This window comes from Pedobacter nanyangensis, from assembly GCF_003313505.1.
Lineage (GTDB): Bacteria > Bacteroidota > Bacteroidia > Sphingobacteriales > Sphingobacteriaceae > Pedobacter > Pedobacter nanyangensis.
The window spans coordinates 1-57671 of record NZ_QMHO01000014.1; the positions used below are offsets into that span (position 1 = coordinate 1).

At 42.3% G+C, this 57671-nt stretch carries 48 protein-coding genes, 3 tRNA genes and 1 pseudogene (1 of these 52 running past the window's edge); 14 read left to right on the plus strand and 38 right to left on the minus strand.

The genetic code is table 11. From position 1 onward, the window contains the following. Positions 1–225 precede the first annotated feature (225 nt). Entirely contained in the window at positions 226–627 is a 402-nt protein-coding gene (locus DUT71_RS17580) for a hypothetical protein (RefSeq protein WP_113663862.1), read from the plus strand. Positions 628–1382: 755 nt separating this feature from the next. Here DUT71_RS17580 and DUT71_RS17585 read toward each other — a convergent pair. From DUT71_RS17585 to DUT71_RS20615, 9 genes are all read right to left on the minus strand, one after another. After that, positions 1383–2039, minus strand: coding sequence for a DUF1345 domain-containing protein (locus DUT71_RS17585; RefSeq protein ID WP_113663863.1), 657 nt, complete (start codon positions 2037–2039; stop codon positions 1383–1385). Between the two features lie 30 nt (positions 2040–2069). After that, on the minus strand, positions 2070–2444 hold the full coding sequence (locus DUT71_RS17590; protein WP_113663864.1) for a response regulator: 375 nt from the start codon (positions 2442–2444) through the stop codon (positions 2070–2072). A 6-nt stretch (positions 2445–2450) separates the two neighbouring features. After that, complete coding sequence (locus DUT71_RS17595) at positions 2451–2843, minus strand: Crp/Fnr family transcriptional regulator (RefSeq protein ID WP_113663865.1); 393 nt, start codon at positions 2841–2843, stop codon at positions 2451–2453. Positions 2844–3152: 309 nt separating this feature from the next. Next, positions 3153–5198 carry a heavy metal translocating P-type ATPase gene (locus DUT71_RS17605; protein WP_113663867.1) on the minus strand — a complete coding sequence of 682 codons (2046 nt, stop codon included), beginning with the start codon at positions 5196–5198 and terminating at the stop codon, positions 3153–3155. Positions 5199–5217: 19 nt separating this feature from the next. Next, positions 5218–5685, minus strand: coding sequence for an MgtC/SapB family protein (locus tag DUT71_RS17610; RefSeq protein WP_113663868.1), 468 nt, complete (start codon positions 5683–5685; stop codon positions 5218–5220). Positions 5686–5699: 14 nt separating this feature from the next. Next, positions 5700–6581 (minus strand): bestrophin family protein, encoded by an 882-nt coding sequence (locus DUT71_RS17615; RefSeq protein WP_113663869.1) that lies wholly within the window; start codon positions 6579–6581, stop codon positions 5700–5702. A gap of 155 nt (positions 6582–6736) precedes the next feature. Continuing rightward, a complete protein-coding gene (locus tag DUT71_RS17620) occupies positions 6737–8005 on the minus strand; it encodes an efflux RND transporter periplasmic adaptor subunit (protein ID WP_240186977.1) in 1269 nt (422 codons plus the stop codon). Between the two features lie 34 nt (positions 8006–8039). Next, the gene (locus DUT71_RS17625; protein WP_113663871.1) at positions 8040–12356 is read right to left on the minus strand and encodes a CusA/CzcA family heavy metal efflux RND transporter; all 4317 of its coding nucleotides are present in this window, start codon (positions 12354–12356) and stop codon (positions 8040–8042) included. Positions 12357–12494: 138 nt separating this feature from the next. Beyond that, positions 12495–12827, minus strand: a complete 333-nt coding sequence (locus DUT71_RS20615; RefSeq protein WP_113663872.1) for a DUF6660 family protein — start codon at positions 12825–12827, stop codon at positions 12495–12497. A gap of 641 nt (positions 12828–13468) precedes the next feature. Here DUT71_RS20615 and DUT71_RS20405 point away from each other — a divergent pair. After that, positions 13469–13645, plus strand: coding sequence for a DUF2188 domain-containing protein (locus DUT71_RS20405; RefSeq protein WP_205313985.1), 177 nt, complete (start codon positions 13469–13471; stop codon positions 13643–13645). A gap of 61 nt (positions 13646–13706) precedes the next feature. On the opposite strand, the gene DUT71_RS20500 is transcribed toward DUT71_RS20405, so the two are convergent. Next, complete coding sequence (locus tag DUT71_RS20500) at positions 13707–13877, minus strand: hypothetical protein (RefSeq protein ID WP_240186978.1); 171 nt, start codon at positions 13875–13877, stop codon at positions 13707–13709. Between the two features lie 61 nt (positions 13878–13938). Here DUT71_RS20500 and DUT71_RS17640 point away from each other — a divergent pair, with 61 nt between their 5' ends. After that, the gene (locus DUT71_RS17640) at positions 13939–15645 is read left to right on the plus strand and encodes an LTA synthase family protein (protein ID WP_240186979.1); all 1707 of its coding nucleotides are present in this window, start codon (positions 13939–13941) and stop codon (positions 15643–15645) included. After that, complete coding sequence (locus DUT71_RS17645) at positions 15642–16394, plus strand: phosphatase PAP2 family protein (protein WP_113663875.1); 753 nt, start codon at positions 15642–15644, stop codon at positions 16392–16394. The genes DUT71_RS17640 and DUT71_RS17645 overlap by 4 nt, the downstream gene beginning before the upstream one ends. 1187 nt (positions 16395–17581) lie before the next feature. On the opposite strand, the gene DUT71_RS17650 is transcribed toward DUT71_RS17645, so the two are convergent. The 14 genes from DUT71_RS17650 to DUT71_RS17725 all read right to left on the minus strand — a co-directional run bounded on the left by DUT71_RS17650 (position 17582) and on the right by DUT71_RS17725 (position 31785). After that, positions 17582–17935 carry a DUF1330 domain-containing protein gene (locus tag DUT71_RS17650; protein WP_113663876.1) on the minus strand — a complete coding sequence of 118 codons (354 nt, stop codon included), beginning with the start codon at positions 17933–17935 and terminating at the stop codon, positions 17582–17584. A gap of 370 nt (positions 17936–18305) precedes the next feature. Next, on the minus strand, positions 18306–18854 hold the full coding sequence (locus tag DUT71_RS17660) for a dihydrofolate reductase family protein (RefSeq protein ID WP_113663878.1): 549 nt from the start codon (positions 18852–18854) through the stop codon (positions 18306–18308). Between the two features lie 70 nt (positions 18855–18924). Continuing rightward, complete coding sequence (locus DUT71_RS17665) at positions 18925–19659, minus strand: helix-turn-helix transcriptional regulator (protein ID WP_113663879.1); 735 nt, start codon at positions 19657–19659, stop codon at positions 18925–18927. Positions 19660–21005: 1346 nt separating this feature from the next. Further along, positions 21006–22322 (minus strand): phage integrase SAM-like domain-containing protein, encoded by a 1317-nt coding sequence (locus tag DUT71_RS17670; RefSeq protein WP_113663880.1) that lies wholly within the window; start codon positions 22320–22322, stop codon positions 21006–21008. A gap of 182 nt (positions 22323–22504) precedes the next feature. After that, positions 22505–22577 (minus strand) — tRNA-Phe (locus DUT71_RS17675). 133 nt (positions 22578–22710) lie between these two features. Further along, positions 22711–24051: an OmpA family protein gene (locus tag DUT71_RS17680; RefSeq protein WP_113663881.1), complete on the minus strand. Its 1341-nt coding sequence runs from the start codon at positions 24049–24051 to the stop codon at positions 22711–22713. Positions 24052–24510: 459 nt separating this feature from the next. Beyond that, positions 24511–25761 (minus strand): sensor histidine kinase, encoded by a 1251-nt coding sequence (locus DUT71_RS17685; protein WP_113663882.1) that lies wholly within the window; start codon positions 25759–25761, stop codon positions 24511–24513. Beyond that, entirely contained in the window at positions 25758–26435 is a 678-nt protein-coding gene (locus tag DUT71_RS17690) for a response regulator transcription factor (RefSeq protein ID WP_113663883.1), read from the minus strand. The genes DUT71_RS17685 and DUT71_RS17690 overlap by 4 nt, the downstream gene beginning before the upstream one ends. A gap of 538 nt (positions 26436–26973) precedes the next feature. Continuing rightward, positions 26974–27468, minus strand: coding sequence for a hypothetical protein (locus tag DUT71_RS17700; protein WP_113663885.1), 495 nt, complete (start codon positions 27466–27468; stop codon positions 26974–26976). A gap of 101 nt (positions 27469–27569) precedes the next feature. Further along, positions 27570–28493: a transporter family protein gene (locus DUT71_RS17705; RefSeq protein WP_113663886.1), complete on the minus strand. Its 924-nt coding sequence runs from the start codon at positions 28491–28493 to the stop codon at positions 27570–27572. 5 nt (positions 28494–28498) lie between these two features. After that, entirely contained in the window at positions 28499–29545 is a 1047-nt protein-coding gene (locus DUT71_RS17710; protein ID WP_113663887.1) for a cytochrome-c peroxidase, read from the minus strand. Positions 29546–29551: 6 nt separating this feature from the next. Beyond that, a complete protein-coding gene (locus DUT71_RS17715) occupies positions 29552–30391 on the minus strand; it encodes an MbnP family protein (RefSeq protein ID WP_113663888.1) in 840 nt (279 codons plus the stop codon). Between the two features lie 694 nt (positions 30392–31085). Then, positions 31086–31295: a hypothetical protein gene (locus DUT71_RS20290; RefSeq protein WP_162796105.1), complete on the minus strand. Its 210-nt coding sequence runs from the start codon at positions 31293–31295 to the stop codon at positions 31086–31088. A gap of 417 nt (positions 31296–31712) precedes the next feature. Further along, a tRNA-Phe gene (locus tag DUT71_RS17725) sits at positions 31713–31785 on the minus strand. A 232-nt stretch (positions 31786–32017) separates the two neighbouring features. On the opposite strand from DUT71_RS17725, the gene DUT71_RS17730 reads away from it, so the two are divergent. Beyond that, the gene (locus DUT71_RS17730) at positions 32018–33313 is read left to right on the plus strand and encodes a (Fe-S)-binding protein (protein WP_113663890.1); all 1296 of its coding nucleotides are present in this window, start codon (positions 32018–32020) and stop codon (positions 33311–33313) included. A gap of 108 nt (positions 33314–33421) precedes the next feature. Next, the gene (locus DUT71_RS17735; RefSeq protein WP_113648870.1) at positions 33422–34210 is read left to right on the plus strand and encodes a (Fe-S)-binding protein; all 789 of its coding nucleotides are present in this window, start codon (positions 33422–33424) and stop codon (positions 34208–34210) included. A gap of 144 nt (positions 34211–34354) precedes the next feature. Here the strand turns inward: DUT71_RS17735 and DUT71_RS17740 are convergent, their stop codons facing one another. Next, the gene (locus tag DUT71_RS17740) at positions 34355–34837 is read right to left on the minus strand and encodes a hypothetical protein (protein ID WP_113663891.1); all 483 of its coding nucleotides are present in this window, start codon (positions 34835–34837) and stop codon (positions 34355–34357) included. A 51-nt stretch (positions 34838–34888) separates the two neighbouring features. On the opposite strand from DUT71_RS17740, the gene DUT71_RS17745 reads away from it, so the two are divergent. Then, entirely contained in the window at positions 34889–35374 is a 486-nt protein-coding gene (locus DUT71_RS17745) for an ABC transporter ATPase (protein ID WP_113663892.1), read from the plus strand. A 355-nt stretch (positions 35375–35729) separates the two neighbouring features. Further along, positions 35730–38168 carry an AsmA family protein gene (locus DUT71_RS17750; protein WP_113663893.1) on the plus strand — a complete coding sequence of 813 codons (2439 nt, stop codon included), beginning with the start codon at positions 35730–35732 and terminating at the stop codon, positions 38166–38168. A gap of 159 nt (positions 38169–38327) precedes the next feature. Here DUT71_RS17750 and mtgA read toward each other — a convergent pair whose 3' ends face one another. After that, positions 38328–39053 (minus strand): monofunctional biosynthetic peptidoglycan transglycosylase, encoded by a 726-nt coding sequence (gene mtgA / locus DUT71_RS17755; protein WP_113663894.1) that lies wholly within the window; start codon positions 39051–39053, stop codon positions 38328–38330. A gap of 212 nt (positions 39054–39265) precedes the next feature. Here mtgA and nth point away from each other — a divergent pair, with 212 nt between their 5' ends. Both nth and recA read left to right on the plus strand, forming a co-directional pair. Continuing rightward, positions 39266–39925, plus strand: coding sequence for an endonuclease III (gene nth / locus DUT71_RS17760; RefSeq protein ID WP_113663895.1), 660 nt, complete (start codon positions 39266–39268; stop codon positions 39923–39925). A 135-nt stretch (positions 39926–40060) separates the two neighbouring features. Then, positions 40061–41074 (plus strand): recombinase RecA, encoded by a 1014-nt coding sequence (recA, locus tag DUT71_RS17765; RefSeq protein WP_113663896.1) that lies wholly within the window; start codon positions 40061–40063, stop codon positions 41072–41074. A 351-nt stretch (positions 41075–41425) separates the two neighbouring features. Here the strand turns inward: recA and DUT71_RS17770 are convergent, their stop codons facing one another. Genes DUT71_RS17770 through tsaD form a run of 3 tightly spaced genes read right to left on the minus strand, consistent with a single transcriptional unit; the run spans position 41426 to position 43315 of the window. Then, positions 41426–42073: an START domain-containing protein gene (locus DUT71_RS17770; protein ID WP_113663897.1), complete on the minus strand. Its 648-nt coding sequence runs from the start codon at positions 42071–42073 to the stop codon at positions 41426–41428. A gap of 10 nt (positions 42074–42083) precedes the next feature. Next, positions 42084–42302, minus strand: coding sequence for a hypothetical protein (locus tag DUT71_RS17775; protein ID WP_113663898.1), 219 nt, complete (start codon positions 42300–42302; stop codon positions 42084–42086). A gap of 11 nt (positions 42303–42313) precedes the next feature. Continuing rightward, on the minus strand, positions 42314–43315 hold the full coding sequence (tsaD, locus tag DUT71_RS17780) for a tRNA (adenosine(37)-N6)-threonylcarbamoyltransferase complex transferase subunit TsaD (protein WP_113663899.1): 1002 nt from the start codon (positions 43313–43315) through the stop codon (positions 42314–42316). 77 nt (positions 43316–43392) lie between these two features. On the opposite strand from tsaD, the gene DUT71_RS17785 reads away from it, so the two are divergent. Then, positions 43393–47790, plus strand: coding sequence for a translocation/assembly module TamB domain-containing protein (locus DUT71_RS17785; RefSeq protein WP_240186980.1), 4398 nt, complete (start codon positions 43393–43395; stop codon positions 47788–47790). A gap of 181 nt (positions 47791–47971) precedes the next feature. Here the strand turns inward: DUT71_RS17785 and DUT71_RS17790 are convergent, their stop codons facing one another. From DUT71_RS17790 to DUT71_RS17800, 3 genes are all read right to left on the minus strand, one after another. Next, a complete protein-coding gene (locus DUT71_RS17790) occupies positions 47972–49183 on the minus strand; it encodes a bifunctional 3,4-dihydroxy-2-butanone-4-phosphate synthase/GTP cyclohydrolase II (protein ID WP_113663901.1) in 1212 nt (403 codons plus the stop codon). A 129-nt stretch (positions 49184–49312) separates the two neighbouring features. After that, positions 49313–50776: an LptF/LptG family permease gene (locus DUT71_RS17795; RefSeq protein WP_113663902.1), complete on the minus strand. Its 1464-nt coding sequence runs from the start codon at positions 50774–50776 to the stop codon at positions 49313–49315. A 93-nt stretch (positions 50777–50869) separates the two neighbouring features. Then, positions 50870–51250 carry an START-like domain-containing protein gene (locus DUT71_RS17800; RefSeq protein ID WP_113663903.1) on the minus strand — a complete coding sequence of 127 codons (381 nt, stop codon included), beginning with the start codon at positions 51248–51250 and terminating at the stop codon, positions 50870–50872. A 240-nt stretch (positions 51251–51490) separates the two neighbouring features. On the opposite strand from DUT71_RS17800, the gene DUT71_RS17805 reads away from it, so the two are divergent. Next, positions 51491–51564: transfer RNA gene (locus DUT71_RS17805), tRNA-Met, on the plus strand. 164 nt (positions 51565–51728) lie between these two features. On the opposite strand, the pseudogene DUT71_RS17810 reads toward DUT71_RS17805, so the two are convergent. Beyond that, positions 51729–51920, minus strand: a pseudogene (locus DUT71_RS17810) (ArsR/SmtB family transcription factor); the annotation flags it as partial. A gap of 130 nt (positions 51921–52050) precedes the next feature. On the opposite strand from DUT71_RS17810, the gene DUT71_RS17815 reads away from it, so the two are divergent. Further along, on the plus strand, positions 52051–52320 hold the full coding sequence (locus DUT71_RS17815) for a TFIIB-type zinc ribbon-containing protein (RefSeq protein ID WP_113663904.1): 270 nt from the start codon (positions 52051–52053) through the stop codon (positions 52318–52320). A 162-nt stretch (positions 52321–52482) separates the two neighbouring features. On the opposite strand, the gene DUT71_RS17820 is transcribed toward DUT71_RS17815, so the two are convergent. From DUT71_RS17820 to DUT71_RS17840, 5 genes are all read right to left on the minus strand, one after another. After that, positions 52483–53883, minus strand: coding sequence for a S41 family peptidase (locus DUT71_RS17820; protein ID WP_162796106.1), 1401 nt, complete (start codon positions 53881–53883; stop codon positions 52483–52485). Positions 53884–53957: 74 nt separating this feature from the next. Beyond that, positions 53958–54764, minus strand: a complete 807-nt coding sequence (locus DUT71_RS17825) for a helix-turn-helix domain-containing protein (RefSeq protein ID WP_113663906.1) — start codon at positions 54762–54764, stop codon at positions 53958–53960. A 23-nt stretch (positions 54765–54787) separates the two neighbouring features. Further along, a complete protein-coding gene (locus tag DUT71_RS17830; protein WP_113663907.1) occupies positions 54788–55141 on the minus strand; it encodes a DUF2200 domain-containing protein in 354 nt (117 codons plus the stop codon). A gap of 57 nt (positions 55142–55198) precedes the next feature. Then, entirely contained in the window at positions 55199–55798 is a 600-nt protein-coding gene (locus DUT71_RS17835) for a hypothetical protein (protein ID WP_162796107.1), read from the minus strand. A gap of 159 nt (positions 55799–55957) precedes the next feature. Continuing rightward, positions 55958–57076 carry a tetratricopeptide repeat protein gene (locus tag DUT71_RS17840; RefSeq protein WP_113663909.1) on the minus strand — a complete coding sequence of 373 codons (1119 nt, stop codon included), beginning with the start codon at positions 57074–57076 and terminating at the stop codon, positions 55958–55960. Positions 57077–57613: 537 nt separating this feature from the next. Between DUT71_RS17840 and DUT71_RS17845 the strand changes: the two genes are divergently transcribed. Beyond that, positions 57614–57671 carry the 5' end (the start) of an outer membrane beta-barrel protein gene (locus tag DUT71_RS17845; protein WP_113663910.1) on the plus strand. The gene runs 2378 nt beyond the window's last position, so 58 of the gene's 2436 nt are visible here — the first part of the coding sequence; its start codon is at positions 57614–57616; the stop codon falls past the right edge of the window.

The window sequence follows — 57671 nt, forward strand, 5'->3', positions numbered from 1 at the left end:
GGGTGACCAGCTTGGAACGAAAGGCAGTGGTTACTTTCAACGAAATCTACATCCAGAGTCTGAGCATCACGATGAAAATGAACATCACGACAAAAACAAAAAGTAGTCTAATGAAAGGACAGGGCATAAAACCCTGTCCTTTCATATTATCATTTTGTTAAATCTAATCTTGAAACCTCTCTGGATTTACGATCAATACTAACTTTCCCTATCTTTGGATAACAGATGAGGATTTACATAACCATATTGCTACTACTGGCCAAGGTACTGACACTTGGACCATCGTTGGCCGATCACCATCATCACTACAATCACAGTTCCGCGACTGCCCTTGCCCACAACCATCATCACGATAATCAGAAACAAAAATTCGAGGAAGATATCTTAGGTTTCCTTTTCTCCAATTTCGACCATGGACAGGGACTTGACAGCTATATAGGTACGGGAAACAACAGCAATCTCCTAATCAAGAAGGCTGACGCATTACCTACGGTAATGCCCTCACTATCATCGGTCATCAAACAATTCAGAAAATCCGCTGCCAGGTATTCTAACGGTGAGAAACGACCATTCGATCATCACTACCGATACCAAGATCAACTCCGGGGCCCTCCCGCAATTTCATAAAAGGCCGAGCCATTTCTGTGTTCCCATTGGAACCGTTCTTTTCCAATTTATCGGAGGAGGAGACCGTCTTCCTATACAACTTACCGTCGATATCCACGAAAAACTATCTATAAGTCCACTGGTATGAAGCGGAATGGCATAAAAGTTCCCCGGGCCAAAATTTCCCATAAATGACTATGATAAATCGGAATGGAAAGCCCTTTTCTGATCTATACATTTAATACTTTATTAAACCGACAAAATTCCATCCCTGTCATTGGCGGGATCATCAGAACATATGCAAAAAATAAAGAGCGGACTTAAGAAGGTAAATTCCGCAAAACAAAGACATCGAGTAGAAAAAGTCCGTTATTATATTAACGGTTTGTTTTTTCTCCTTGGTTTCATTGGCATTATCGTACTCATTCATTTTGCAACAAGATCCAAACACGTCCATGTCAGCAATATCACCATTGACAATGTCAGAAAACAAAGAACCGTATAATAGACCAGATAAAAAAACCTGGAAAGGATTTATCCTCTCACATAGAACTGAAGCCATCCTCTTAAGTCTTCTTTGGATTGCCTATCTAATTTTCGTAAGCGAATTTTTATCGAAATGAAATATCAACAACAGAAGTTAATACAGCCTGTTCCCATATGAAACTATTGAAAAATATATTAGCCGCAATAGGGGCAATCCTAGCACTTGTCGCCCTGTTCCTACTGTACTCCCGTCCCAATAAATGAATGACGGACAAAACAAAGACCTATAGCTAGTTGTCGATCAGGCCAGATACGATATTGACCGTAAGTGCTACGATCAATGTATTGAACGCAAATGAGAAAACACTGTGCAACATGGCGATCCTCCTGACGTGTCTGGAAGCTATCTGTACATCCGAGACCTGAAAGGTGCACCCAATCACAAAAGAGAAGTACATAAAATCCATATAGTCCGGTTTGGCAGTGCGGGGAAATTCCAGGGGTGTATCATGTCTACTATAATACAGATGTGCATACTTGAAGGCCAGCGTAGTGTGCACCAGCACCCAAGAGGCTGCAACCGAGAGTAGACTGAAAAGTATGTGTAGGATAAGGTCCAGTCCAGTTTTGGTTTTGGCCGAAGAATACAGGAGCACCACAGCTACCAGGCTTGCTGCCGCCGCAATAAGGATAAAGATGGTGACCGTAGCCCTGCCGGCATCCTGTTTGTCGGCAATCTTATTGATTTCATGGGGTTCGCAGGTTAGGGCGGTGATCCAACATAGGGACAAATAAAGTATAGCAAATATAACCCACGCAGCCATGCTGCTTGCCGCGACAGGTTGTGTAATACCGATGATAAGGCCACTACAGACTGCAGTCGCCCCACAAATCCCCAAACGGGTACCACTTTTCAGACCATTGACGATTTTTGCTGTAGAATTCATTTCTTCGAATTGATTTAAAATTTTCTTCCACTACTTTTCTAAACTACCATTGGTTTTAATTAGATATAGTACATCCCTGCGTACAGCGAAAATATCAAACGGCTTACATATCATCAGATCTGCACCGCTGAGATCATCTTTCCAATCGATGGACAGTGCCGACATGAGAACGACCTTTAAGGGAACAAAGCGTTGGTCAGCCTTGATCAGTCTGCATATATCGCGGCCATCAACACTCCCAAGCCTGACATCTAACATTAGTAGATCGGGATTCCATTCCATCAACAGTTCATCGAGCCCCGCAGGATCGGACAGGAACCCGAGTTCGACATTGTCATCCTGGAAAATAAATGAAAATATCGAATGGATATCCTCATAATCATCTACAACGAGTATTCTCTTCATACAGGATTAGGCTCGCAATATTTTCCCCAATTGACAAAAAGCGGGAGAAAGGCCAATCAGCTTTCTAATGGATTCGTTGGAAAGTTCCCATACTATCAGGTCAGAAAGCGCCTTTATCGTTGTAAGGGAGGGACTGGTCAAACTGAAGCTTGCACGACACAGGCACCATTCCCCTTCGAGATAAAAACCTTGGATAAATTCTCTGTCCTCCAACAATCCAAATTCGCAGATACTTCCGGAAACGACATAGTACATTGACCGACATACATCCCCAACTTCCAAAAGACAGTCCCCTTTTTTGAAATTCCTTGTTCTCACCTCTGTTCTGAATAGATCGACATCATTGGAAGAGAATTTTCCAATGCCGACTAACAATCGGTTCAGTTCTTCTTTAGTCATTGTCACCTGTACGGTTAACCCCAAACACTATAAAAGGCTCAGGCAGTAGCCTAACATATACTGCCTGAGCATAGTCTCGGCCTCAATGTGACTTGTGCTGCAAATCACCACTTACGTGCCTGTAATAATGTTTGGCTGTTGAAATTACCGCTAGAAGCAGAATCAGTCCAGCTATCATCATTAACAGGATTTTCCATAGCCGATATTTTTTGACAGGCATTTTCTCATTTCTGGTCCCTGGCGCCCTGAACAGTGGGTGGTCGAATTCTGAACCTCCCTTATATCGCTTGTTCCGTTTCTTCATCCCACCTATCCAAATTTCATCCTCTGTATCCTCACCGCATTTAGGATGGCAATCAGAGCTACGCCCACATCAGCAAAAACCGCTTCCCACATTGTCGCTAGTCCACCAGCACCGAGTACCAGAACTACAGCTTTCACGGAAAACGCAAGTATAATATTCTGCCAGACAATCTTTTTAGTCTGTTTGCCAATATTGATAGCCATTGGAATCTTGCTTGGCATATCATCCTGTATAACCACGTCAGCGGTTTCTATCGTCGCATCACTACCGAGACCACCCATCGCCATACCAACATCACTCAGGGCGACTACCGGTGCATCATTCACTCCGTCACCTACGAAAGCTACGCTCTCGTTTCTTGCTTTTAATTCTTTGACCTTGTTCACCTTATCTTCGGGCAAAAGGTCTCCGAAGGCATTATCTATGCCCAACTGCTTAGCGACGTAGGCTACTACGGAACTCTTATCCCCGCTCAGCATCGTAGCCTTGACACCCAGTTCATGCAGTCTTTCTATAGTCCGCTTAGAATCCGACTTAATGCTGTCGGCAATAGTAACGTAGCCCGCAAATTGCCCACCGTAGGCCACGGCGATGACGGTATACACGATTTTAGAAGGATCTAAACTGTACCTGATCTGGAATTTATCCATCAATTTGAAGTTCCCGACCAAAAGATCCTTTCCGTCAACTGTGGCTTTAAGACCATGTCCGGCAATCTCCTCCACATTGGTCAGCTTTACCGAACTGTCCACTTCGCCAACATGGTTATGAATTGCCGTGGCTACGGGATGCGTACTTTGGCTTTCCAATGCATTCACCAGCTTAAGTACTTCCTGTTGATCAAAACCCTCTTCAATGGTTACCTGTTGTACCTTGAAAACGCCCTCGGTCATTGTTCCGGTCTTGTCCATCACCACATTTTTTACTGTAGCAAGGATATCCAGGAAATTACTGCCCTTGAAAAGAATACCGTTTCGACTGGCAGCTCCAATTCCTCCAAAGTATCCCAAAGGTATAGAGATTACCAGTGCACATGGACAGGAAATTACCAGGAATATCAACGCCCTATATAGCCAATCCCTGAACACATAACCTTCAACAAAGAAATAGGGAAGCACACAGATCCCTATGGCAAGAAGTACCACGATTGGGGTATAGATTTTCGCAAACTTGCGGATAAAAAGTTCAGTTGGAGCTTTTTGTGCAGTTGCATTCTGCACCAGCTCAAGAATCTTGCTTAACTTACTGTCTGTGTAGGCAGTATCTACCTTTACTTGGCTAACGGTATTTAGATTGATCATACCGGCAAGTACCGTTTCACCCTTATTTTTGGTGTCAGGTTTACTCTCCCCCGTCAGGGCGGCTGTATTGAAAGATGCGGACTCCGAGATAAGCTCTCCGTCCAATCCAAGCTTTTCCCCAGGCTTAAGCTGTATTATGGCTCCTATCTCGACCTGCTCTGCTTTAACCAGGCGGGGCTTTCCATCCTCCAATATTGTCACTTCATCCGGACGTTGATCCAAAAGGGCCTTGATGTTACTCTTTGCCCTAGAAACAGCGAGCGTCTGGAAAACTTCCCCTACGGCATAGAACAACATCACCGCTACGCCTTCAGGATATTCCTTGATGATAAATGCGCCTAAGGTAGCAATACTCATTAGAAAGAATTCCGAAAATACTTCTCCCTTGCTGATACTACCAATAGCATCTTTGATGACAGGTAGTCCAACAGGCGCATAGGCAGCTACGTAAAGTGCAACCCGCACCAACCCGGTAAACCAAGGCTGCGGAATAAAATTATCTAGGGCGATACCGATCAGCAGCAAGGCTAACGAAATGATAGACGGCAGGAAAAGTTGGAATGTACTTTTATCGGTTACATCGTGGTTGTGACCATCGTCATCACTATGTTCATGAGCGTGATCATGCCCATCACCATCGTGGTGCTTATCTTTTAATAAATCCTTTGCACCCGCATTATCATAGATTTTTTCTGTCTGGTTGCAGCAGAGCTGTTTGCCCTGTGCATCATACTTATGCTTATGTTCCATGTGATTTAGTTTTTATGATTTATAACTCAGTGTTTTCATCGTTCTGTTTGCTCTTGAAAAGGACTTTCAAAAAGCGCTGATACCAAGAAAATTTATTGATAGCAAAGATCAACAGGATGATCAATGTGGATGCGACAGCAATGACAAACATATTCAATGCAATAGCCACCCCTATTGCCGAAGTGGACCAAAGTCCAGCAGCTGTAGTCAGGCCCTTTGGTGTATTTCTCTCATCCCGAAAGATGATACCTGCACCGATAAACCCCAAGCCTGTGGCGATGGCCGCCAACATCCTTGAAATAGCCGATTTATCCTCTGTAAGATGGGCAGCTACCGAAACAAAAAGGCAGGCAGCCACGCAGATACAGGCAAATGTCCTGATACCTGTATACTGGTGCTCCCTCTCCCTTTCAATCCCTACAATCCCTCCAAGAATTAGGGCCAAAAACATCTTGCCCGAAAGCAACAGCTCAAATTCAATATCCATCGGTCCTTTATTGACTACATTTCAAAATATTGGTAATTCTTTGGTTTCGCAGGTACGTCCCTGTCTCCGATCATTTCCAGCAGATTGATTTCTATGGTCTGTGCTAATGAGGTCATGGGCGTATCAACCGGCGTATTTTCGAACGGATCCTGCATGATAATAGCTGTCTTTTCGATCATGATAAAGAGCAAAGGCACCAATATGGTCAGCAATATCTCAACAGCGAGTTGCGAATCTTCCAGTCCAAAAGGCAAGATGGCAGCAAATACATAGATCAGCGTATGTACCAGCACGCTATATGACCTTGGAAATACAGTATTCTTGATACGTTCACATTTCCCCATGCTATCACAGAGCCTGGCCACGGTTTCATTGAGTTGTATCTGCTTGAAGTCCGATATCATAGATTCGGCCGCCATCTCCCTGATCTTTTCGGAATGCTGGTCCAATAAAGCATTGGGGATGTTCACGGCACTGATCTGGTGGGCATTCAGATAGCTTTTCACTTTTGGAGAGAATTCTTGTCTCCGCAAAGCCTCACCAAGGGCATATACCCAAACAATCTGTGTCTGAACAAATTCCTTTGTGATTACTTTCTGTTTATCGGGAACAAACTGTTGTACCTGCCTGATCAACGTGCGTGAATCATTAACTATCGCGCCCCATACCGTCCTGGCCTCCCACCAGCGTTCATAGGATTGCGCAGTCCTGAAAGCGAGCAGAAGCGAAACCGCTGTCCCCACCAAAGCGGGAATGCTCAGGGGAAGACTTATTTTCTGGAATGTTGGATGAAGATCCAACAGGCCAATGGAGACCGCAAATACAACGATCAGAGCTAGCTGTGAGCCGATACCTTTAACGAAATACCAGATCGATATTTTCTTGTTCAATAACATAAATTATAGTTTTATATCTTCAATTTACCGATTACCACTTCTAGACCTTACTGATAACAACTTTATATTATACATGTTCTGTTCACACCATTAAATCAATTTATTAGCGATTTAGGGGAGGATGCACAAGGCACCTTCCCCCTTCGCACCTAACACTAATGTTCGTGCCCCCCAGCATTGCTTAATTTGGCATTGATGAAGAAAGCGCCCTTGGTTACTACCTTTACATTTTTAGGCAATTGGCCCACCGGTGTAATCGCAGTATAGCCCAACTCCGAAACACCTTTGGCAACCTCAATTTTTTCAAAGTTCATATTAGCACTATGGCCTTTATTTTCCGCAAAATGGTCATGTTCCTCTCCTTCCTTATGCGCGTCCGTCTTTCCCTGTCCTTCGCCTTCGGCTTCGGGCTGTTTATCGGTATGTATGAAAATATAGAACTTACCATCTGCCTCCACTATCGCCTCATTAGGTACAGTTGGCGTCATTGCCTTGTCTACGCTCACCATACCGGTAATATTCATCCCATCAATAAGGCCGGCCTTATTTCCTGTGACCGTACAGTGGACCGCAATGGTCTTGCTCTCATTCTCGAAGGAAGATCCGATATTGAACACCTTTGCCGTGTAGGTTATCTGTGGATTATTGGTTACCGTAAAATTCACCAGTTGGCCTACCTTAATGAAAGGAAGGTCCCTTTCGAACACCTGCAGATCCAAATGTATCAGACCGTTATCTACGATTTCCACTACTGGCGAAGAAACGTCCACGTAGCTTCCGATCTTTGCAAACTCCGCACTTACCGTTCCGCTTACCGGACTGGTTACAGATAACGCCGAGGTCAGGGTAGCTGCAGAGATCGAAGTAGGGTTGATCCCCATTAACTGCACCTGTTTGTACAGTGATGCCTTTCTCGCCTTTAGGGCGTTAAGTTCGGACGTAGCATTCTGTAGGTTCTTTAAAGCTCCCGCATTTCCTGCATTAAGTTCACGCTGGCGTTGGAGTTCCTGTTCGGCCAATGTAATCCTGCTGCCAATGGTCAGATATTCTTCCTGCAATTGGACAAACTGTGGATTCTCGATCGTAGCAATCACCTGTCCCTTACGGACATAATCTCCCAGCTGGACCCTCAAGGTTTTTACCACTCCACCGTAGAGCGAAGTCGCATTGGCCTTGTTGTTATTCGGCACCCTTAAGGCACCGTTTGCCTTGATGGTAGCGGTCAGGTTCTTGAGTTCAATGGTCCCCACTGTGATACCGACCGATTTGATCTGTTCCGGGGTAAGGGAGGCAATCGTCGAAGACCCCTCTTCACCATGTCCTTCCTCTTTCGCAGCTGCGGGCTTTTCGGCTTCCTTGCCAGGTTTGCTCCCTTCACCTTCTGTCTGTTTTCCTCCACAACTGTTCAGTGTGATTACTGTCACGGCGAAGAATAATATTCTAAAAACAAGTTTCATCTTATTTATTATTGTAGTAATTGAATTGGATAGCTGATTGATTGTATTGGTTAAGTACGTCAAGATACCCCTGACGGATACCAATGGCTTGGCTAAGGAACTGCCCTAGCTCGGCGAAACTGATTTCGCCCGACCTGTAGCTGAGGGTCGCTGCAGAAATGATCTCTTCGGCCTGTTTCAGGCCAGAGGTCTCATAAAATTCAAGCAGCGAACGGCTCTTCTCTATATCGGCAACCGCATTGGCGCGTTGGGTCTGTAGCTGTAGGGTCTGGTATGCCAAGGTCTTTTCCTGTACCTCTCTTTCGGCATTGGCCACCTTGACCTTATTGCGATAGGCGCCTCCCCCAAACAGTGGAATTGCTGCAGTTACCGAAAATCCGGTAAAGGGATCATTGGCACCCCATAGGCGCTGGCTGAAGAACCTTCCAGAAAACTCGGGCCTGTTGGTATTCTTCTGAACCGAAATATTGGAACTGGCGATATTCACATTCTGTTCCTGTAGGGCCAATAAGGGATGTGAGGCAGCAGTAGCTGTAGTCTCCACGCCAACCTTACCTAGCGGTTGGGCAACGGGCAACATCCATTCGTTGAGGTTCAGCAACATCATCAATTGCTGCTGCTGGATGGTCATCTCCTTTGTATTCTGCAAAAGCTGCGCCTGTATCTCCCTCATCTTCGCTTCGGCGGCAACCCTGTCCAAACGTGCCACATCTCCCGTCTTTACGCGTACTTCTGTGGTCTTGAACAGCATGGTGTAAACACTGTCCAGACGTTTATAGAGCATCTGTCTATCCTGTAGGAACCACAATTGGTAATAGGCCGTACGGACATCCCTCCTAATTGCGGCGTTGATGACCTCACCATTAAGCTCCGCGTATTTCAACTGTGCGTTCAGATAGTTCTTCCTAGCGGCATATAGACCAGGCCATGCGATAGCCTGCGAAACCCCGATCTTTAGGATACCCACTTTATCGGAAGGACGATAATCTTCGTTCTCTGCAAATATGCCCGTCTTCGGTATCTCATAAGCTGTTTTCGTATTCAGTCTTGCGCTTTTGACCTCGGCCTCGTTGACACCAAGCTGTTGGTTGCTCTTCAAAGCGGTACCAACAGCATTTTCTACCGAAATCCGTTGTTGGGCATTTGCTGAAGACGCACCGATCAAGAACAAGACCATTGTCGCAACAACAGTTTTCCTGCCCAATCTGCCCTTAATTTTCATACCACTATCAAAAATGATATAGAGCAACGGCAGAACGAATAGGGTTAGGAAAGTAGCGGTGATCAGACCACCTATTACTACAGTGGCCAAAGGTCTTTGTACCTCGGCACCTGCACTGGAGCTGATGGCCATTGGCAAAAATCCAAGAGAGGCCACCGTGGCGGTCATCAGCACTGGGCGAAGACGGGTAATAGCCCCCTCTTTTACCCTTTTTAATATATCTTCCATTCCCTCTTTTTTCAATTGGTTAAAGGTTCCTATCAATACGATACCGTTGAGTACCGCTACGCCAAAGAGCGCGATAAATCCGATCCCCGCACTGATACTAAAAGGCATACCTCGCAACATGAGCGCAAAGACACCTCCAATAGCACTCATCGGAATAGCCGTGAATATCAATATGGCCTGTTTGAACGAACGAAACGTAAAATAGAGCAGCATAAAGATCAGAAGTAATGAAACGGGTACCGCGATCATCAAACGTGCGCTCGCCTTTTGTAGGTTTTCGAACTGACCTCCATAGGTAAAGTAGTAGCCAGATGGCAGCTTGATCTTTTGTGCCAACTGTTGCTGGATATCGGTCACCACACTCTGCACGTCACGTCCGTCGACATTGAAACCGATTACGATACGGCGTTTCCCCGCTTCACGGCTGATCTGTGCGGGTCCCAACTTATACGCTATGGTTGCTACCTGAGACAAAGGGATCTGAAGCCCCTTACTGGTAGGGATCATTAGGTTGCTCACATCTTCTATACCACTCCTGTGTGCACTGTCCAAACGCACTACCAGGTCAAAACGTCTTTCATTTTCATAAACCTGCCCAGTACTTTTTCCGGCAAAGGCCGTACTAACTACGTCATTGACATCCTGAATAGCAAGTCCGTAATTGGCGATACGGGCACGATCATACTCAATATTGATCTGCGGAAGACCGCCCACACGTTCTACTTGCGGAGAGGTTGCCCCCGGTACGCTCTGGATTACTTCGCTTACCTCCTTGGCATAATTCGCGAGCGTATCTATGTTCTCACCGAAGATCTTCACTGCCACATCCTGTCTGATACCAGTCATCAGTTCGTTGAAACGCATCTGTATCGGCTGGTTCTTCTCAAAGAAAACGCCCGGTATCACTTCGAGTTTCTCCATGATGGCCTCAGCCAGTTCTTCATAGCTCCTTTCCGTTTTCCATTCTTTCATTGGTTTGAGCACCACCATCAGATCGGTAGCCTCCGGCGGCATAGGATCGGTAGGCACTTCTGCGGCACCGGTCTTTCCAACTACCATTTTCACCTCGTCGAACTTTTTGATGATGCGGGAGGCCTGCATCGAGGTCTCGATACTCTGGTTCAGGGAACTTCCCTGTGGCAGGATACAATGAAATGCAAAATCCCCCTCCTGTAACTGCGGAATGAACTCGCCGCCCATTCGGCTAAAGAAGAATATGGAAACAGCAAACAGCACCACTGTCGCCCCAACTACGTAATATTTGATCTTAATTACCTTCTCCAGCATCGGTCTGTAGACCGCTTGGAGTTTCTCCATCATCTTATCACTGAAATTCTTTTTATGGCTTGGCTTTTTCGAAAGGAAAAGTGCACACATCATAGGAATATAGGTCAACGAAAGGATAAGCGCACCAAAAATAGCGAAACCTACAGTCTGCGCCATCGGTCCGAACATCTTACCTTCCACACCAACCAATGTTAGGATCGGGATATACACGATCAGTATAATGATCTCTCCAAATGCTGCACTGGTACGGATTTTTGAGGCCGAGGTAAACACCTCTTCATCCATCTCACCCTGGGTCAGTTTGTTCATAGATTTTCGCAGTCCCAAATGGTGCATCGTTGCTTCCACAACAATTACCGCCCCATCGACAATAAGACCGAAATCGATGGCACCCAAACTCATCAGATTGGCGCTTACCCCAAATACGTTCATCATGCCCAAGGCAAAAAGTAATGCCAAAGGAATCGCCGAGGCAACGATCAGACCAGCCCTCAGGTTACCAAGGAAGATCACCAGTACGAAGATTACGATCAATGCCCCCTCGATCAGGTTTTTCTCAACAGTAGCTATAGCCCTTCCCACCAGATCGGTACGATCTAAATATGGTTCGATAACCACATCATCGGGCAGGGAAGCTTGTATGGTCGGCAATTTTTGTTTGATCCTCTTTACAACTTCGTTACTGTTCTCCCCCTTGAGCATCATCACAACGCCACCTACGGCATCCACCTCCCCATTATAGGTGAGGGCACCGTACCTCACAGCACTTCCGAACCTTACATCAGCTACATCATTGATATAGATAGGAACGGTTCCCGAGTTTTTGACCACAATCTTTTTCACATCATTCAGGGAATTTACCAGACCGATACCCCTGATAAAATAGGCATTCGGTTTTTTATCGATATAGGCGCCACCAGTGTTCTGGTTATTCTTTTCCAGTGCGGTAAAGATTTCTGGGATACTTACCCCCATAGCCCTGAGCCTGTCCGGATTAACGCCTACCTCATACTGTTTCAACTGTCCGCCGAAACTATTCACCTCGGCAATACCTGGGGTTCCATATAGTTGTCTGGCTACGATCCAGTCCTGCATTGTACGCAGATCCTTGGCATTATATTTCTTTTCACTTCCCTTTTTGGGGTGTATGATGTACTGGTACACCTCCCCAAGCCCGGTGCTCACGGGTGCCATCTCTGGCGTTCCCACACCCTGTGGGATTTTATCTACGGCCTCTTTCAATCGCTCATTGATGAGCTGACGGGCAAAATAGATGTCTGTCTTCTCGTCGAAGACCACAGTGATCACCGAAAGACCGAAACGCGAAATACTACGTATCTCTTCAATTCTAGGTACATTGGCAATACTCTGTTCTATTGGAAAGGTCACAAGCTGTTCCACTTCCTGGCCTGCCAGCGTTGGACAGGTGGTAAATATCTGTACCTGATTGTTAGTGATGTCCGGTACGGCATCTATCGGCAGTTTGGTTGCACTCCAACCGCCCCAAATTATAAGAACCAAGGTCATTAGACCGATAATGATCTTGTTCTTTATACTGAAATAAATGATCTTATCTAACATTATTGTTCTGATTAATAACTAATAGGACTTCCCGCAATCCAAATAAATAATGAATGGATGCGGTCGAAAAATAAAGTATACGCAGAAATGGCCACAAAAAGTGGCATATGCGGACTTCATTTCCGAAAAAAGTAATAATTAGCTATTAAGCTTGGGCGGCTGCCAGATGCTTCCATAATAATTGGAAACAAAACGTTGATCTGTGAAAAGGAATTTCAGTTCCTCGTATACAGGTTTGGGATCTTCCTCTTTATTTGCTAGGAATTTGCTATCGATAGTCGTATGACAACAGCTACAGTTACAGAAGGGGCTACAATTATCATTTACATCTGACCTATGACTATGGTCATCGGCAATTTCAACCCTTGTTTGCCTCTGTTGTGCTGACTTACATTCATTATAGGCATCACTGCACGGAAGCATCATCATGCCCGCCAGATAGATTACCATTATGAATGCGATATATTTCATATGGCACAAATCTAAACATTATTTTAAAAAACCAAATATTTTTATAAAATCGTACATCTTTAAAATGTCATAAAAAATAAATTGTGCGTTTTGGCGTTAACATGAACGATTTGTAGATGGGAATGATACTATAAATATTTATACTTTTGTACCGATATGAAGGCCGCCGTTTTGCTATTTCTTTCCATCTTGTTGCTACAGTTATCCTGGCCGTGCCAGGATCTGCTTGCGGCCGAGCCGGACTATCCGATGGACAGCCAATCGCTGATGGCATCTTCATCTGCCGATGAGGGTTTCGTAAAATTTGACGAATGCAGTCCATTCTGCCAATGTGCCTGCTGTTCCACACCTTCCCTGACGTATTTTACTACGCTGAACGCCCCCTTGATTATTACTGATCAAAATACATTCCATAACGAGCAAACCTGTGATCCCACGTTACAGGCAAGTATCGGCATTTGGCAGCCCCCCAAGCTGTAGGCTGAATTTTATTGCTATTGTTTTTTACAATCGGTAGCTGCTATTTAGTCAATCCCTGTACCATGCCAGTTGTGTCTGCCCAATTTAGGGAGCATAACCGAGAATGGTAAAAGGCTTCTTTTTATCTGTACCCTTAGTGGACAAAACCTCTATATATTTCTATGGAATGGACAATGGAATATTTCCCATTGGAAATGGACGACCTGCAGCCAAAGGTCAGGCAAAAGGCTATCGAGATAGCCAACAAATTAATACGTGATGGAAGACAGTCCGACCCTCATCTGATCCGCCAGGCCATTGCCCAGGCCGAGGAGTGGTTTTTAAACCTTGAAGGCTAATCTATCCCAATTTCGATCGCTTGATTATGATTTACCACAACAGATCAAACAGCCTGACACGTTACAGTGCACTCAGGCTGTTCATATTATTTTTCGTGATTGCATCCCTAGGTCTACGGATCCTATTGATGGCCATTTCATCCACCGAGTCGGGACTGAGCTTAGCCCAAGTTTTGGTCACGTTGACAAAGGGGGCAGTATACGACCTTACCGTCGCTATCTGCTTTACCATACCCTATGCTGTTTGGCTATTGTTTGGAAATAAGGTACTAGGTTCTCGGGTCGGAAAGGCCATGAGCTATCTTTTCATCTTTCTGATGTCGTTTATTGCCGTATTCTCTTTCTTCGCCGAATATACGTTCTGGTCGGAATTCGAGAGCCGCTTCAATTTTATTGCGGTAGACTATCTTATCTACACCTATGAAGTGGTCGCCAATATCAATCAATCCTATCCATTGCCGATACTGATCGGCTGTGTCACACTGGCCGCATCGGTCATTACAAGACTTCATTCCAGAGCCATTTCCAAGAGCATCAAAAGTAGGACAGCGCTGGGTTTCAGGCTGACAATGACCCTTTCAATCATTTTCGTTTGTTCTTTACTCTTGTGGTCTACCAGCAATACCTGGTCTGAAAGCAGTTCCAATCGTTACCAGAACGAACTATCCAAGGCGGGCATATACTCCTTCGTGGCAGCATTCAGGAGCAACGAACTGAACTACAACCAATTTTATCCCCTCATCACTGAGAAAAAATCGATGGCAATCATTCGACAACAGCTGAAGGGGCCTAAAGCCGAATTTAGGGAACACTGGAGCTCTATAGAAAGGAATATTTCGAGTGACCGGAATGAAGAACGTCCAAATGTGATCATGGTGGTACTGGAAAGTTTCAGCGCAGATTTTATGGGCACGTTCGGAAATAACAGGGGCCTGACACCTAACCTGGATTCGATCGCCTCGCGCAGCCTACTCTTTCGTAACATGTATGCGACCGGAACGCGGACTGTCAGGGGAATGGAAGCCCTTACCCTGGCAATCCCTCCAACCCCAGGTAATAGCATTGTGAGACGAAAGGACAATGCAGGCCTGACGACCATCGGTAGTATTTTTCGAGATAAGGGATACCAAACGACCTTTTTCTATGGCGGTGATGGGTATTTCGACAACATGAACCAATACTTTGGCAGTAATGGTTTTGACATTATAGATCGGGGAAGGAAATTTACGATGGGAGATTCCTATATGGGAAAAAGGAGCAGGATACCCGACGGTGAAGTCAGTTTTGAAAATGCCTGGGGCATCAGTGACGAAGACCTTTATCGTTCGGTCATCCGTAATTCGGACATCATGGCCGCCAAGGGCAAACCTTTTTATCACTTCGTGATGACTACATCAAACCATCGCCCCTTCACCTATCCCGCTGGCGGCATAGATATTCCTTCGGGCACGGGCCGTGATGGAGCGGTGAAATATACCGACTATGCCATCGGAAAATTTCTAGGTGAAGCTAGAAAGAAAGCTTGGTTTGCCAACACGATATTTATCTTCATTGCCGACCACTGTGCTTCCAGCGCGGGAAAAAACGAGATAGATATCGCCAAGTACAGGATACCAGCGATGATCTACAACCTTAGGGAAACCAATCCGGAAGTGATCACGCCATTATGCTCCCAGGTCGACCTCTATCCCACTCTATTTCCTAAATTGGGCTGGAGCTACGTTGACAATACTTACGGCATGAACGTTCTTGACATAAACTATAGCCCAAGGGCCCTGCTTGGAACCTACCAAAAGCTCGCACTTCTGCAAAGGGACTCGCTGGTCATCCTCAGTCCCAAAAAGAATCCAGAAACATTTATCTATAACCCAATTACAAACGAACAGTCTCCCAAAAAGCTGCCAAAATCAGCTATAGAACGTGCCATAGCCTACTATCAATCGGCATTCTATCTATACAAGAACGAGGGACTGAAACTAAAAAAACAAAAAAACCAATGAAAAATACATTGATTATCATTATCTGCCTTTTCTATTTCAGCTCGCAGGCTCAGTTGGCGAAGAACACCGATACAGCATCCGCGGTCGGACCGTCAAAAGAAGGACGTTTCAAATGGAGGTCCACCATCATTCCCGCTGCCGCTTTGGCCTACGGATTTGCAACACTGGGGGCTACCCCTTTAAGGAACCTCGATGAAGCCGGACGGCACGAGTTTTTTCTCGAGCATCCCCACAAGAGGATCAGGATAGACGATTACATGCAGTTTGCCCCTGGTGCCGTTACCCTTGGTCTTAGTATTTCAGGAGTGAAGGGCAGGAATAAAACCATTGACCAGGCGGGAATATACCTGGTTTCGAATATCATACTCAACTCGTTTACCCAAGGAGTAAAGAATGCTACAGATATCACCAGACCGGACGGGACCTCCAATGCCTTTCCATCTGGACATGCCGCCGAGGCCTTTGCATCTGCTGAATTCATGAGGCGCGAATACGGTGATAGATCCGTTTGGTATACGATTACCAGTTATACCGTGGCAAGTTCTGTAGGTCTTTTCAGAATGTACAACAACAAGCATTGGTTCAGCGATGTAGTTGCCGGGGCAGGTGTTGGGATACTCTCCACCCAGGCAGCCTATTGGCTATATCCAAAGATCAAGGGTATATTTTCCAAAAACGGAAAAGGCCCAGTTGTGATGCCATACTATAGCAAAGGAGGCATTTCGGCGACTTTAAGCCATACGTTTTGACCTTACATTCTTTTCCACTTTGGCATATAGTTCCTGCGCCCATCCATGTAGCCACGCCTACCCAGGTACCACATTAAACCAGATCATAACGTAAAAAATGCCAGTCAGCAAGAAACGTAGGGACCGCAAGCCCTATCTCACAGAAAATAGGCGCAACAGAAACGACCGCTATCTAACTTTCAGGGCGAAGATTTTGTTGTGGACATTGGGAATATTGGTCATGCTATTTACAATGTACCTCAAAATCACACAGCTCTTCCACATCCATTAGCCAGATGGGCCAATATACCTAACCTTTTATCGGTGGGCACTGGATTCAGCCCTATGCTTAACCTTCAGTTAACTTAGAAGAAATCTTAGGTAGAGATTAATAGGTCGATGGTCGAGCATAGCGATGATGACATGGGACGAAAGCATTCCCAATGAGTACTGCGATCTGCCTCTAAAAAAGGAGTTAAGAGTTTAGCAGGATTACGGTTATGGGAAAATTCCCATGCACTATTTGCATGGGAATTCGTATTTCATTAACTGTCCCTTATAGCTTGATCAGCTTATGGACACTGTTTCTTCCTACCGAAGAAAGTATGATCGTATAGGTACCTCGCGGAAGATCCGTTACATGCCAGAAAACGTGTACTGATGACAGATGCTATGGAGGACATAGCACTAAAAGATCTGGGAACGGTAGATCATCCAGAGCTGAACCTGCAGGAACTTCGAGATATCGCATCAATTTCGATGCGCAGATCTGTATAAGAATTTACAAATAATCATTGTTAGCACGTGTTTAGTGCCGACTAAATGAAACTTGCCATCTTATAACCAACGACATGTCCTAAAAGTCGTAATTCAATTGCTTGAATTCGATTTAGTTTCTATTTTCACTATCCATAACTTTTACGATACCCTCTACATTAAGGCAACCGAATGTCTATCGCAGAATAGACAAATCCTATTTCCTGATGGTTTGGTTTGAAAATACACGGTCAGACCATCATAAATATTGTTCACAAAATGTCCGTTTCTGTGGGTCAATTCCGTGTCCTCAAAGTGGTGAGCCTCCAAAATATGATTAGACAATTTCAGGGATTTGTCAGAAGACTTAGCTAGATTGTCCGAAAAAATGTCAAACAACTTTTGATTATAGTGATGACCATGTTCAAATATTTCCTTAAAAAACTGCTTTGTTAATCTGTGTATTTTTTGTCTGCCGTCCGTAGCCTCTTCGGAAATTTGTTGTCATAGTTCACCTCTTGAATTAAAATTGTATTCTTGACAGATTTTTCTTTCAAATGTAAAAATTTCTTTCGCTCCTCATCTTTCACAAAGCAGTCAAAATCTTGTGGCGTTTGAAATTCTACGAGATGAATTTCATAAGGTTTATCAATATGGCTTTCTATAACGCTGTCTTCTGTCGGTCTAATCCGCAACAAAAGTCTCCCGCTATGTTTTAAAATTATGGGAATAGCAATACTTTCAAACTCCTCAAAAACTTTTTCTTGTCCATCAATAATGTAAATCAGTTGAGTAATCAAAATCATTTTGTCAATTACTTTTGGTTTTGTTCATTTTTATCCTTGTTGCTCGATGCTGGCAGTGCAGTTCTTTGCCTGACCGTTAACGGGGTTGATATTCACGAAGGCGGGGTTTTCAGCACAAAAGTTCAATGAAGGACGATACTTGAACCTTGTACAAACGTCCAATCGAAGCCATTCCATCCCCACTTTTGGCAATACTTTGTTAGCGGTTCGTTTTTCTTGTTGTCCATAAGTCATTAATTTCAGAAGTACATTGTCTATTGGTTCAAGTGAAATTTTAAGTGCTTTAACTCGTCTTGCGATTAAGGTCTTTTGCAGTGATTTGTCTAATATTTTTTTATAACTTTTAACATTTACTTATTTAGCGACCTTTTTATGTTTGTTGTTGTTTATTTTGCTGCTCGTAATGCAGTTGTGTCAATCCCGTTTCAAATGTTTTTGCTTCAATAAAGCTAAGTTTTTGTTCTGGTCTTCCGTCTTTAAAAAGTCTTGTTCCATTTCCTAATAAAACTGGTATTATCGAAATTATAAATTCGTCTATAAATTCGTGTTTCAATAGTTCATTTATCACTTCTGCGCCACCGTCACAATAAATATTTTTTCCATTTTTAGATTTTAGTTGTTTGACCAATTCGGCTATGCTTCCTGTGTAGAAAATTGTTCTGCCCACCTGTGGTCTTTCGGCTCTTGTTATAACATAAACATCTCGTTTTCCGTTGTCGTAATGAGATGAGCCAATTTCGTTCAGCACATAATCATAGGTTTTTCTACCAATAATTAAGGTATCGATTGTGTCGGTAAATTCTGCATAACCATAGTCTTCGCCGTCCTTTTCAACTAATTTTAAGAAACTAAGGTCGTCGTTAGGTTTGGCAATATAGCCGTCTAAACTTGTTGCTATAAAAAGGCATATTTTTCGCATCGGTTTAATTTTAAAGTTTCACCAAAGTTACCTTTCGGCAATCACTTGTACCTTGTAAAAATGCGACAAATTAAACTAATGATGGTGGAAGTCCAGTATATCGCTTGATTTCATTGCTAAGATGTGAATGGTCGTAAAAGCCACATTCAAAGGAGATATCTAGTAAGCTACGATTTTGCCTTGATTTTTTGATTAAACTCAAAGCATTTTGGAAGCGGATAATGTTTGAATATTCTTTTGGCGACAGTCCAACTAGTCTTTTAAAATTTCGCTCTAACTGTCTTACCGTTATGAAATTTTTTTTTGATAGTTCGTATATATTAATTTGCCCGTTTGTTGATTGTATATCGTTAATTACGGATTGTAAAGGGTTGGTTTTGTTTTTTATCCTTTCGGAATAGAAATGGTTAAAATAATTGAATGGATTTTGAAGCGTCTTATCAATATCAAATGAATTCGTTTTTTCCAATTCAACGGTATGATTTGTTAGCTCATTTTGTGAAGTATAACTATAAAAATTTGCGAAAGTTGCGGGCTTTAAACAAACGCCTATTAAATATGTATCGTTATCGATAAAGCTGTCTTTAAATGAAGTCATTGCCCCAACTACGTATGTGCTTCCAAATTCCATTATAGCAGATCCGTTGTCAGTCAGACAATTACCACCCAGGTTCATTAAAACGCCAGCACAACCGTCTGGAAAAACCCGTTCCCATTGTGTTTCGAGTTTGTTTCCTTTTAGTTCCCAATAGAAATGAATGAAGGGTTCTAATTCTCTGCAAGGCTTAATTTTTTCGTACTCCATTGATTTTTATGGTGTAGTTAGTTTCAATGATTACTAACTTATTCATTTTCATTGACGAAACTAAACATTTTTCTTAAAACCCTCAAAAAGCGTATAAAAAACTCTAAAACATTACGTTACAAAATAGAAAATCGGATGTTTTTGACCATTTTCAACAAAGTTTTGTCCTTCATGACACAAATCCTTAGAAAATTCACCTTTCACGAAAGTCCTCATAGAAACCAATTGGGGTCTTATCTGTCTATAACTTTACAGTTTTTGGATAAACAATTAAGTGTCAATGAAATTTTATTCGTCTGCCGGCAAAATAGCACCGCTGCGGAATAAAGTTACGAAAGTTCATCGTTAATTCTGCTGCAGATTAGTATTGCGTCAGCTCGAACTGAAGGCGATTAGCGAATAAAACATTGAAAATATTATTTCCACCGCCGTATTGCCACCACCTCCTATGTTTACAATATAATAAATTAGTATTTGAGAGAACAAAAGCTGGATTAAAACCGTAAAAACCAATAGGTTTATAGCCTTTAAAACATGACAACCACCTCTTTTCCTTACCCGATACTAAAGAGTTCTACAAGCTTATATATTAAAGCCTTCATTAGGATAGATAGTACAAGTAAAATTGTCCTTCAATTTTTTTCTTTTTAAAAGCGACCATTAAAATCAAAAAAAAGATCATGCAACCAAAAAAATTATGCTTTGGTATTGATGTGCATTCCGACGATAGTAGCCAATCTAATTCCTTTCAAACACAACAATTCTCATAGTGTGCTTAACACTGTCCCATCTTCCCAATTTTTTGAAATTAGACTTTGCGTAGTTTGATATTAACGAGCTATCAAGCCTTTCTTTTGCTAAACAAAGGTTGATATCGAACTCATAATTACTTATAATGCAAGTACCAATTCAAAAAAAAAGCTCTTTTCTCAAGCAGTCAGGGTTATTTTAGTTTTAGGCAAAAGATTTGAATTACTATAAAGAGGAATTATCAAATTAGGCCACACACCTTAGCCCCTCAAAATCAATAAAACGAACACTTTACACCTAAATGACATGAACACTTACACAAAAATTGGCACTTTGAAAAAAAAGTGCCAATTTTTGACTATTCTTCACCTGGGAGACATAAAACGCCAAGGTAACAAGAAGTCTATTTACGGGACATCCTGTAAATAAAAAGTATCCAAACGCCAAAACCCACAACAAATGCCAGAAATGGGTTTTTCATATTTAGACCTGACAAAAATGCGCCTGTCGCAATAATGCAAGTCAGAAAAAATAGAATTAAATTTTTCATGCTACTTAAATTAATATTTTTTTCAACACTCAGAATATATCCAGGATTACGAAGTGCAGCTCTTAGAGCTGATATAAAATGTTGTTAAGTTGCAGAATCCAAGTTTTGCGGGTGTATCAAATAGTGACAGGACACTCTTCTGAAGTCTGTCAACAATCGTCCAGTCTTTGCTCAAGTAAACATCCGTAACAGAATTGCTGCTGTCTTTATGATTTAGTGCCATCGCTACATCGTCTTTTTGAAATCCACATTTATTACGCGCAAGATCGGCAAAGGCATGCCTTGCATCATAGAATTGTAGTTTCTTGATCTCTAGGGCAGCTCCAATCTTTCTCATACCGAAACTCAGCGCACTGTCCAGATTCTCATGTGAGGCATATCTAGTTTTCAAGGTTCTGATATATTTTATAAGTAGCGGCTTAGCAACATCAGGTATGCTTAAACTCATAAAGGCCTTATCTTTTCTTCTATCCTTTGTTTTGGAGCGGTTATACTCTAACCTCCCATCTTCAATATCCATCTCTTCCGGTAATCTATAGAGATCTACAGGATTCATGCCGCAAAGGTAGAAACTCAGCATAAACAGGTCTCTGGCCATCTCAGCACGGGAATTCGCTGGGAGCTCGATTTTACTAATCCTTTCGATATCTTCTATTGACAGTTTCCTCTTATTTGTATCAGGCGGTGATACGATCTTATATTTCTCAAATGGGTAATGCTTGATAACGGTAACGCCCAGCTCCGGATCGTTAAATTTTTTGACCGCCGCGTTGAATAGTATTCTGAGGTCCCTCATATGATTATGGAGTCCTACATCGGTCAATCCTTTGGACCTTCTCTCCACAAGATTTCCAAACTGGTCGGGCCTGAACATTGTTCTTTCCGAGCGAAGATATCTTTCATAATTTTCGAGCATTTTTGACCTTATTTCAGTTATAGGTATAAACTCTGCCTTAAAATAATCCCGAAGACTGTTGACGACCTTCTTCATGTCGTTCCTGCTTCCAATCCTTTTCTGCTGATCCAGCAATCTGATCTGCTCTTCACCGAATGCTATGATATTAATAGTTTCTGCGGTTTCCTCACACATGGTTAGATATGCGACGAGACTTTTTGAAGTATATAGTTCTAGACTTTCACCTAGCTCCGATATACGTTTTCTGAAGGAATCTACCACTGGATTCAATATGGTTAATATAAATTCATCCTTGATCGTAAAATCCTTTCGTAGTTGCTTTTGTCCGATATAGTGCTGTGTGTCAATATAGGAAGACCTTCTTTTGAAACTAACTCTAATCTTGACATTCCAGGTACCATCCTTCTTTTGTGTGTGGGGAAGAACCACTTCTCTTACAGTTGCCATAAAATTTAAATTATGACCGCTTTTGTTTCTTAAAATTTTAAAACATTTTTAAAACATTCACGGTCAGTTTAACAAAAAACCATGCAGAAATGAACGTAGCTGATACTAACAATAAACGAAAATAAAGGGTTATAAATGCGAAAAGCCTCGTTTTCGTTATGAAAACAAGGCTTTTTTGGAAGTGGTGCCTGCTGGGATCGAACCAGCGACACAAGGATTTTCAGTCCTTTGCTCTACCAACTGAGCTAAGGCACCTCCCGTTTTGGGATTGCAAATGTAACTCCTTTTTTTGAAAAGCAAAATGAAAACGAAATTTTATTGAAACAAAGAGGCCCACCGAATATTCGGCGGGCCTTTCCCTAGTTTTTGTTTAACAGAAAACCATAGATTAGAATAATGTAAACTCAACGCGGCGGTTTTGTTGACGGCCCGCAGCAGTTTTGTTCGTGGCAATTGGTTGGTCAGGGCCATATCCGGTAGCCTCAATTCGTGACGCATTTGCGCCTTGAGATACCAAGTAGGCTTTTACAGATTCTGCTCTCTCTTTAGATAAACGTAAGTTCAATTCTCTTGATCCAGTAATATCCGTATGGCCAGCCAATTTTAAGCTAAAGTTCTTTTCAACCAATAATGCCGCAACAGTATTTAGCGTAGCATAAGATTTTGCTCTGATGGTGGCTTTGCCCAAGTCAAATTCTAAGTTTTTAATGGCCTCATCAACCACCTTACGGTCGGCTTCGGTTACCACTACTTTGGTTTCTTTTACCACTTCTCTTTGTACCTTGATAGGACATCCAGAACCATCAACCACGGTACCTGGAGCGGTTCCCGGACATTTATCAAATTTGTTTGCTACGCCATCATTGTCATCATCGCCCATATCCTTAGCATACTGTTCCCTATCACGCTGTGCATTCTGTTCGGCGGTAGATAGTGCTCTTCTCAATGCTTCACTTTCTTCTTTAGATTGGATACGAAGTGCTGCCAATGAACTGTAGTTCTGCAACTGCGGTTTTTGTTTGCTACCCAAAGCAAATTCCAGACCGGCATGTGCATAAGCAAATTTATCATTGTTGGCCCGGTTTAAACCATCAAATGTAGACGATTTCACGAAATTGACATCATAGCCCAAGTCAAGGTTAATCCCTTTGGTTAAGCCAAGTTTGAAACCAATACCTGTTGGGATGTACCATCTTTGGTCATAACCTTGGTAATTGCTAGCTGAACCTGCATAAGTAGATGCATTGGAAGACATATAGCCCGCACCGGCTTTTACATAAGGGATCAAAATGCCGTTTTCGTTATTGATATTGATGTTCGCAATATTATATACTGCCGTTACAGCACCAGCCCATTCCATTCGGCTCACAAAACCCGAGTTGCCCAAATAGATTGGATTCCCGGCGGCATCGGTAGCACCGGTCCAAGCTCTTAAACCTTCAACTTTACCCGCTAAAAATTCCGCTTGAATACCCAAGGAAGGTAAAAGTTGTTTTTTAACATAACCACCATAACCTAAGTTTTCCTTTGTGGTTTGGAAATCCCTAAACTTTCCGTCAAACAACGTTCTGGGCGTGGTTACACCAGCGTGTACACCTATCGACCAGGTACGAAATTGTTGCGTAGAAAAACGTGTTCCGTCTGTTGATGACATATCCTGCGCCATCACTGAACCTGAAATGCCTACCAAGGCTATTAGAAGTGCAGATTTTGTAATTTTTAGTTTCATATATTATTCATTCATAGACTGGGAATTGCCCCATTGGCCAGTTAGGAGGAAAAATAGTGCCAAACGCCGCCAAAATCTACATAAAAGCAAATTAATCAACAAGTTAATTCATTACACAAAATAGTTTTAGACGGGCAAAACTGTCCTTAAAAGCATACACATCTTGGGTTTTGAAGGTATCTAACATAACTGTTTCGCTTTTTTATTTTATAGAAAGACTATAAGATTAGCAATTCCTTTAAATTGCCCCAGGCAAAACAAAATACCAATGTCAATAGGATCTTCTTCCCAAGAAAAGAAAAAGAACAAGTTAAGCGTATCATATAAAACTGGCCGATCGCGTGCTTGCCTATAAGCGCTAAAAACCATTGCTCCACCACCAAAAAATGGATAGACCACAGTAATCCCATCACCAAACTTTAGCTGCCCAATCTAAATTAAGGTTGCAACGTCATTGGTTTAAAACGAAACTACAAAATTATGCCGTCCGCCCTGATAGTCGTAGGAAATGCGAAATTGGTGGAGTTCTACAATCTGCTTTACGATGGCCAAACCAAGCCCCATTCCTTCTGAAGAAGGCGACTTATAGAAGCGCTCGAAAACAACGGTACTATCTAGCGCACCCTCAATGCCGGTATTGCTTACCGAAAAGCTCTTGCGGTCCAATTTCACCACAATGTTGCCACCTTCATAATTGTGCCTAACGGCATTGCCAATCAGGTTGTCCAATAAAATATCCGCCAGGTACCTGTTCATCAACAAGGCGTGTGTTTCCAGTTCCGTATCAACGGAGATATTCCTCCGCTGCGTAAACTCCTGAAAGTAAACCAGCTTTTCCGCTACCATTTCTTTGAAGTTCAGCTGTGCTCTATCGTTAAGCAGGTTATTGTCAATTTTAACTAAAAGCAATAGGGACTGGTTTAGTTTGGTCAATTTGGCCGTTGCCCGATATAGGTCAGCGAGGTTTCTGCTCTGCTCCTCATCCAGATCGCTCGATTGCAACATGGTATCCAATTTGGCATTGATTACGGCAATAGGCGTCATCATCTCGTGCGAGGCGTTTTCGGTAAACAGCTTAATCTGCCGGTAGTCTGACCTTACCCGTTGTGAAATGTCTACAATGGCATCGTTAAGTTCCCTAAATTCAGCAATGGAGGTAGGTACCTGCACAAAGTCCTGTTCTTGATTAAGGTTGAACGATTTTAGGTTGATCAGCAACTGTCTGAATGGCAACCATATTCTTTTGATCATGTAATGGCTAACCAGCAATAACAACAGCAACAGGCCAAATACAGGAAGGATAATCACCAGGAAAATACTTTTGGCCTGATCGATATGGGCAATCTTCGACGCAATAATCTTTACACGATAGGTTTCGCTCGCCATCACCAGGTCTTCTTCCAGATACCTGCCAGTTTCACTGAGTTTTTTTTTAGCGTTATAGAAAACGGTATCCCCAAAATGCCGTTTTCGTTTCAGCTTGGGAATCCGATGATATTCGATAACCAGGTCCTCAAAGGCTACATGTGCGGGAAAATTTTCTTTTTTGGCAGCATAATCCTTTACCTCCAATAATTCCTCCACCAAATAATTATCGATCTGCCTGTCTAGGTAATTGCCCAAAGTATGGTAAAACAGGTAGCCAATAGCCAAAAGGCCTAAGCTACCAGTAATCAACAGGACACGGTTATATGCGGTAAAAAGTTTCACAGATCTGCAAATTTATAGCCCACGCCATATATCGAATGAAAATAGTCCTTACAGCCTGCATCAACCAGCTTGCGCCGCAGGTTCTTCATGTGGGTGTAAACAAAATCAAAACTATCGGCCATATCTGCATGGTCGCCCCAGATATGGGTTACTAGAGCCGATTTGGAAATTACCTTTGACCTATTGGACATAAAGTAGACCAGCAGGTCAAACTCTTTCTTCGTAAGGCTGATCAGCTCAGCATTAACCTTAACGATCTTACTTTTGATGTCGATGCTCAGTTCATTGAATACCACCAGGTCATTGCCACTGAACCATCTACGCCTTACCACGGCCATTACCCTTGCACTGAGCTCAGAGAGATGGAAAGGCTTAACCAAATAATCATCTGCCCCCAAGGCCAGCCCCTCAATCCGCTGGTCAACCGAACCCCGGGCCGTGATGATGATTACTCCCTCGCCCCTGTCCTGCTTTTTGAGCAACTGCAACAGTTTCAGTCCATCCCCATCCGGTAGGGTAAGATCCAGCAGGATACAGTCGTAGTCATATAACGCTATTTTTTCGTCAGCGGCATCAAAATTAGCGGCAATATCGCACACGTTACCCTCTGACTTCAGGTAATCTATGATATTTTCCCTCAACAGTTCCTCATCCTCTACTACCAGGATCTTCATAAGCTATATAGCGTTAGGCGTTCAACAATTTAGCTATTTATATTTAATATTTAAGGAAATGATATCCGAGCTCATGTTGATATTCTTGCTAGCGCCCATATCTTAGTTCTGGCTACTCATTCGCTGAAACCCTTAGTTACTGTTATCCTATCGATCTGCAAGTGTGCGGCTTTGATAGGGTGCAAAATATTTTGCCACCGTTTGGATGTAGTAGCGGTAAAACGGGCCTACAAAAAAATGGCCCTGAAGATTGCTGGGAATTACCGGCAGCCCTAACAATTATTTTATCCAAGCAATGTCTAGCCTATTCCCTTAGCAACTTTCCTCTGCTGATTTTCAACATCAGTTTAAGCCCGCAAAGGAGGTTTAGCTATCCTGATAAAAGGATAACTCTTTGGATCACTTCTCCAGATTTTAATTTCTACATGATTGACCAGTAGGTGGCCTTTTTTCTTCCGAATAGCCGACCACAATACTGGTCAAAAAGGTACCATATCAACAGGCAACACAACTTTTTACAGTCAACATCCTTTTCTGTCTAATGCGCATGTCCGTGATCTTTTGAAGAAACACTTTGATGTGCCGGATCAAACTTTTTAAGGTAGGCATCCGATCTGGAAAGTGCCAGTTTGAAAGCCTGATCCATATTCTTCAATTTAACCATCTCAGCCTTGAAGTAGGCTATCGCCTCGTCGTTTGATTTGTTTCCCACATCGGCCTGAAATTCTTGCATCCAATCCATCATGCGCTCATCTGCCTTGTCCAGCAATTTTCCAAGATCATCTATCTGCTTCTTTTCGGCAGCGGTATCAAGGGAACCATCAAGCGCCTTAAACTCTTTGAGCTTGATCTTTGCCAGCGTATCCAGCTTCATTTTATTGTGGATGGCCAATTCACTATCAACCATGAGCTCATCATGCTTATCCATCACCTCCTGTCTAACCTTTTTGTAGTCAGGTGAGCTTTTGCAAGCAAGCAGGCCACACAGGGCAACTATTGCCCATGCGGCATTCGTTTTAATTTGTATCTTCATTGTCTAAAATTTTGTCCTCGATAATAACTTATTCTTTCATTCTTGTCTGATGTACGGGCTCAAGCACCTTGACTGGTAAATATCAATTTAGCTAATTCCAGTTAAAAAGCGAAAGAGGTATGCAGCATCAGCCTATTGCCTGCATAGGCACGGCCACCGGCCAGGTTCTGCGCTCGTACGTTCTGATAATTTGCTCCCACGGAGAACTTCTTCAGTGACATTTCCACTCCCGCCACCGCCGAAAGCGAATGTCCGCCAGAAGTTGCCACCTCATATTGATCATCCTCAACATCTTTTACGGCAGTTTCGTACAAAACTCCCGCATTGGGCCCTATACTCAGCGATTTTGCCAACCTAAATTTATAATAGGCCAGTACGTTGGAGGTAAACTTGTTGCCATAGCGGTAACCATGGCTATTCTCGGTATTGATCTTATAGTTCAGGTTCACATTCAGTCCCAGATCCTGCAGTCTGACATCATAAATGGCGTTCAGTGTAAAATCGGTACTGGCCGTTCCCAGTTGGAAATTGTTCGGTGATTCGGTCATAGCCAACCTCTCCGAGGCTTCATATTTTCCTGTAGGAACCTTGATACCTGCACCTACCCAGAGCGATTGCACCAAGAACTGCTGACCCAGGGATGTACGGTGGTCAAAAAGACCGTAATAGCCCATCAGGGCGATATCTCCCAGCCCATCTTTTTGCCCGTTGCCAGTTTGGCTTTCCCTAAGGTTGAAGTTATAGGGCACAAAGGCCAGTACCCTAAATTTGTTGCCGATATTCCATCCGCCCCAAAGTTCAACGCTCTGATAGGTTTCATTGGCCGTAATAGGCGTTCGCTGTCCTTGGGGCCCTAAGTGTGTCTGAAGGCTCTTGTGCTGGTAACGAATACCACCGAAACGCTTGTTGAATTCTGGCAGAAGCCCCAGGTAATAGCTGCCCACGCCACATCCGCAGATATCGCAGGCCTTCGCAGCCGAAAAGCTGGCCAAGATCAAAAGTAAAATAGCATATCTCTTTTTCATTTTCCTTACTGTTCTGCTAGCAGTTTGTTATTGATAAATTCTGTATCGTTGAGGGTCGAAAGAAAAGCGGTTAGTTTCATCTTATCATCCGAGCTCAGCCTGATCCCCAGCACGCCGTCTCGTTTTAACCGTGGGTCCAAGTTTGGCGTGTCCTGCACCTCTGCGTTGTAATGTTCCAGCACACCGTTCAGTGTCAGGAACCTGCCATCGTGCATGTAGGGCCCGGTATAGCTCAGATTGCGCAACGAGGGTACCTTGAAACGGTATAGATCAGTTTCTTTCAGCGTTGCTGGATAAAGACCCTGATCATTAATGGGACCAATGCCCAAACCGTTGTTACGGAACGAGCCGTCGGTAAATAAAGGCTCCGAGTGGCATGAGGCACATTTTTCCTTGAAAAGCATATAACCTTCCTGTTCCAAGGCGGTAAAGCTTGCTCCAGCTTCCTTTCGCATGACCTTGTCATATTTGGAATTGCTGCTGATACACATGACCATGAACTGGGAGAGGGCCTTCATGAAAGGCACGGTACCGATCTCCTCAGAGCCGAAAGCGGCCTTGAACATCGCCCTGTATTTGGGCATCGCCTGTAGCTTGGCGTAGATATTGGCCAAGCTCTCATCCATCTCCTCATGGGCCGTGATTGGCGTGATGGGTTGCAGGTCAAGGTCATAAACCCCTCCGCCCCACATAAAGGCTTTGTTCCAGGCCAGGTTCATGATCGGCGGCGAGTTCCGCGTGCCCAGCCTATCCTCGATACCGTGGCTAACATCATGCCCATGTTGGGTAAATGCCGAGGATTGGATGTGGCAGGAACCACAGGCAATAGTGTTGTCTCTGGAAAGTCTGGGCTCATAGAAAAGTGCCCTGCCCAGCTCAAAACCTTCCCTGGTCACCGGATTATTAGCCAGCTTATAAACTGGCTCTGGAAAGTTAGCGGGCTTTTTAAAGCCCAGCCACCGTTCTGCCTTCTCCATAACCAGACCATCCTTTTTGCAGGCCAAAATAAAAAGCCCCAATAGAAATATTACGGTCAAATGTCTGCTGTTCATCTCCCGTTAATTTTCAGTATGGTCATGGGTAAACATGGCGGTGTAGTTCTCAGCAATCAGCGAGCTGAAAGCGCCGAACATCACGTTTGGGTTTTCGGCAATCTTAAAGCTATTTTTACCGTTGAACACCTTCATGATATCTACAAAAAGATGCACGTTGCTTTGTCTGTTCTTACGGACTTTAGCAATACCTGCGGCATTCAGGTCAATGGTCACCGTTTTGATGTTATTGATGGTAGGCGCAGAGTAGCCACCAAAAAAGCCAATATGGTATTTGAACTGCTTTTTGCCCGTTGGATCACCGTTGGCATCATCGGAAACCACAGGAGAATTACCCTCAAATTTCAGGAAAATATAGCCAGAGTTCCACCCCCAGTACATGCCATCGGTCTGGTGATCACCCGCCGCAGGATCCAGTACTCCTTTGCGTTTGTCCACAGGCATGGTGCTACGCAGGCTGTCCACCCCAATGACAAAGCTTACTTTGGTATAATCTCCCTCGGGAACCTTAACCTTGGTAAAGCGGCTGGCCCTGTCATCCCCCCTGATCATGAAATAGCTGCTGTCCTGGGGAACGGTATAGGTTTGCCCCGAAACCGTGGTCAATTTGATGTTGCTAATAAAATACTGGAGGCGGGAGATGGTAAATTTTTCACCGGCCGCATTGGTATAAGGACTGCCCGTATTGTTGAGGGAAAAGGTACGGTCGCCAACAATGTTGTCGAATTCAATGGAAAAGGGTGCCAGGTTTTCCTCCTTGAAATCAGGAGCCACATCGTCCTTTTTGGAACATGCACCCAGCGCTAGCGTAATCATGGTTACGAAATATAAAATTGTTCTTTTCATCTTTTTAATTTATTGAAGCTGTGTTAAGGCAACGCTTCTGTTCATGGTTATTTTTTGGGGTCAGCAAATTTTTATTGCTGGTGAGCTCCCTATCGTAAGAGCATCCAAACATGATGTTATGGCCTAGTTATCTATCGCAAATAGTGAAATGCCCAACTGGCCATTGTCCTGGTAAAGCTGCTCGCCGACCAATGCGGAGAATTTAATGCCCGTTGGGTCATGTGCCAGTACCTGGTCAATTGCAGTACACCTACCATCGTGCACAAAGGGCCAACTTCACATTCCTCAGTGAGGGAATCTAAAAGCCTCCATGCCCATTGGACCATGGTTTACCCGTACCAACGCCTGCAACCCCGTTCCTGATCGTCGCCGAGTAGGTGATCAAGGCCAGTGCTATGGCAACTACTGTCCGTAAAGCACGCCAGCATGGCATCGTCCACATTTAACGTTGATCAGATTCAGTACCTAACCGCTATAGGTGTGGCCTAACCTTTTCTGCACCTGCCATACCTTGAGCCAGCTAAAATGAGGATAGCTGCCCTGACCACCTTGGTTGCTATTGCAATGGATTGATGGCAAATATGTCCGGTTTGGGCATTACAAGTCCAAGCCAATCAAAATAAATGGATAACTGTTTTTTTAGTAAAGACAGCGACCATCAAAGCCGATGGTGCATAACTATCCCTAGAATGTGCTATGACAACTGGGCTGGCGGATGCAGGATATCCATGTGGAAACCGGCGAGTTCAAATACATTTACCAACGGCCAGTGATTTTGCGGAATGTTGCGGCGGAAAGAAAGGAGTATCGGTTCAGTAACAACGAACACGTCAACTCCCGACTTTTTCATCGATTCCTGTTCCTGTTTCTTCTCCTTTTGTTCGGCTTCCTTCAACTTTTTCATTAGGATACACTTACCGCGGCAGTTGAGTTCGGGCCTATTCCTATTCTCGCATAGCTTGGCGGCAATTTCCTCTTGGTTCGCCTTAAACTGTGCATAGATCAGAAACCGCGATAAGTTGGTACTTATCATCGCAAAAAGCATGGCAATGGCGATTATCCGGTTGATCATTTGGGCGCAAAGGTAGCAATTAATCTGCTAGCAGGCGGATATTTTGAAAAAAGAGCGGCACCAACTATAACAATAGATGCTATTGAGATTTGAAGGTGCATACCTGGTATTTACCTGATCATCTTCCAGATGGTCCACAGGTAGTTGAATCGCTTTTTGCCGACAATCACGTGGTTTGCCGCTCAAAGCATAAATACGTATATAATGCAAAAAGCCTTATTTCCGTTATGAAAACAAGGCTTTGGGAAGTGGTGCCTGCTGGGATCGAACCAGCGACACAAGGATTTTCAGTCCTTTGCTCTACCAACTGAGCTAAGGCACCTCCGTTTGGGAATGCAAATGTAGTTTCTTTTTTCGAAAGGCAAAATTTTTTTTAAAAAAAATCTCAATTAATTTCATCAAAACAGCCTTTTATCTTAAAAATCAATCAATTAATTCCTGTACAAAGTGCTTCATAATTCATAACCATTCTAAATTTAGAAAATTATGCATGCATAATAATATGTTTTATATCTAAATATTTTAACTTCGTTGTAGCATTACCCTAATAAAGTATGGTTTCACAAATAATATTCGTCTTATTGGTCATTGCAGGTTCTGCGCTATTTGCGCACAATGCTCGCAAGGTGATCAGAAACATTAAACTGGGCAAAGCCGCCAACCGCAGCGACAGGCCACAGGAACGATGGATGACCATGTTGAAAGTAGCTTTTGGCCAAACCAAAATGGCGGTAAGGCCAGTGCCTTTCCTGCTGCACCTGGTGGTTTATTTGGGCTTTGTGATCATCAATCTCGAAGTTTTAGAAATTGTAATTGATGGTGTATTTGGCACCCACAGGATATTTGCTGACTTGGGAGGCTTTTACAGCTTCTTAATTGGAAGTTTTGAGCTTTTGGCCGCAGGAGTTTGGTTGGCTTGTGCCATTTTTCTGATCAGAAGAAACCTATTAAAACTAAAACGTTTTTCCGGCGTAGAAATGAAAAGCTGGCCAAAATCAGATGCCAACTATATTTTAATTACCGAAATTTTATTAATGTCGGCTTTTTTGCTGATGAATGCTGCCGATGCCAAACTACAGGCTTTAGGCGTAGCACATTACCAACAGGCAGGCGCTTTTCCGGTAAGTGGCCTATTGCAGGGCTTACTTCCTGATAGTATTGATACATTAATTTTCATGGAGCGTTTTTGCTGGTGGTTTCATATTGTAGGTATTTTTGGTTTTTTAAACTACCTACCCTATTCCAAGCACTTCCACATTATGTTGGCCTTCCCTAACACCTATTTTTCAAACTTGAAACCTAAGGGAGAATTTACCAACATGGACAGTGTAACCAATGAGGTTAAGGCGATGCTTGATCCATCATTTGTACCCGCTGAAACCGCTCCAGGGAAATTTGGCGCTAAAGATATCCAAGATCTTACCTGGGTAAATTTATTGAATGCTTATACTTGTACGGAATGTGGCCGATGTACTTCTGTATGCCCAGCAAACATGACTGGAAAGCTACTTTCGCCTCGTAAAATTATGATGGATACCCGCGACCGTATGGAGGAAGTAGGTAAAAACATCGACAAACATGGTGCAGATCACCAAGATGGCAAGTCATTGTTGGACGATTACATTACCAGGGAAGAAATTTGGGCCTGTACCAGCTGTAATGCCTGTACCGAAGCTTGTCCCGTAAATATTGACCCGCTAGGCATTATCGTAGAATTGAGAAGATATGCCGTGATGGAAGAATCGGTAGCGCCAGCCAGTATCAATGCCATGTTGGGCAATGTAGAAAACAACGGAGCCCCTTGGAAATACTCGCCTGCAGATAGGTTTAACTGGGCTGAAGGGAATTAGGAACAAGGATTAAAGAGCAAGGAACTAGGATTAAAGAGCAAAGAACAAGGAACAAAGATTATGAATTCAAGTCTTGATACTTGATACTCATTACTAGATACTAAAAAAATGGAATTCAAAGTACCAACCATGGCCGAGTTAATGGCCGCAGGAGAAGAACCAGAGATATTGTTTTGGGTAGGCTGTGCAGGCAGTTACGATGAGAGAGCGCAGAAGATCACCCGCGATATCTGCAAAATCTTACATCATGTTGGTTTAAAATACGCCGTTTTAGGCACGGAGGAAAGTTGTACCGGCGACCCTGCCAAAAGGGCCGGGAACGAATTTTTGTTCCAAATGCAGGCCATGACCAATATTGAGGTGCTTAATGCCTACAACATCAAAAAAATTGTAACGGGCTGCCCTCACTGCTTCAACACCATTAAAAACGAATACCCAGGTTTGGGCGGCACTTACGAAGTGATCCATCACTCGCAACTGATACAAGACCTCATTAACGAAGGTAAATTAAAAGCAGAAGGGGGCGAAAGCTTTAAGGGCAAAAAAATCACTTACCATGACCCCTGCTACTTGGGACGTGGAAATGGTGTTTACGAAGCTCCCAGAAAAGCCCTTGAGGTTTTGGACGCCCAATTGGTTGAGATGAAACGCTGCAAGGCCAACGGACTTTGCTGTGGTGCTGGTGGGGCTCAAATGTTTAAGGAACCTGAGAAAGGAAATAAAGACGTAAATATTGAGCGCATTGAAGAGGCTTTAGCTACTGAACCTCAATTTATTGCTGCTGGCTGCCCGTTTTGCATGACTATGTTAAATGATGGCGTGAAACTGAAAGACAAAGAGCAAGAAGTTAAAGTGTTGGATATTGCCGAAATTACCGCCAGAGCCAACGGGCTGTAACTTATCACTACTGGGTTGTCCGGCTGTATCTAAGAAGTACGTTACAAGGCTTACGAAGTTTCGGAAACTTGGTAAGCCTGAAGACAACTAATGCTTTACAATTACCAACCGAATGGGCAATGATGCGACCCACAAAGCTTAGTGTTACTTATTGGCAACCAAATCTTTTTGAACCAATTGCCTAAGCCTACTGGCCAGCTCATTCAATTGCTCCTCGTCAATATTTTTGATGGGGATTACCAAATAGGTAGACATGGAGTCAACTGCTCCCTGCCTGTCATTACGCGTTTGAACAATCACATCGTCGTTTTTGGTACGCAGCCAAAGCTCACCGCTGTTGGTGTTGCCATAGTAGTCCATAGATTTGAAGCGCGATAGGTTAAAAGCAAAAAACTCCTCCTTACCATTCAAATAAACCTTCCTATATCTGCAAAAGCCGGTGTTAGTAACGTTCAGTTCATAGCGTTTTAAGGCCTCTGCTTGCCCATTTTTATCGTAGTATTTATTTAACCACTGATGAATAAATGCACGGTTATCCTCCGCTACCGAAAAGCCGGAGAATAACAAAAAAGCAAGGCCAAACAAAAAGAAAACAGACTTTTTTAAGTCCAATGTAAACTTTTGCATGAGAGTTCCGTTTTAAAAGTGGTAAGTTAAATATTTTGATATTTTTGGGATATGATTTTTTCTCCACAATCTAAAGTTTGGATCTACCAGAGCAACCGAAAGTTTACGGATCAGGAAACAACCGCCATACAGGATATCCTAGATCGCTTTGTTGAACAATGGACGGCTCACGGCCAGCAATTAAAAGCCAAGGCAGAAATATTTTACCAGTATTTTATTGTACTCACGGTAGACCAAGAAATGGCCAACGCCACAGGCTGCTCTATCGATGCATCGGTAAGGACAATCAAGGAAATTGAAAGCAAATTTGGGCTGGATCTTTTTGACCGTTTTAATATGGCCTACAAAATAGATGATCTTGTCCATGTGGCTACCAAAGAGGATTTTGAAACACTAATTAGCATCAAAAAAATTGGCTTAAATACCATTGTGTTTAATAATTTGGTACAAACCTTAGAAGATTTTGAACAGAAGTGGGAAGTGCCCCTGCAGGATAGCTGGCACAAGAACATTTTTGCCGAGCAGTTGGGCAATTGATTAGTTGCCAGTAATTTTTTTGCCACAAGCCCAATGTGTATTCCTTTACCGTTTTTACGGCTAATTGTTTAACTGGCTAGTTGTTTATTAGTCCAGCATCCTTTCCTACACCGTCATTCTCGCATATATGGGAACCTTAAAGCTTAATGCTATTTCTGTTACAGATGTTTTTTCTTTACGTACGGAAAAGATTTCTAAACTGTGCCCGAAATGAAGAAGCGTGAGTAACCTGCGCTACTTGCCCACCAATTCCTAATCCCTGGCAACTGCCCGCTAATCTCTAATCCTAGCTACCAGTTCCTAGCAACAAAAACAACCGTTGTAAATATTTGTTATCTTGTAACAAATACCATTTATGACGCGTTGGCTCAAAATATCCCTGAAAGTAATTGCTGGACTGCTACTCGTACTCGTTTTAGTTTGGGTAGGTGCCGCCTACTACATCCACAAAAACAACAAAGCTATTCTGGCCAAAATCCTTAACCAGGTAAACACCAAGGTAAACGGAAAAGTTCAGGTATCGCACATGGAAACTACTTTATTGAAGGGCTTTCCCGGCGTTTCGGTATCCCTTAAAAATGTTTCGTTGCAAGATAGCCTTTGGCACATACATAAACACGATCTTTTAAAGGCCAAGGATATCGACGTAACGCTTAATGCACTATCCTTATTGGTAGGCACCATCAATATCCGTAAAGTGGCCGTCAATAACGCCAGTATCTATTTATATACCGACTCAAACGGCTACAGCAATACGAGCATGTTCCGTACCAAGAACCCCAAAAAAGCCGCTGAGAATGAAGACCGTTCAAGTTCCTTGCAAATAAGGATCATTGATTTGAACAAAGTTGATTTAGTGATAGACAACCAAAAGCGTTTTAAGCTTTTCAGCTTTTTTGTAGATGAACTGCAAGGCAAAATCAAATATCCTGGCAATCGTTGGGATGGCGATTTCAAACTGAAAACTCAAGTAAGGAGCTTTGCTTTCAACACCCGAAAAGGTAGTTTTTTAAAGGATAAAAGCCTATCTGGAAAAATGCGTGCACATTATGATGGTGATGGCGAAGTGATTATTATTGATCAAAAGCCCCTAAAAATTGGCAATGATATTTTTCACATTGGCGCCAACATTAACATCGCCGAAAACAAGTCGGCTTTTTCTATTGCCATTAAGGCAGACCAGATTTTGTTCCCAAATATTGCTAATTTACTGGCACCTAATATTTCGTCGAAACTTTTAAAATTTGGAATAGAGCAACCGATAGATGTAACGGGAAGTATTATTGATGATGGGGATAAATCGCATAAGGATCCGTTGATTAATGTGAAAATGACCGTAAAGGATAATAAGGTTTCTATTCCTTCGGGCAATTTAACGGACTGTTCTTTTATTGGTTTTTTCTCCAATCGAGATACCACCAACAGGCCCATTGGCGATGCTAATTCCATTATCCGCTTTTATGGACTAAAGGCCAATTATTACAACGCTCCCATTAAGATAGATACCTTTACCGTTTCCAATTTGGAAAAACCTTTGGCCCAAGGCCTGGTCACTTCTTCCTTTGACTTAGCAAAACTGAACAATTCTTTTGAGGAGGAAAGTTTTAAGTTTGAGAAAGGCACTGCTGATTTGCGTTTATTTTGCCAGGCTGATATTGACAACTTCCTGTTTACCAAACCGGTGATCCACGGGAAGGTTTTGATCAAAAACGCAAACATCACCTATTTGCCCCGCAACCTAAAGTTAGTGAACAGTTCACTGGACCTTAATTTTAACCAAAAGGACCTGAATATTAGCAATAGCAGGTTCCAGATAGGCCGAAGCGTACTGAACATGAACTGCGCTATTGAAAATTTTCTCAACTTTTATTATACCGATCCCGAAAAAATTGAGGTTAATGTGAATTTGAGCAGCCCGCATTTATACCTCAATGAATTTATCCCACTTTTAGGCCCCCGCAAAGCGAAGAAAAGAAGAACCTCAACCAAAAGTGCCATCAAAGAGGCTTCGGAACAGTTGAGTACAGCTTTAGAGATGTCAAAAATGCACTTGAAACTGAAAGTGAACCGTGCCGTATATCAAAGGTTTGTGGCGCACCAGGTAAATGCAGATATTTCGTTGATTGGCAATGGCATTTATTTTAACAAAATTGGAATACAACACGCTGGCGGCCAGGTTAGCGTGACGGGAAAAATAGAACAGATGGACGCACTGAACAAAGTAAAATTTAATTCCAATATTGCTAAGGTTAGCGTAAAGGAGTTCTTTTATGCCTTTGATAATTTTGGTCAGCAATCAGTGACGAATAAAAACTTAAAGGGCTTTCTTTCAGCCAATGTAAATGCCTCGGGAACGGTAACCGCAAAGGGTAACATGGTTCCAAAATCAATGTTTGGCAAGGTTAATTTTACCTTGGACAAAGCGGCTTTGGTAGGTTTTGAACCCTTGGAAAAGGTGGGCAGGTTTATTTTCAGGAGCCGCAACTTATCCAACGTACAATTGGAAAAATTGAACGGAACGCTTACGCTGCGGGGCGATCAAGTAGACATCAGCCCGATGAAGGTTAACTCCACTGCCCTTAATTTTGATGTAAAAGGAGTTTATGGCTTTAACAGCGGAACTAACATTGCACTGGATATTCCGTTAAGGGATCCTAAAAAAAGCGCCGATATTGTGGACAAGGAGGAACGTGAGCTTGCCCGTATGAAGGGCATTGTACTGCACCTGAAAGCCGTGGATGAAGGTGGCGAAATTAAAATCAGATGGAATAAGAAAAAGGATCGGGAGAAGTAGCAAAAGACTGACGAAGTTTAACTTTAGTGCCGTTTAAAAACTTCGTAAGTCTATATTCTTGCTGTTAAAACTTCTCTAAATCCCCAATGCTGTTGCTTTGGTTTTAAGAAGCTGCCGGAATGCTGGCATTGTCATGCTTTTCGAAAAAATGGTGGACAACTAAAAATCCAACGGCCCTAACCTGCGCATGTTCCTCATGATGAGGTATTGCCTATGCTTAATATACCTCGTTGCTTTATTGGGGTTCCAACGTAGTGGATTTGGGAAGCATGCGGCCAACAATGCGGCTTCGGAACGGCTCATTTTTTTGCAGGAATGGCCGTAGTATTTTTGGGAAGCGGCCTCGGCTCCGTAAATGCCATCGCCCATTTCGATTACGTTCAGGTACACCTCCAAAATCCTCTCCTTGCTCCACAATACTTCGATCAGGAGGGTGAAATAGGCCTCGAAACCTTTCCGGATGTAGGACCTGCCAGGCCACAGGAACACATTTTTGGCGGTTTGCTGGGAAATGGTGCTACCGCCCTTGATTTTCTTTTTGCCTTTTTTGAGATTGCTTTCGTAGGCTTTCTCGATGGCTTTTAAATCAAAGCCCATGTGTTTTAGGAAAAGCTGGTCCTCGGCAGACACAGCGGCCCGTTTCATATTGTCGGAAATGTCTTCAAACTTCACCCATTCATTTTTGATTTTGGCAGGCTTTTCAGCTGCTTTACGCTCCCAATTGCGCTGCACCATTAAAAAGGTAATAGGTGGATTGATAAATCGATAAGCCACTACCCAAATGATGGAAAAAAGGAAGAACCATAGCAGCAGTTTTGCCACTACCACAACAATTTGTTTGAATAGTGATTTTTTTTCTTTTTGCTTTGTTGATTTTCGGGCCATTGCTACAAAGTTAGGTTTTTTATGGGTATTAGTAATGGGTTGTGGGTTACGGGTTATCGGTTTCGAGTTTATGAGGGTCCTTTATACTTTGCGTTCTTTACGAATACTTCGTCCAAAACCTTTGCGGTTTAATTTAACGCGAAGACATAAGAGACACGCAAAGAACGCGAAGATAAATGGCAATTCTTAGTTCCTAAATCGTAATTTTGCTTATGCTAAAGAAAGAACGTTACCAGCATTTTGTGGAGCATTTCTCTACCAAACAGCCATTTGCCGAGACTGAACTGCATTATAACAATCCCTATCAATTATTGGTGGCGGTTATTTTATCGGCCCAGTGTACGGATAAGCGCATTAACCAAGTAACTCCGGCACTTTTCCAACGGTTTCCAAATGCCAAGGCGCTTGCCGAAACTACGCCAGATGTGGTGTTTGACTACATCAAAAGTGTGAGCTACCCTAACAATAAGGCCAAGCACTTGGTGGGCATGGCCAATATGTTGATTAACGATTTTAACAATGAGGTGCCTGCGGACGTGAACCAGTTGCAGAAAATGCCTGGGGTTGGCCGTAAAACAGCCAATGTGATTGCTTCTGTGGTGTATGACGCTCCGGCCATGGCGGTAGACACCCATGTATTTAGGGTGGCCAACCGTTTGGGACTTACCAAGGGGAAAACGCCTTTGGCCGTAGAGAAAGATTTGGTTAAAAATTTGCCCGAACATACCATTGCGGTAGCGCACCACTGGCTAATTTTGCATGGCAGATATGTTTGTGTAGCCCGTAGCCCCAAGTGCGATGTATGTGAGCTTACTTATTTTTGCCAATATTATGAAAAGCTGGAAAAAGCTAAAAAAGTGAGCAAAAATTAACAATCCAAAAAATATTTATAAATTTATTTGCATTTAATTAAAACATTTCAATATGTTTGCTAAAATTATTAGTTAAAAATAGTTTAAATATTTGCCGAAACGTATTATTATATTTATTTCCTGAATTTTAAAGACATGAATCCAAACACAGACAAATTAAAAGCTTTACAGCTTACTTTAGATAAACTTGAAAAATCATACGGCAAAGGTTCGATCATGAAACTTGGCGACCAAGCGGTGGAGAGCATGGAAGCAATCTCTACTGGCTCGATCAGTTTGGATATTGCTTTGGGCGTGGGCGGTGTACCTAAGGGACGTATCATTGAGATTTATGGCCCTGAGTCGTCTGGTAAAACCACTTTAGCTACGCACATTATTGCCGAAGCACAGAAAAAAGGCGGCATTGCGGCTATTATTGATGCAGAGCATGCGTTTGATAAGTTTTATGCCAAAAAACTTGGGGTTGATACCGACAATTTATTGATTTCGCAGCCAGATAATGGAGAGCAGGCCCTGGAAATTGCCGATAATTTGATCCGCTCTGGCGCTATTGATGTGATTGTGATTGACTCGGTAGCGGCTTTGGTTCCTAAAGCAGAAATTGAAGGGGAAATGGGTGATAGCAGAATGGGCCTGCAGGCTCGTTTGATGAGCCAGGCTTTGCGTAAGTTAACGGGAACAATAGCCAAAACAGGATGTTGCTGTATTTTCATTAACCAGTTGCGTGAAAAAATTGGGGTAATGTTTGGCAACCCTGAAACGACTACTGGTGGTAATGCCTTAAAGTTTTACGCTTCGGTACGTTTGGATATCCGCAGGACTTCTCAAATAAAGGATTCTGACGAGGTTTCTGGTAACCGCGTAAAAGTGAAAATTGTTAAAAATAAAGTGGCTCCTCCATTCCGTTTGGCCGAGTTTGACATTATGTTTGGAGAGGGTATTTCTAAAACTGGTGAGATTATTGACCTTGGTGTTGATTTTAACATCATCAAGAAAGCTGGTTCTTGGTTCTCTTATGGTGACACCAAACTAGGACAAGGCAGGGATGCGGTTAAACAGTTACTATTGGACAACCCTGAATTAGCGGATGAAATTGAGGCCCGTATTAGAGAGGAAGTAACGGGAGAACAGTTGGAAGAAAATAACTAGGTGCTATTTAAAGCCTAAACAAAAGGTCATCATTTTAATCGTGGTGGCCTTTTTTATTGGAACAGTAGCACCGGACATTTTTATACTTAATCTTAGTCCGTAGCCGAAAAATAGGAGTAAACTACAGCGGGGACAAAAATATGGCGTCATTGCGAGCTTTGCGAAGCAATCCTAAAACGATTATCATATTTAATTTGCGAAGCTTAAATACTCTTTTTTAATCATGAGATTGTTTCTCCGAATAGTCGGAGCCAGCTGTCGTTTCTCCTTGCAATGACGCAAATGCAAGAAGTATTGCTGCAAGCTGCTACCTGTTTATACTTTTCGAGAAAGCAATTTAGCATGTGCTAACTAGTCGTTATTAATAAAGCTCAAATTGGCATTTACGTACTGAGGCTTTTGAATTTGGGTTTTCATTTTCTTGAAAGTCTCTGTTGGACCGCTAGTGGCAAAAAGATTCACCAACCATACTGGAATGGCTCCTCCAGGATCAACCTCCAACGTATAATCGATTTGAATGAGGTTTGATTTTACCGGGGTTAACACCCACTTGCCGTTGGAGTGGTTTACTCGTACGATGTTTTTTTTAACGGGTAAATAACTGGCCTCTGTAGGCCCATTAATGGTTACCACTTTGGTTTTGGGATCCTGGCTTACCATTAAGTGCGCTATAAAATCTCTATTGCTCAATGGCCAGGGGATGTCAACTTCTGAATAGTAGTACAATTCTGAAGGAGAAATTTTTTTAAGCAATGTACTTGATCTGGTACCGTAAACCCACTCTTTGCCCGCATCTACATCCATAATTAAAGCTACCATTTGCGAAAGCCTGGCCGGCAAACTGCATTTGACTCTTATGCCCTTTAAACCCGAGGAGGAAACTGTTTTGGTATAGATACTTATGCCGTCTTTATTTTTTTTCAGGGTCCAATCGGTTTGGGCATATCCCGAATATTGGAAAAAGAAAAGTGCTATGGCAAAGAGCAATCCTTTATACATTTCCGTAGGTTTATTTAAAACTGGAGGGTTTAGGAGCCGCTTGCAAGCCTTTTTCTTTTACAAAAGAGGAATCTAGTCTTACAATGGTATACGCTGCTACCACAGCCCCAATCACCAACAACACCAAGCCTAAATAATTTCTCTTTTTATCTTGTTTAATGGTCCAAATGATAAATATAATTAGCGGTATGGCCAATAAACCAAAAAAGATAAAACTTTCTGTCTGCATAATTTCTAATATTAAAAATTCATTCTGGCCATGGGCGCTACTTCCTGACCAACAAAATCATTTTGTAAAAACTTATGATAGCCTGCAATGGCAATCATTGCGGCATTATCTGTACAATATTCAAATTTCGGGATAAACACTTCCCAACCCAAACTATCCTTTAAGTCCATTAGGGCATTTCTTAAACCTGAGTTTGCCGAAACACCACCTGCAATGGCGATTTGGTTACAATGATACTGTTTAGCTGCCTTTTTGAGTTTATTTAGTAGGATATTGACAATACTGTGTTGTACAGATGCACAAATATCGGCCAAGTTTTCTTCCACAAAAGAAGGATTGGCCTTTTGGTTATCCCTGATAAAGTAAAGGATAGCGGTTTTAAAACCACTGAAACTATAGTTCAAATCTTGTATTTGAGGTTCAGGAAATCTATAGGCATGCGGATTACCTTGCCTGGCATATTTATCAATCAGGGGCCCGCCAGGGTAAGGCAGGTTTAATATTTTGGCCGTTTTATCGAAAGCTTCGCCCGCAGCATCGTCCAGGGTTTCTCCCACTATTTGCATATCAAAATAATCCTTTACCAATACAATTTGTGTGTGGCCTCCTGACACCGTTAAGCACAAAAAGGGGAATTTCGGCATCGGGTCATCTATAAAATGAGCCAAAATATGGGCTTGCATGTGGTTCACCGAAATTAAGGGCAGCCCTAAAGCCAACGCAAAAGATTTAGCAAAAGACACGCCTACCAACAGTGAGCCTAACAATCCGGGACCCTGCGTAAAAGCAACTCCATCAAGTTGTTTTTTCTCAATTTGGGCAATGGCCAAAGCTTGCTGTACTGCGGGTACAATATTCTGTTGGTGCACCCTGGATGCCAGCTCGGGAATTACCCCTCCATAATTTTCATGAATTGTTTGGTTTGCAATAACATTGGCAGTAATTTTGCCGTTATCACAAATGGCAACCGAAGTTTCGTCGCAGGATGACTCTATAGCTAGGATGACAGGCACTGATAAGATATTTAAGCTGCAAAATTATTAAAAAACTATTAAAAATACTTCTATGGATTATCGCTTCAATCATTATTTTGATTGCGGGCGTTCTTTTTTCCCTACAGTTTAAGCCTGTACAAACCTTTGTAGCCAAAAAAGCAGCAAATTATCTTTCCAAAGAATTAAAAACAACTGTTCGCATTGGGGGGCTATATGTGAAGCCTTTCAAATCAGTGGTACTGGAAGATTTACTGGTGTTGGACCTGCATAAGGATACCTTGGCCCATTTCCCTAAATTTTTGGTAGATATTGATCGCTTTTCGCTTAAAGAAAGAATTTTAGATATCAACACCGTTCAGCTTAATAATGGCACTTTCTTTTTAAAGGACCAAATGGATGGCAATTCCAATCTTGATTTTATCATTGATTATTTTGACAGCCCGGCGCCCAAAAAACCATCCAAGAAGAAAAAGTTCGAAATTCTTTTTGATCGCATCATCCTCAACAACCTCCATTTCAAGTACAAAAACCTTAAGCGCAACGAAAAGGAAGAAGGCGTTAACTTTGACGATATTGATGTAACCGAAATGAATGGCATTTTTGAGGGACTCAACACGAAAGACCATCTCATTCAAACCAATATCAAAAACTTAACCCTAAAGGAAAAGAGTGGTTTCTATCTTAAAAATTTAAGTGCCTTTACTACCGTTGACAGCAACGCCATTGAGCTTAAAAATTTAATGTTGGTTACCGCAAAAACCCGCCTTACGGATTATTACCAAATGAAGTTCAAAAGTTTTAGAGACTTTAAGGATTTCGAGAACAAGGTTAGGATGAAGGCCAATTTCAAGAATAGCCATATTTCCTCAAGTGATGTGGCGTTTTTTGCTCCCGCCCTGAAAAAAATGAAGCTTGATGTTGAGGTGGACGGGCAAATTACCGGCCTGGTGAACAACCTACGGGCCAAAAAGCTGTCGGTAAAAGCTGGCCGGGCTACTTACGTGAAGGGCGATTTCAATTTACAAGGGCTCCCCAATTGGGACGAAACCTTTTTGGACATGAAGATTGAACTTGCGGGCACCAACAAAAAGGACCTGGACGAAATATTGACCGACCTTACGGGTAAACGCGTAAAGGCTATCCCCGAAATTGTCAACAAGTTTGGCAATATCAATTTTAATGGGCATTTCACCGGATTTCAGAATGATTTTATCGCCTACGGCGAATTTAAAACCAAACTGGGCCGCTTACAATCGGATGTGAACATGAAGATTGACAAACAGGGCATTCCTTCTTATACCGGAAATGTAAAAACCTACGATTTCCATATTGGCGATTTGATCAACGAAAAGCTGTTGGGCAGAATTACCTCTGAACTTTACATCAAAGGACGTGGCACGGAAATCAAGGAATTGAACGAAGAACTGAAGGGCCAAATCAGCTACCTTGATTTTAAAGGCTATAGGTACAGAAACATCAATATCAACGGCACTTTCCAAAAGAAGTTTTTTGATGGCAGCCTAAAAATCAATGACAAAAACGTACAACTGGATTTTGATGGCGGGGTAAACCTTAACCCTAAATTACCTGTTTTTAACTTTAAGGCCAACATTAGGAACGCAAAGCTGAAAACGTTAAAGCTTTATAAGGACTCCTTAAAGGTTGATGCTGTTTTCAGCACCAATTTTTCGGGAACTAACCTTGACAACCTGCAAGGCCGTTTATTATTACAGGAAATAACACTGAACAATTTAAGGGGCATCTACAAAGTCGATTCCGTATTTCTGAGCGCTAGGGGGACAGGTATGGATAGGAGCTTGAACATCTATTCGGACATCCTAGAGGCGGGCATAAAAGGGCAATATGATCTGGCAACCATTGTTTCATACTTTAAAACCATTGGAAAAACCTATATCCCATCACTCAAAACGCAGATTGTTAACTATAAGACCCAGGTTTTTGATTTCAGGTTGAAAATTAAGGATTTTGAGCCCATTGCAGAGCTGATTTCTCCTGGCCTGGAAATTGACCAGGAATCGGTATTGACGGGATCTTTTGATTCGAGGAACAACAAAGCTACCTTTGGAGGCATTGTACGACGGTTAAAGTATAAGGGCATTGTGGCCAACAACATCATTATAGACCAAAATACCTCGCCACAACAGCTCACAGCCATTATTTCGTCTGATAGGGTTGATCTTAACGACAGCCTTTATATCAAAAACATCAATATTTCGAACATTTTAAGGAACGACAGCCTTTCGCTCAACGTTAAACTGTCCAACGCCGACGACGCCAACCAGCTTGACCTTAACGGCCTGGTAGAGTTTGCCCCCGATACGGCCAACATCAGCATCCTGCCGTCCAGTCTTAAAATTAACCGTGAGGATTGGAACATCGAGGACAAAGTACAAATTAGCTTTAATGGCGGAAAAACGAAGATAGAGAATTTCTCGCTGAGCAACGGCAAACAGGACCTGAGGATTGACGGTGTAGTTTCCAACGATCCCACCGATGCCCTTTTTGTGGTACTCGAAAATTTCGACCTTAAAACCATCAATCCCTTTGTAAAAAGTACAGGCATTAGTTTTGCCGGTATTGCCAATGGGAAAACCAAAATAAATAGTGTGCTTAAGTCGCCGCAGGTTACCGATAGCTTACACATTGATTCCCTGAGCTTCAACAATACGTATATTGGTAGTTTAACAGACACTTCATCATTTAACAGTACCAGTAAACTGGTTAATGTTTACACCAAAATTAAGGCCAGCAACAGGGAAACTTTTAACATCACCGGAAACCTGGACCTTGAGCAGAAACAGATTGATCTTAGGGTAAAACTTGATGCAAGCGAGTTGGCTATCCTTACGCCTTTTGTTAATAAATTAGTATCCAACCTTAAAGGTAAGGTAACTGCCGACTTAACTGTAAAAGGGCCTTTTGACCAACCTTTGATTAACGGCGACATCGAACTTGACAAAGCCCAGGTGACGGTAAACTACCTAAAAACCACCTATTTGATTGATGACCAGGTTTCGGTAGAAAATAGCTCCATAGCCTTGAAGGATCTTGTACTGAAGGATTTGGAAGGGCATAGCGGAACTGCCAACGGAACGGTTGACCTGAAAAACATTGACAACCCGGACATACAGGTTGAGTTACAGGCCAATGGTTTGATGGCTTTAAATACGACTTCAAAAGACAATGCGATTTACTTTGGCAAGGCTTATGGAACTGGAAGATTTTCGTTCAGAGGGCCTACCAATGACATGTTTATCGACATTAATGCCAAAACGGAAAAAGGAACTGTATTTAATTTGCCTTTAAACAGTTCTGAAACCATCACGGATAAGGATTTCATTACCTTTGTGAGTAAAGATACCACCAAGGTTGTTAAAAAACTTAGTGGCTTTGAAGGGCTGAGCATGCGCTTTAGGTTATCGGTTGACCCCAGTACCACGGTTAACATTTACACCATATTGGGCAAGCTTAGCGGTACCGGCAATGCAGATTTGGAACTGAACATTACCAAGGTGGGTGATTTTGAGATGAAGGGCGATTACATTATCGAAAGCGGTGTTTTTGATTTTACAGCCAGGGAGGTGATCAACAAAAGGTTTGATATTAGACAGGGCGGAACGATCAGATGGACCGGAAATCCGGTAAATGCGCAAATCAACCTTAAAGCTATTTATACGCTTAGGGCGGCACTTGGCGACCTGTACCGTGCGGCAAACCGCGATGGAAGCAGCAATGCCACGCAAACTGCCCAAACGGAAGTAGAAATGGGCTTGACGGGCCTGCTAATGCAACCTGATATTAAACTCGATATCTTTTTCCCGGCTAACCCTGCCATTAAAGAGGAGCTGCAATCTTACTTCAACGATGGAAACAACCTTAATACCCAAGCGCTCAGCTTGATCATTCAGCGTAGGTTTGCCCCGGGAACGGGCTCCGAAAATCTTAGTCAGCAGCTTGGCTCCGTAGGAACGGGTACGGCTACGGATTTGATTTTCAACCAGCTGAACAATGTACTTTCTAGCTTAAACCTCAATTTTGTGGACATCAACATCCGCTCATTTAATGAGGCCAGTGCTTCATTTAAATTTTTTAATGATCGAATTATCGTAAACGCCGGTATCACCGACATCAGCAAAAGCTCTATTGATAACTCCATTGGTTTTAGAAATGAAGTGGGCCGCGAGGTAGAAATTTTAGGCCTGATTAAGAAAGATGGCAGTTTGGTAGGAAAAATAGCCAATAAACCGCCAACCATACAGAGCATTTTTGCCAACCCTGGTATCAATCCATACCAGAACATTACTTCGATAGGTTTAATCTACAACCAGCAATTTGATACTTTTACAGAACTGCTTCAGAAAATTTCAGGCAAATATCGCCGTGAGCAAAAAAGAAAAGAGGCTGAGAAGGAAAAACAGCGTTTGGATAATGAAGCGATTTTGAGGGAGAAAAAGAAGTCGCAGAAGAAATAGTTTTTATTACTTTAGACATTTTAGCTTTTTGAACCCATAAGAGATTAAGGGACATTAAGTTTCCCTTATAGTTCAATGCCTTAATTTTCTTAGTTCCTTAATGTTTATTGATAAATAGAATATGCGGCAATAAAAAAGCCAGAAGCATTTGGCCCTGGCTTTCATTAAGCTTATATCGTTACTATCCTTTTAGGATATGGTGCCCCATCTTGTCTCTTTTAGTGATCAAATAGGATTCGTTATGTTTATTGCTTTCTATCTCTATTGGGATATTTTCTACAATTTCCAAGCCGTAGCCAATTAATCCGGCTCTTTTAGTGGGATTGTTAGACATCAATTTCATTTTGGTGATACCTTGTGCCCTTAAAATCTGCGCACCTACGCCGTAATCACGTTCGTCGCCTTTAAAGCCCAATTGTATATTGGCTTCTACGGTATCCAAACCTGCATCCTGAAGGTTATACGCATGAAGTTTGTTTACCAAGCCAATACCTCTACCCTCTTGGTTCATATAAACGATTAGGCCCTTGCCTTCCTGTTCTATCATTTGCATAGCTTTATGCAATTGCGGTCCGCAATCGCAACGGCATGAGCCAAAAATATCGCCCGTTACACATGAGCTGTGAATACGGGTGAGCACAGGTTCACCCGCTTGCCATTCGCCTTTGGAAATGGCCATATGGGTTGCACCGTTGCTTAATTGGGTATAGGCAGTCATCTTAAAATCGCCCCATTGCGTAGGCAAGTTTACGGTTACCTCTTCTTTAATCAAGCTTTCAGCAGCCAAGCGATAGCTGATCAGATCTTTGATGGATATAATTTTTAGGCCGTGCTGTTTGGCAGTCACCATCAAATCAGGCAAACGTGCCATGGTGCCATCTTCATTCATGATTTCGACCAATACGCCAGCCGGCTCAAAACCTGCTAAACGAGCAATATCAATAGTGGCTTCCGTATGGCCTGTTCTGCGCAGCACTCCTTCTTTTCTGGCTCTTAACGGAAAAATATGGCCTGGTCTGCCTAAATCTTCAGGTTTAGTTGCCGGATCAATTAACGCCTGCACCGTTTTAGCCCTATCATGCGCAGAGATACCGGTTGTACAACCATGCCCAATCAGATCAACCGAAACGGTGAAAGGAGTTTGGTGCAAAACGGTATTGTTCTGTACCATAAGGTTGAGTTCCAGTTTATCACAAAGCTCTTCAATTAATGGAGCGCAAATTAACCCACGTCCGTATTTGGACATGAAATTAATCACTTCTGGTGTTACGTTTCTAGCCGCGGTTACAAAGTCGCCTTCATTTTCACGGTCTTCATCATCAACTACTATGATAATTTTGCCTGCCCTAATATCGGCCAGTGCTTCTTCTATGGTATTTAATTTAATCTCCATTTTGGCAAATAACAAAATGAATGGGTTTTCCCCACTTTTAATTTGTGTACAAAGGTACAACCTTTAAGGGCAATTATTGTAGGTAATTATCATTATGACGTAAGAATTGTTGGGGAGTTGAGCAATGGTTTAGGATACCTGTGCTACTTTTTCACTTCCGTCTTTTTTCTTTCTTTTAAAGAATCCCAGGACCAACTGCTTATAGTAATCTATATCGAATAGGGCAGAGTCAACCGTTGCTTTATAGGTAAGGAACGCTCCTATTGGTGTAAGGATAATCACTGCCATCCACATTCCAAATACGGGGTCCAGCGAACCTTCCTTGGCTGATTTTTCGGCAACGGTAGAGATGATATGGTAAAACAGGAAGAAAATCACTGCGATGACCACTGGCAGCCCTAATCCGCCTTTTCTAATAATAGCTCCCAATGGGGCGCCAATGAAAAACAGCAACAAGCACGAAACGGCCAGGGTATATTTGCGTTGATACTCAATTTGAGCTCTTAGAATTTCCTTGGTTCTAAACTCATACTCCGGCAATTGGCCGCTAATGGTTTGCTTTAGTGCATCAACCTGATCGTAGGCGCTTTGCAAAACCTGCGGTTGTTGGTCTTTTGGAACAATATTCAGGATACTGCCTTTGATAACCTTGGGTGGTGTTTTAATTTTGGTATAGCCTTTCACATAGCTAATCTGTTTAAAATAATAGCCGGCGTTTTTCTGAAGGTTTTCAGTTACGCTATCCAAGCTTTTGCTCAGGGAATCTTTTCGATGCAACAATTCCTTTCGGTTTAGCATGGGGGCATTGTTTTTGAAATTTTCCTCCTGGGTGCGGGTCATATCCTTAAAACTGCTGAAATCAAATTTCACTTCCGTTTGTTTAAAACGCATCCGTGTAAGGGTTTGGCGAGGGTTATAGGTGCCATGATTAGTAGCTGCTTCCTGATAGCGCACCCCATTAACCAAATTGAGCACCATGTAATTACCATCAGAGGTTTTTGACATCTTTCCTTTCTCGGCCATAATAATCTGCGGAACGCCATTGCTGCCATTATGTTCATAAATCATAATGCCATAAAGTGAATCGATAGCGCCCTCTCCTTTTCTTTCCACACGCATGGAATAGCCTGGGATGCTGTTATTAAAAACGCCTGGTTTAATTAAAAATGAAAGTTTTTTATTACGTACGTCCCATAGCAAAGAGCCATATTTGAGGTTGGCTTTGGGCAACATATAATCGGAAAAGAAGAAAGATGCCACGGCCAATCCTATAATGAGCACCAAAAGTGGCTGCATGGCTTTTCTGAGGGAAACTCCTGCAGACTTGATGGCTACCAATTCGTAATTTTCGCCCAAGTTACCAAAGGTCATAATTGACGAGAGCAGGATGGCCAGCGGCAACGCCATGGCAACGTTTGAGGCTGAAGCGTACATCATCAGCTCGGCAATTACATACCATTCAAACCCCTTGCCTATCAAATCGTCGACGTACTTGAACAAAAAGAACATCAACAGGATAAACATCACAATAAAGAATGTGACAGCAAAGGGCCTTATAAATGCCTTAATAAGCAGTAAATGGATCTTTTTCAATGATGCAAAGATAGGCAATGCCAATGAGAAAGTAATAAAATTTAGCTTGCGTTAACGGTTAAAAGTAGCGCTAAATTTTTTCCGACAGTTTGGTTAGGCGCCCAAAACGCTCAGCAAGTAGGTGATCTGATTATCCCATATTTGCTTTCTTTCCTGCAAGGTTTCCTCGGTAGCAAAGTCGGTAATGGCTAGTGCCACATCGTTAGTAAGCTCATCCTGGATAATTTCCATTTCGAAATAGCAATAAGGTTCGTCATCAACCCACTTAAACTTTACCAGTTTATTTTCTTTGGCGCTAATGAGTTTGGCTTTCTGCACTTCCCCATCCCAGGTAAAAGTATAGGTTTGGTCTCTAAAAACTACATCGTCGGCAAACCACTGCGCTAAACCGTTGGGCTCGCTTATAAAGCTGTATAGTATGCGTGGAGATGACCTTATAGCATATTCTAATGTAAATTTTTTCTTTTCTGACATCCTTACTTCTATTTTTTTGCTTTTCTATTTTTTCTAAAGAAAAGTATTTTCTTTTATAAATGCAAAGTTTTAGAAAATAAGTGATTTTTATTTTCCAAGTGCTACTTAACGGCTTTGCGCATGGGCTTACTAAATTTGGAAATCCTTAAAAAACAGCACTCTCCAATAAATAAAAAACCTTTTTCAATATTTTTCTTTGTTTTTTGGATTTAATCCTATATTTGCAGCTCGAAATTTTTCGGCGGGGTAGCTCAGTTGGTTAGAGCGCAGGATTCATAACCCTGAGGTCACGAGTTCAACTCTCGTTCCCGCTACTAGGATTACCAAGCCTTTAGACTTAAAACGCTAAAGGCTTTTTTTTTGCTACGCATTGTTAACGCAAGGCTTGGTGAAAGGAAACAGCCAGAAGATAAATGGATCTCAAAGTTGTTTATCGTTGCCAGAGTTTCCATGACTTGTGATAGTTGCATTTCTGATTATTCAACAATTCCTTTAGGTGCTGCGATATGGTTGCTTGGGCAAGTCCAAGTTCTGCTACAAGATCATTACAGATACGTGCCTGTTGTTTGATCATGTGCTGTAAATGGAAATACGTGCAGGATGCGCCAAGGCCTTCAAGATATTTGCCAACTCATTCTGTATTGAAGATGTTGCTCTTAGTTAGTCCCATATATTATTAATCGTATACCGAAATTTGAAAAACTGCATGTTCTTTGTGACAAGCAAATAACAATTCATGACATGTATTTTGGGCTAAACGTTACTATATTGGCGAAATTTAGGAACTTAAAATAGAGCTTATGAAATGTCCAAATTGTAATGAAACATTGTTGATTGCCGAGCGCCACCAAGTAGAAATTGACTACTGTCCAAATTGCAGGGGCGTTTGGTTAGACCGCGGCGAGCTGGATAAAATTTTAGCACAAGCAGACCATCAACCTTACCAAGAACCCAGAAATAGAAACGATGACCAACGAAATCATCATGATAGCTATTCTACGGAACACCAGTATCAGCAATATCCCAAAAAGAAAAAATCATTTCTTTCGGAGCTGTTTGACTTCGATTAGTTAAATAAAAACAGCCCAACACGGATTGGGCTGTTTTTTAGCCGTTTTTTTTGGCTAAAAGCGAAACTTACCATCGTTTGACGATCAGCTGTGCAAATAAAGGGTGCTGCCACTAGCCCAAAAAGCATCCGGCCAAAACAGGGAATGTTTCAAAGATTTTGCTTATTCTTCTAAATATTTAACGGCAAACGCCACCCAGTCTTTTACCGATTTATCCAGATAAACATCAGGCTGTATCCCAATATGATCTATAGGATAATCGGGTAAACGTAACGCCCGGTAAGTTGGCATGAACAATTGGTAGCCGGAACAAGCTAAATCATTTAAATAGGCATTACCATAATCTAATGCTCCGTAACTTGGAACACCTAATATTTTAACTTTTTTACTTTGTTTGGCTACAAACAAAAAGTATTCTGCGGAGCTTCCAGAGCCCTTATCGGCTAGGATTACCACGTGCCTGGGACTTTTTGCGGCTACGGATACATTTTCGATGTAAATGGGTTGTCCGGTAACATTGAAATTAACAAACTGTCCCAAATTTGCCTTTAGCGTTGCGATGTTCTGATCTATATTGGCGGTTGGGGTACTTTTATCGAGGCTTTTTTTATACGCTTCCAAATGGTTGATATAGGTTTGGGTTGCCAAAAACTCGGCACCGGTATTCCTGATGGATTTTCCCATGATATAAGGTAGCAGTTTTTGATAAGCATCGGTAGTGCCGCCAGGATTTCCCCTAAGATCAACGATGAGATTTTCACTGTTTTCAAGCTGCGTTTTGTGGTCCTCAATCAATTTTGAAAGTTGTTCCAGATATTGATATTCGAAACTTGGCAGTTTAAGCATGGCGGTTTTAGCCGTTAGTTTTTTAAAGTAGAAGCCCTCCAGTTCGTTTAGCCGAGTAGCCACCGCCGCTTCATTGATGGGCAGTGGACTTTCCTTTGCCAACGCTACGTTTACTCCACTTAAAAACAGTACGCCTTCCTTATATAAAGTAAAGTTTCCGGTTTTTAGGGTCTTATCTCTCAGCGCATATTCAAACGTGCCGTTGGCCAACAACCTAAACTTGATTTCCTTGGGTTTCCATAATGGAGATTGTGCTTCGATAATAAAGCCTACATATTCATTTTTACTTAGCCTTTTAACACCAATACGATAGCCATCTGTTTTCCAAACTCCTTCAAGCGTGTCTTTTGTTTGGGCCACCTGATTTTGAAATTCCTTAAGATCTATAGCAATGCTTGCTGCTTTGCCCATGGTTGTACCAGAGATAAAAGGCGCTCCATTGGCCCCCACCCATAAATGCGGATCCTCAAAGAAATCGATATATTGTTTTAATATTTTTTGGCAGGCTAAGCTATCAGCTTGCTTAACTTGTTTGGTTAAATTTTCCTTAAATCCGTTGTACAAAAACGTTTCTTTGGTTTTTGCCGAAAAGCCTGGATATTCTGCTTCTACCTTACTGATGAGCTTATCTAAAACCTGCCCACAAGAGCATGGAGTTTGCTGGCCGAAAGATAGTGCAGGGAGAAGCGTAACGAGTAGATAGCATAGTTTTTTCATCTTGTGATTACCTAATGGTTGAGCGCCAAAGGTACGGCCTGCCCTATTTTCAAAATAGTAAAAATGTAAACCAACTAAATGAAAAGCCAAAGATTGCCCTGCTGGGTATCTACCTTTTTGAAGAAAGTGTAAGGGTTAACCTTTGTAAGTTGCTTAAAATCTTTAACCAAATGTGATTGGTCGTAAAACAAACTATCGTAGGACAGGGCTGTTAAATTTTTACTGGATTTTTGATGGCCAATGGCCTTTCTAAAACGATGTATCTTTCGGTACTCGGCCGCAGGTTTACCTATATTTTTGGTGAATATCTTATTGAGGTATTGTCTCGAAAAGTTTCTCCTTTGCGCAATGTCGTCAATTTTCAACTCTGCTTCCACATCAGCTAAAATATCCTCCATCAGCTTCTGTTCGGCTGCCTTTAGTTTCGACAGCCAGTATTGCTCCAATCGCTCCCGTTGAAGATTTCGGTCCTGCGCTTGGAATATCTTCTGCATGTTGGCCATAAAGTCTGGGAATGGATTGAAATTCTTGCCGCTTTTATGCTTAAATAGTTGCTGTACGTTGTTAACGAAACGGTTAATTCCCAAAGGCTTAAAATAAATGGTTATTTCCTCAACAGCGCCTTCGATAAATACCTCGATTGGTGCGGTGTAACGTGCTACATAATTGGCCACGATATTTTGCCCAAAGGAAGGTTTTACCACAATTTTGCTTTCCTGCATTTCAATTTCTATGCCCCGGCTTACCGATACAATGAAGAAATTATTGGGAAATGTCCAATAATGCAAAGGTTTTGTACTTGCACCGGGCGAAATAAAATAGTAACCTTCAATATACTTGCTTAGTGCCTCTTGTTTGGGCCTGTAAAATTCCATCTCCATCTGTTCCCCAAGTTACCGCAGCTTTATTTCCTTAAGATTTTCTCCATGGCCTTGCCTTTGGCCAATTCATCAATCAATTTGTCCAGATAACGCACTTGCTGCATTAATTTATCTTCAATATCCTCTACACGATAGCCACAAATTACACCAGTAATTTTTGACGCATTGGGATGCAGCCTTGCCTGCGCAAAAAAATTTTCGAAATCAGTTTTTTGATCAATATGTTGCTGTAGGGTTTGGGCATTGTACCCCGTTAGCCAAAAGATAATTTCATCTACCTCTGCCTTGGTACGGCCTTTTTTTTGGGCCTTGGCCAGATAAAGTAGGTAGACACTGGCAAACGACATGCGGTAAACTCTGGTGTTGTTCGGATTCATACGGACTGCTTTTGGTTTTCAAAACTACAACTAAAGAAGATATTTTTCTGCATAAAATCAGCTGCCAAACTTGCTTGCCCTCGAAAAATCGGCCTTTAATTTCCTCATCAAATTATCCTTTATTTCGTTGGGCAGGTCTTTTAATTTAGGGCCCAGGTTAGGTTCCCTAAGGGTGCAGTTCCCCGCATCGTCGCAATAAAATTTCAGGTGATAGAGGTATTTTTTGTTACCGTAAAAAATGATAAACGATGCTTTTACGTCGTTATCGGCATTACCACAGTAAAAGAAAGGAATGAAAACGGCCTTTGTGCCACCATGCTCTGAAAACCACATATCGTTTTCCCTAAACAAAATCATTTCCATTTGATAATCTTTATCGTCAAAAACAATTTCCTGAACAAAGTTTTTGTTCTTTAATACGGCTTTAATTTTGGTTTTATGCCCATCAAACGGTGGTTTGGCGGGGTTACACAGGGCATTTACATTTACGGTAAGCTTATTTTCACCATTTTTATCTTTCCACACTTTATAAATTTTGGCGGAATCAGTTTGGACCACTTGTGCTACAACAGGTTTGCAGCACACCATCAATAAAATAAAGCTTAGCTGGTGTACATTTGTCCCTAAGCCTTTGCTGATATTAAAAAAATTCCTCATCTGTGTTGATAAATAAGCAAGCTTACCATGTTTCAACCACAATTTAAGGATAATTAATTAATCTGTACGGTAAATTCAAATCTCCGGGCACAAAAAAACCTTGCAGGCCTTTGAAAACCTGCGAGGTTAAAAGACCAATAGCCAGGTGCGGCGTAAAAATTATCTGGTCAAAGCGATAAAACTAGGGTCGTTCCATAAGTTTTGAAGGTGTGGAAACTTTTTGGCATCTTTCTTCAATTCGGGCTCCATGCTAAAAGTTTGTTCCAGCAAGGCCAGGCTTTCTTCGGTTTTCGACTGTAGGTTTTTGATAATGGCCATTTGATAGTAATTCCAGGAAAAGGGCTCAAGCTTATTCAGTCCTTCAAAAACAGCGATAGCTTCTTCAAATTTTTGCTGGCCTTGCAGGTACAACCCTTTACAGTAACCCAATTGATATTGGGCATTTGGTGTTAATTTTTGATGATAATGGTCAAATTCGGCTATGGCATCAGCTTCCGGCAACGCCGAAAAAGTAGTAATCAGCAACTGAATAGCGATGTGTTCGCTATGATAGTTGGCAAAAAGTTTTTTTACCGATGACAGGGCATCCTGAAATTGGCCATTTTTAAGATGGAACTGAATAATATAAATGAGCGCATTGGGATGGTCGGGATCGTTTTCGAGAATTTTTTGTACGAGTTGGATAAACTCGCCTTCAGTTTCTGCAGTCATCGTTTCATAAAGCAGGTCCATTTTATTTTCCAACACAAAAAGATGGTTCGGTTCTAATTTCAAGGCCTTGTTAAAACATGCCAAGGCCTGTTCCCGATCTCCTCTTTGGGCATAAAGGGAGCCCTTATTGGCATAGGCCAGCGTGGCATTTTCATCCAGTTCCAACGCCTTATCAAACAACTCGAGGGCATTGTCAAAATCACCTCTTTCCATTTGATAGGCGCCGTAGCCAATGTACCTGTCCACTTGGTCGGGTTCTACGTTTCCTTTGGTATGCTCCGGATTAGGGGTAAATTTAATGTCTACAATTTCGCCAGAATCAACGGCCTGATCAAAATCTTTTACTGCATTCTCGTTCAAGCGTTTCAAATCATCAACCACCTGGGCAATTTGCTGAGCATCCAAGCCTTCTTTTTGCAGGGCAATCTCCACATTTTCGTACTTTAGCTTTTGTTCAAAATAGATCATCCGGGCCAATGCCAAAATCTCTACCCGATATTGTTGTGAATAGAACGTTTCATCGTCAATTCGTTTTTTCTTTGGTTTAAAAAAATCAAATAATCCCATGGTTTTAAGTTAGAAAGCCGGCCATTTTAGCGGCATGAGCGTTTATGATCAAATATTTGGGCTTAAAATAATAAATTTTGATTTAAGGCAAGGTTTGTAATGGTCTTTTTGGACAAATTTTGTTTACGGCCGCCATTTACATAGCGGGTGCAAACCTGAATCCGTTTAGTTTTCAAACAAATAACCGCTGTACACCTAAAATGCGCTTTGCATGGTGAGCAAGCTCCGTTGGACTTAAAGCATGCTCATTAGTGTTCCGAGACTGCAAGTTTGCGCTTTCGAAGCCCAAACTTGCCGTTAAAACAATTGACTGAGGCCTTTGGAAGGCCACTGTTAGGCCCTGAATAACTGAAGTTGCCAAAAACAAGCCTGTTTAATCTGCCTGCCCGTTCTCCAAAAACTCAAGGCCATGCATCAACCAAAATAAAAATTGGTTTTTTGAGTAGCAAATGAACATATACGAAAAATTTCGTAAAAAATAAATCCTTCATGCAACGAAGCGAAAAATGGTCTCGTCTTTTATGAAAATCTTTATCGATGAAAATAAATTTCCTACAAGATATTCCACTTAAAATCCGAGCTAACCAATGGGTGA

Bases quoted from the DNA above. Each gene is read 5' to 3' on its own strand.
- DUT71_RS17580 (WP_113663862.1), top strand. From the start codon at position 226: ATGAGGATTTACATAACCATATTGCTACTACTGGCCAAGGTACTGACA.
- DUT71_RS17585 (WP_113663863.1), bottom strand. From the start codon at position 2,039: ATGAATTCTACAGCAAAAATCGTCAATGGTCTGAAAAGTGGTACCCGT.
- DUT71_RS17590 (WP_113663864.1), bottom strand. From the start codon at position 2,444: ATGAAGAGAATACTCGTTGTAGATGATTATGAGGATATCCATTCGATA.
- DUT71_RS17595 (WP_113663865.1), bottom strand. From the start codon at position 2,843: ATGACTAAAGAAGAACTGAACCGATTGTTAGTCGGCATTGGAAAATTC.
- DUT71_RS17605 (WP_113663867.1), bottom strand. From the start codon at position 5,198: ATGGAACATAAGCATAAGTATGATGCACAGGGCAAACAGCTCTGCTGC.
- DUT71_RS17610 (WP_113663868.1), bottom strand. From the start codon at position 5,685: ATGGATATTGAATTTGAGCTGTTGCTTTCGGGCAAGATGTTTTTGGCC.
- DUT71_RS17615 (WP_113663869.1), bottom strand. From the start codon at position 6,581: ATGTTATTGAACAAGAAAATATCGATCTGGTATTTCGTTAAAGGTATC.
- DUT71_RS17625 (WP_113663871.1), bottom strand. From the start codon at position 12,356: ATGTTAGATAAGATCATTTATTTCAGTATAAAGAACAAGATCATTATC.
- DUT71_RS20615 (WP_113663872.1), bottom strand. From the start codon at position 12,827: ATGAAATATATCGCATTCATAATGGTAATCTATCTGGCGGGCATGATG.
- DUT71_RS20405 (WP_205313985.1), top strand. From the start codon at position 13,469: ATGGAATGGACAATGGAATATTTCCCATTGGAAATGGACGACCTGCAG.
- DUT71_RS20500 (WP_240186978.1), bottom strand. From the start codon at position 13,877: ATGGTAAAGCAGATAGCGACGGTAAGGTCGTATACTGCCCCCTTTGTC.
- DUT71_RS17640 (WP_240186979.1), top strand. From the start codon at position 13,939: ATGAGCTATCTTTTCATCTTTCTGATGTCGTTTATTGCCGTATTCTCT.
- DUT71_RS17645 (WP_113663875.1), top strand. From the start codon at position 15,642: ATGAAAAATACATTGATTATCATTATCTGCCTTTTCTATTTCAGCTCG.
- DUT71_RS17650 (WP_113663876.1), bottom strand. From the start codon at position 17,935: ATGATTTTGATTACTCAACTGATTTACATTATTGATGGACAAGAAAAA.
- DUT71_RS17660 (WP_113663878.1), bottom strand. From the start codon at position 18,854: ATGCGAAAAATATGCCTTTTTATAGCAACAAGTTTAGACGGCTATATT.
- DUT71_RS17665 (WP_113663879.1), bottom strand. From the start codon at position 19,659: ATGGAGTACGAAAAAATTAAGCCTTGCAGAGAATTAGAACCCTTCATT.
- DUT71_RS17670 (WP_113663880.1), bottom strand. From the start codon at position 22,322: ATGGCAACTGTAAGAGAAGTGGTTCTTCCCCACACACAAAAGAAGGAT.
- DUT71_RS17680 (WP_113663881.1), bottom strand. From the start codon at position 24,051: ATGAAACTAAAAATTACAAAATCTGCACTTCTAATAGCCTTGGTAGGC.
- DUT71_RS17690 (WP_113663883.1), bottom strand. From the start codon at position 26,435: ATGAAGATCCTGGTAGTAGAGGATGAGGAACTGTTGAGGGAAAATATC.
- DUT71_RS17700 (WP_113663885.1), bottom strand. From the start codon at position 27,468: ATGAAGATACAAATTAAAACGAATGCCGCATGGGCAATAGTTGCCCTG.
- DUT71_RS17705 (WP_113663886.1), bottom strand. From the start codon at position 28,493: ATGAAAAAGAGATATGCTATTTTACTTTTGATCTTGGCCAGCTTTTCG.
- DUT71_RS17710 (WP_113663887.1), bottom strand. From the start codon at position 29,545: ATGAACAGCAGACATTTGACCGTAATATTTCTATTGGGGCTTTTTATT.
- DUT71_RS17715 (WP_113663888.1), bottom strand. From the start codon at position 30,391: ATGAAAAGAACAATTTTATATTTCGTAACCATGATTACGCTAGCGCTG.
- DUT71_RS20290 (WP_162796105.1), bottom strand. From the start codon at position 31,295: ATGAAAAAGTTGAAGGAAGCCGAACAAAAGGAGAAGAAACAGGAACAG.
- DUT71_RS17730 (WP_113663890.1), top strand. From the start codon at position 32,018: ATGGTTTCACAAATAATATTCGTCTTATTGGTCATTGCAGGTTCTGCG.
- DUT71_RS17735 (WP_113648870.1), top strand. From the start codon at position 33,422: ATGGAATTCAAAGTACCAACCATGGCCGAGTTAATGGCCGCAGGAGAA.
- DUT71_RS17740 (WP_113663891.1), bottom strand. From the start codon at position 34,837: ATGCAAAAGTTTACATTGGACTTAAAAAAGTCTGTTTTCTTTTTGTTT.
- DUT71_RS17745 (WP_113663892.1), top strand. From the start codon at position 34,889: ATGATTTTTTCTCCACAATCTAAAGTTTGGATCTACCAGAGCAACCGA.
- DUT71_RS17750 (WP_113663893.1), top strand. From the start codon at position 35,730: ATGACGCGTTGGCTCAAAATATCCCTGAAAGTAATTGCTGGACTGCTA.
- mtgA (WP_113663894.1), bottom strand. From the start codon at position 39,053: ATGGCCCGAAAATCAACAAAGCAAAAAGAAAAAAAATCACTATTCAAA.
- nth (WP_113663895.1), top strand. From the start codon at position 39,266: ATGCTAAAGAAAGAACGTTACCAGCATTTTGTGGAGCATTTCTCTACC.
- recA (WP_113663896.1), top strand. From the start codon at position 40,061: ATGAATCCAAACACAGACAAATTAAAAGCTTTACAGCTTACTTTAGAT.
- DUT71_RS17770 (WP_113663897.1), bottom strand. From the start codon at position 42,073: ATGTATAAAGGATTGCTCTTTGCCATAGCACTTTTCTTTTTCCAATAT.
- DUT71_RS17775 (WP_113663898.1), bottom strand. From the start codon at position 42,302: ATGCAGACAGAAAGTTTTATCTTTTTTGGTTTATTGGCCATACCGCTA.
- DUT71_RS17790 (WP_113663901.1), bottom strand. From the start codon at position 49,183: ATGGAGATTAAATTAAATACCATAGAAGAAGCACTGGCCGATATTAGG.
- DUT71_RS17800 (WP_113663903.1), bottom strand. From the start codon at position 51,250: ATGTCAGAAAAGAAAAAATTTACATTAGAATATGCTATAAGGTCATCT.
- DUT71_RS17815 (WP_113663904.1), top strand. From the start codon at position 52,051: ATGAAATGTCCAAATTGTAATGAAACATTGTTGATTGCCGAGCGCCAC.
- DUT71_RS17820 (WP_162796106.1), bottom strand. From the start codon at position 53,883: ATGAAAAAACTATGCTATCTACTCGTTACGCTTCTCCCTGCACTATCT.
- DUT71_RS17825 (WP_113663906.1), bottom strand. From the start codon at position 54,764: ATGGAGATGGAATTTTACAGGCCCAAACAAGAGGCACTAAGCAAGTAT.
- DUT71_RS17830 (WP_113663907.1), bottom strand. From the start codon at position 55,141: ATGAATCCGAACAACACCAGAGTTTACCGCATGTCGTTTGCCAGTGTC.
- DUT71_RS17835 (WP_162796107.1), bottom strand. From the start codon at position 55,798: ATGAGGAATTTTTTTAATATCAGCAAAGGCTTAGGGACAAATGTACAC.
- DUT71_RS17840 (WP_113663909.1), bottom strand. From the start codon at position 57,076: ATGGGATTATTTGATTTTTTTAAACCAAAGAAAAAACGAATTGACGAT.